The sequence below is a fragment of the Tardiphaga robiniae genome, assembly GCF_013359755.1.
Classification (GTDB): Bacteria; Pseudomonadota; Alphaproteobacteria; order Rhizobiales; family Xanthobacteraceae; genus Tardiphaga; species Tardiphaga robiniae.
Map to the genome: position 1 here is coordinate 1 of NZ_JABMCJ010000093.1, position 57336 is coordinate 57336.

51 protein-coding genes and 1 pseudogene (1 of these 52 only partly in view) are annotated in these 57336 nt (G+C 61.7%); 16 read left to right on the forward strand and 36 right to left on the reverse strand.

Features of this window, described 5'->3' with window-relative positions:
- The 5 genes and pseudogenes from HP556_RS24210 to HP556_RS24230 form a co-directional block, all read right to left on the reverse strand.
- A pseudogene (locus HP556_RS24210) lies at nt 1-240 on the reverse strand (hypothetical protein); the annotation flags it as partial.
- 6 nt (nt 241-246) lie between these two features.
- Nucleotides 247-954: a hypothetical protein gene (locus HP556_RS24215; RefSeq protein WP_175368862.1), complete on the reverse strand. Its 708-nt coding sequence runs from the start codon at nt 952-954 to the stop codon at nt 247-249.
- Between the two features lie 125 nt (nt 955-1079).
- Complete coding sequence (locus HP556_RS24220) at nt 1080-1970, reverse strand: hypothetical protein (RefSeq protein WP_175368863.1); 891 nt, start codon at nt 1968-1970, stop codon at nt 1080-1082.
- Nucleotides 1971-2040: 70 nt separating this feature from the next.
- Nucleotides 2041-2265: a hypothetical protein gene (locus HP556_RS24225; protein ID WP_175368864.1), complete on the reverse strand. Its 225-nt coding sequence runs from the start codon at nt 2263-2265 to the stop codon at nt 2041-2043.
- Between the two features lie 196 nt (nt 2266-2461).
- The gene (locus HP556_RS24230) at nt 2462-6205 is read right to left on the reverse strand and encodes a vitamin B12-dependent ribonucleotide reductase (protein ID WP_175368865.1); all 3744 of its coding nucleotides are present in this window, start codon (nt 6203-6205) and stop codon (nt 2462-2464) included.
- A gap of 754 nt (nt 6206-6959) precedes the next feature.
- Between HP556_RS24230 and HP556_RS24235 the strand changes: the two genes are divergently transcribed.
- The gene (locus tag HP556_RS24235; protein ID WP_175368866.1) at nt 6960-7859 is read left to right on the forward strand and encodes a DMT family transporter; all 900 of its coding nucleotides are present in this window, start codon (nt 6960-6962) and stop codon (nt 7857-7859) included.
- Here HP556_RS24235 and HP556_RS24240 read toward each other — a convergent pair.
- Nucleotides 7822-8433: a cytochrome b gene (locus HP556_RS24240; RefSeq protein WP_175368867.1), complete on the reverse strand. Its 612-nt coding sequence runs from the start codon at nt 8431-8433 to the stop codon at nt 7822-7824. The genes HP556_RS24235 and HP556_RS24240 overlap by 38 nt on opposite strands.
- 177 nt (nt 8434-8610) lie before the next feature.
- On the opposite strand from HP556_RS24240, the gene HP556_RS24245 reads away from it, so the two are divergent.
- A complete protein-coding gene (locus HP556_RS24245) occupies nt 8611-10071 on the forward strand; it encodes a glycosyltransferase family 2 protein (RefSeq protein WP_175368868.1) in 1461 nt (486 codons plus the stop codon).
- Nucleotides 10072-10074: 3 nt separating this feature from the next.
- Here the strand turns inward: HP556_RS24245 and HP556_RS24250 are convergent, their stop codons facing one another.
- Nucleotides 10075-11271 carry a GAF domain-containing sensor histidine kinase gene (locus HP556_RS24250; protein WP_093758377.1) on the reverse strand — a complete coding sequence of 399 codons (1197 nt, stop codon included), beginning with the start codon at nt 11269-11271 and terminating at the stop codon, nt 10075-10077.
- A gap of 200 nt (nt 11272-11471) precedes the next feature.
- Nucleotides 11472-11987, reverse strand: a complete 516-nt coding sequence (locus HP556_RS24255) for a BA14K family protein (protein ID WP_093758378.1) — start codon at nt 11985-11987, stop codon at nt 11472-11474.
- Nucleotides 11988-12274: 287 nt separating this feature from the next.
- Between HP556_RS24255 and HP556_RS24260 the strand changes: the two genes are divergently transcribed.
- Nucleotides 12275-12685, forward strand: coding sequence for an NADH:ubiquinone oxidoreductase subunit NDUFA12 (locus HP556_RS24260; RefSeq protein ID WP_089264087.1), 411 nt, complete (start codon nt 12275-12277; stop codon nt 12683-12685).
- Nucleotides 12686-12991: 306 nt separating this feature from the next.
- Nucleotides 12992-14407 (forward strand): aspartate ammonia-lyase, encoded by a 1416-nt coding sequence (gene aspA / locus HP556_RS24265; protein ID WP_175368869.1) that lies wholly within the window; start codon nt 12992-12994, stop codon nt 14405-14407.
- Nucleotides 14408-14429: 22 nt separating this feature from the next.
- Here the strand turns inward: aspA and aroQ (HP556_RS24270) are convergent, their stop codons facing one another.
- The 4 genes from aroQ (HP556_RS24270) to HP556_RS24285 are packed head-to-tail and all read right to left on the reverse strand — an operon-like array spanning nt 14430 to nt 17814.
- Nucleotides 14430-14867: a type II 3-dehydroquinate dehydratase gene (aroQ, locus tag HP556_RS24270; RefSeq protein ID WP_093758380.1), complete on the reverse strand. Its 438-nt coding sequence runs from the start codon at nt 14865-14867 to the stop codon at nt 14430-14432.
- Nucleotides 14868-14881: 14 nt separating this feature from the next.
- A complete protein-coding gene (locus HP556_RS24275; RefSeq protein WP_068736733.1) occupies nt 14882-16162 on the reverse strand; it encodes a TRAP transporter large permease subunit in 1281 nt (426 codons plus the stop codon).
- The gene (locus tag HP556_RS24280) at nt 16159-16734 is read right to left on the reverse strand and encodes a TRAP transporter small permease (protein WP_175368870.1); all 576 of its coding nucleotides are present in this window, start codon (nt 16732-16734) and stop codon (nt 16159-16161) included. The genes HP556_RS24275 and HP556_RS24280 overlap by 4 nt, the downstream gene beginning before the upstream one ends.
- Before the next feature lie 60 nt (nt 16735-16794).
- Nucleotides 16795-17814: a TRAP transporter substrate-binding protein gene (locus tag HP556_RS24285; protein ID WP_175368871.1), complete on the reverse strand. Its 1020-nt coding sequence runs from the start codon at nt 17812-17814 to the stop codon at nt 16795-16797.
- A gap of 168 nt (nt 17815-17982) precedes the next feature.
- Between HP556_RS24285 and HP556_RS24290 the strand changes: the two genes are divergently transcribed.
- Nucleotides 17983-18717: a GntR family transcriptional regulator gene (locus HP556_RS24290; protein WP_175368872.1), complete on the forward strand. Its 735-nt coding sequence runs from the start codon at nt 17983-17985 to the stop codon at nt 18715-18717.
- On the opposite strand, the gene HP556_RS24295 is transcribed toward HP556_RS24290, so the two are convergent.
- From HP556_RS24295 to HP556_RS24305, 3 genes are read right to left on the reverse strand one after another with little or no spacing between them, the layout of a single operon-like run.
- Complete coding sequence (locus HP556_RS24295; RefSeq protein WP_120289338.1) at nt 18714-19205, reverse strand: GFA family protein; 492 nt, start codon at nt 19203-19205, stop codon at nt 18714-18716. The two genes, HP556_RS24290 and HP556_RS24295, sit on opposite strands and share 4 nt — an antisense overlap.
- Nucleotides 19206-19235: 30 nt before the next feature.
- Nucleotides 19236-20183, reverse strand: coding sequence for an alpha/beta hydrolase (locus HP556_RS24300; protein WP_175368873.1), 948 nt, complete (start codon nt 20181-20183; stop codon nt 19236-19238).
- Nucleotides 20184-20210: 27 nt separating this feature from the next.
- Nucleotides 20211-20990 (reverse strand): SDR family NAD(P)-dependent oxidoreductase, encoded by a 780-nt coding sequence (locus HP556_RS24305; RefSeq protein WP_175368874.1) that lies wholly within the window; start codon nt 20988-20990, stop codon nt 20211-20213.
- A 225-nt stretch (nt 20991-21215) separates the two neighbouring features.
- Here HP556_RS24305 and HP556_RS24310 point away from each other — a divergent pair, with 225 nt between their 5' ends.
- On the forward strand, nt 21216-22136 hold the full coding sequence (locus tag HP556_RS24310) for a DUF2155 domain-containing protein (RefSeq protein WP_175368875.1): 921 nt from the start codon (nt 21216-21218) through the stop codon (nt 22134-22136).
- 15 nt (nt 22137-22151) lie between these two features.
- Here the strand turns inward: HP556_RS24310 and aat are convergent, their stop codons facing one another.
- Complete coding sequence (gene aat / locus HP556_RS24315; protein ID WP_175369125.1) at nt 22152-22838, reverse strand: leucyl/phenylalanyl-tRNA--protein transferase; 687 nt, start codon at nt 22836-22838, stop codon at nt 22152-22154.
- Between the two features lie 286 nt (nt 22839-23124).
- Between aat and HP556_RS24320 the strand changes: the two genes are divergently transcribed.
- Nucleotides 23125-24480 (forward strand): NAD(P)/FAD-dependent oxidoreductase, encoded by a 1356-nt coding sequence (locus HP556_RS24320; RefSeq protein WP_246297891.1) that lies wholly within the window; start codon nt 23125-23127, stop codon nt 24478-24480.
- Between the two features lie 447 nt (nt 24481-24927).
- Nucleotides 24928-26373, forward strand: a complete 1446-nt coding sequence (locus HP556_RS24325; protein WP_092143575.1) for a DASS family sodium-coupled anion symporter — start codon at nt 24928-24930, stop codon at nt 26371-26373.
- Between the two features lie 46 nt (nt 26374-26419).
- On the opposite strand, the gene upp is transcribed toward HP556_RS24325, so the two are convergent.
- Genes upp through HP556_RS24340 form a run of 3 tightly spaced genes read right to left on the reverse strand, consistent with a single transcriptional unit; the run spans nt 26420 to nt 29600 of the window.
- Entirely contained in the window at nt 26420-27049 is a 630-nt protein-coding gene (gene upp, locus HP556_RS24330) for a uracil phosphoribosyltransferase (RefSeq protein ID WP_089264099.1), read from the reverse strand.
- A gap of 39 nt (nt 27050-27088) precedes the next feature.
- Nucleotides 27089-28333 carry a URC4/urg3 family protein gene (locus tag HP556_RS24335; protein ID WP_338117607.1) on the reverse strand — a complete coding sequence of 415 codons (1245 nt, stop codon included), beginning with the start codon at nt 28331-28333 and terminating at the stop codon, nt 27089-27091.
- 10 nt (nt 28334-28343) lie between these two features.
- Nucleotides 28344-29600, reverse strand: a complete 1257-nt coding sequence (locus HP556_RS24340) for a GTP cyclohydrolase II (RefSeq protein WP_092143569.1) — start codon at nt 29598-29600, stop codon at nt 28344-28346.
- A gap of 251 nt (nt 29601-29851) precedes the next feature.
- Here HP556_RS24340 and HP556_RS24345 point away from each other — a divergent pair, with 251 nt between their 5' ends.
- On the forward strand, nt 29852-30349 hold the full coding sequence (locus HP556_RS24345) for a Crp/Fnr family transcriptional regulator (RefSeq protein ID WP_175368877.1): 498 nt from the start codon (nt 29852-29854) through the stop codon (nt 30347-30349).
- On the opposite strand, the gene HP556_RS24350 is transcribed toward HP556_RS24345, so the two are convergent.
- From HP556_RS24350 to HP556_RS24390, 9 genes are all read right to left on the reverse strand, one after another.
- Nucleotides 30276-31115: a metallophosphoesterase family protein gene (locus HP556_RS24350; RefSeq protein ID WP_175368878.1), complete on the reverse strand. Its 840-nt coding sequence runs from the start codon at nt 31113-31115 to the stop codon at nt 30276-30278. The genes HP556_RS24345 and HP556_RS24350 overlap by 74 nt on opposite strands.
- A gap of 147 nt (nt 31116-31262) precedes the next feature.
- Nucleotides 31263-32357: a response regulator gene (locus HP556_RS24355; RefSeq protein ID WP_175368879.1), complete on the reverse strand. Its 1095-nt coding sequence runs from the start codon at nt 32355-32357 to the stop codon at nt 31263-31265.
- Nucleotides 32354-32794: a response regulator gene (locus HP556_RS24360; protein WP_089264105.1), complete on the reverse strand. Its 441-nt coding sequence runs from the start codon at nt 32792-32794 to the stop codon at nt 32354-32356. The genes HP556_RS24355 and HP556_RS24360 overlap by 4 nt, the downstream gene beginning before the upstream one ends.
- On the reverse strand, nt 32791-34314 hold the full coding sequence (locus tag HP556_RS24365) for a CHASE3 domain-containing protein (protein ID WP_175368880.1): 1524 nt from the start codon (nt 34312-34314) through the stop codon (nt 32791-32793). The genes HP556_RS24360 and HP556_RS24365 overlap by 4 nt, the downstream gene beginning before the upstream one ends.
- 116 nt (nt 34315-34430) lie before the next feature.
- Nucleotides 34431-35783, reverse strand: a complete 1353-nt coding sequence (accC, locus tag HP556_RS24370; RefSeq protein WP_175368881.1) for an acetyl-CoA carboxylase biotin carboxylase subunit — start codon at nt 35781-35783, stop codon at nt 34431-34433.
- A 30-nt stretch (nt 35784-35813) separates the two neighbouring features.
- Entirely contained in the window at nt 35814-36308 is a 495-nt protein-coding gene (accB, locus tag HP556_RS24375; protein WP_089264108.1) for an acetyl-CoA carboxylase biotin carboxyl carrier protein, read from the reverse strand.
- Between the two features lie 51 nt (nt 36309-36359).
- Nucleotides 36360-36827 carry a type II 3-dehydroquinate dehydratase gene (gene aroQ, locus HP556_RS24380; protein ID WP_093758393.1) on the reverse strand — a complete coding sequence of 156 codons (468 nt, stop codon included), beginning with the start codon at nt 36825-36827 and terminating at the stop codon, nt 36360-36362.
- A 289-nt stretch (nt 36828-37116) separates the two neighbouring features.
- Nucleotides 37117-37854 carry a DUF1236 domain-containing protein gene (locus tag HP556_RS24385; RefSeq protein ID WP_120289362.1) on the reverse strand — a complete coding sequence of 246 codons (738 nt, stop codon included), beginning with the start codon at nt 37852-37854 and terminating at the stop codon, nt 37117-37119.
- 113 nt (nt 37855-37967) lie between these two features.
- On the reverse strand, nt 37968-38174 hold the full coding sequence (locus HP556_RS24390; RefSeq protein ID WP_089264111.1) for a DUF6894 family protein: 207 nt from the start codon (nt 38172-38174) through the stop codon (nt 37968-37970).
- Between the two features lie 134 nt (nt 38175-38308).
- Between HP556_RS24390 and HP556_RS24395 the strand changes: the two genes are divergently transcribed.
- Entirely contained in the window at nt 38309-38476 is a 168-nt protein-coding gene (locus tag HP556_RS24395; RefSeq protein ID WP_175368882.1) for a hypothetical protein, read from the forward strand.
- 141 nt (nt 38477-38617) lie between these two features.
- Nucleotides 38618-40642 (forward strand): pyrroloquinoline quinone-dependent dehydrogenase, encoded by a 2025-nt coding sequence (locus HP556_RS24400; protein ID WP_175368883.1) that lies wholly within the window; start codon nt 38618-38620, stop codon nt 40640-40642.
- Between the two features lies 1 nt (nt 40643).
- Here HP556_RS24400 and HP556_RS24405 read toward each other — a convergent pair whose 3' ends face one another.
- The 3 genes from HP556_RS24405 to HP556_RS24415 form a co-directional block, all read right to left on the reverse strand.
- Nucleotides 40644-41549 carry a cation diffusion facilitator family transporter gene (locus HP556_RS24405; RefSeq protein WP_175368884.1) on the reverse strand — a complete coding sequence of 302 codons (906 nt, stop codon included), beginning with the start codon at nt 41547-41549 and terminating at the stop codon, nt 40644-40646.
- 197 nt (nt 41550-41746) lie between these two features.
- Nucleotides 41747-42529: a DsbA family protein gene (locus tag HP556_RS24410; protein WP_093758397.1), complete on the reverse strand. Its 783-nt coding sequence runs from the start codon at nt 42527-42529 to the stop codon at nt 41747-41749.
- A 133-nt stretch (nt 42530-42662) separates the two neighbouring features.
- Nucleotides 42663-43922 carry a GGDEF domain-containing protein gene (locus tag HP556_RS24415; protein ID WP_175368885.1) on the reverse strand — a complete coding sequence of 420 codons (1260 nt, stop codon included), beginning with the start codon at nt 43920-43922 and terminating at the stop codon, nt 42663-42665.
- A gap of 317 nt (nt 43923-44239) precedes the next feature.
- On the opposite strand from HP556_RS24415, the gene HP556_RS24420 reads away from it, so the two are divergent.
- Together HP556_RS24420 and HP556_RS24425 are read left to right on the forward strand one after the other, a co-directional pair.
- Nucleotides 44240-45253, forward strand: a complete 1014-nt coding sequence (locus HP556_RS24420; RefSeq protein WP_175368886.1) for an adenylate/guanylate cyclase domain-containing protein — start codon at nt 44240-44242, stop codon at nt 45251-45253.
- A 123-nt stretch (nt 45254-45376) separates the two neighbouring features.
- The gene (locus HP556_RS24425) at nt 45377-46492 is read left to right on the forward strand and encodes a patatin-like phospholipase family protein (protein ID WP_175368887.1); all 1116 of its coding nucleotides are present in this window, start codon (nt 45377-45379) and stop codon (nt 46490-46492) included.
- A gap of 239 nt (nt 46493-46731) precedes the next feature.
- Here the strand turns inward: HP556_RS24425 and HP556_RS24430 are convergent, their stop codons facing one another.
- From HP556_RS24430 to HP556_RS24445, 4 genes are all read right to left on the reverse strand, one after another.
- Entirely contained in the window at nt 46732-47991 is a 1260-nt protein-coding gene (locus HP556_RS24430) for an ATP-binding protein (RefSeq protein ID WP_175368888.1), read from the reverse strand.
- Nucleotides 47988-48812 carry a response regulator gene (locus tag HP556_RS24435; RefSeq protein WP_420878694.1) on the reverse strand — a complete coding sequence of 275 codons (825 nt, stop codon included), beginning with the start codon at nt 48810-48812 and terminating at the stop codon, nt 47988-47990. Before HP556_RS24435 ends, HP556_RS24430 begins: the two co-directional genes overlap by 4 nt.
- A gap of 6 nt (nt 48813-48818) precedes the next feature.
- Entirely contained in the window at nt 48819-49667 is an 849-nt protein-coding gene (locus HP556_RS24440) for a DUF3313 family protein (RefSeq protein WP_175368889.1), read from the reverse strand.
- Nucleotides 49668-49780: 113 nt separating this feature from the next.
- Entirely contained in the window at nt 49781-51193 is a 1413-nt protein-coding gene (locus tag HP556_RS24445) for a M48 family metalloprotease (protein ID WP_420878708.1), read from the reverse strand.
- A 114-nt stretch (nt 51194-51307) separates the two neighbouring features.
- On the opposite strand from HP556_RS24445, the gene HP556_RS24450 reads away from it, so the two are divergent.
- The 3 genes from HP556_RS24450 (at nt 51308) to HP556_RS24460 (ending at nt 54592) form a co-directional block, all read left to right on the forward strand.
- Nucleotides 51308-52510, forward strand: coding sequence for a pyridoxal phosphate-dependent aminotransferase (locus tag HP556_RS24450; RefSeq protein WP_175368891.1), 1203 nt, complete (start codon nt 51308-51310; stop codon nt 52508-52510).
- Nucleotides 52511-52521: 11 nt separating this feature from the next.
- Nucleotides 52522-53133 (forward strand): biotin transporter BioY, encoded by a 612-nt coding sequence (locus tag HP556_RS24455; protein ID WP_420878709.1) that lies wholly within the window; start codon nt 52522-52524, stop codon nt 53131-53133.
- Nucleotides 53134-53251: 118 nt separating this feature from the next.
- The gene (locus HP556_RS24460) at nt 53252-54592 is read left to right on the forward strand and encodes a dicarboxylate/amino acid:cation symporter (protein ID WP_089264122.1); all 1341 of its coding nucleotides are present in this window, start codon (nt 53252-53254) and stop codon (nt 54590-54592) included.
- A gap of 74 nt (nt 54593-54666) precedes the next feature.
- On the opposite strand, the gene HP556_RS24465 is transcribed toward HP556_RS24460, so the two are convergent.
- Nucleotides 54667-57336, reverse strand: partial view of an Rne/Rng family ribonuclease gene (locus HP556_RS24465; RefSeq protein WP_175368893.1) — the 3' portion only. 531 nt of this gene lie beyond the right edge of the window; only the last 2670 of its 3201 coding nucleotides appear in the window; its start codon lies beyond the right edge, outside the window; its stop codon occupies nt 54667-54669.

Genomic DNA, 57336 nt, shown 5'->3' on the forward strand with positions numbered 1-57336 from the left:
GACGCTCATTCCGCTCAGGTCGAAATCGAACTGGAGGCCCAGTTGCTCGCCTTCCAGCGTCAGGACGACACCCTTGGCGTTGCGCATCTGGATGGCGCGCCTGCCTGCACCGACCGCCACACCTGCACCGAGCGCCGTATACGAATGGGGCGCAAGTGCGACCTGTCCGCCGTAGCTCGCAGAGCGAAGGCGGAAGCGTATTGCGCCGAGCGACAGTTGAGGCGGGTTGCGCTGCGCCAATCTGTCCTACGGTTGCTGCGAACGCCAGAACTGTGTGCTGTAGTTGTTTAGACCGCCAGAATGTGGATCGACTGTTACTTTGAAGGTTTCCGGAATCTTGCTCCCGTCGCCACCGTCCCTAAAATAGCTCCTGACGGAATAGAGTGCGCTGCGCATAAGATCCTCCCAAATCTCATGCAGCATGTTTTCTAGTTCTTGCTTCTGTTTAGCTGCGCTCGGCTTTCGTTTGGGACGCGGTGTCATATAGTCCGGGCGCGGTTCAACATTGTGGGCGAACGTTATGTGGCCACTTTTCCATTCGTCGTCGATGGTCTGGCGCCATCGATAAGTTACCCTTGTGGTCAGATTTTTACTATAATGTAATCCCAAGTTGAGTTCGCTTTCAACGTAGAAGAACTGCTCTTCCTTCTGCTCTATTTCTACCCTTGATTTCATTGCTCTGACAGCGGAGGACAGGTCATATGCCGCACGTCGGAGCGAACTTTCCGTTTCATCTCGCTTTCTCGATGTTTTGGCCTCGCGGTGCCTTGTTAGTGCACGTTCGAAATAATGAAGTTGGGTTGCGATATAGGATCCGCAGTCTGCGAGATGCAAAGTATGCAGATCGCCCAATCGCTCATCGAGGATCGCTTGCTCTATGAGCCTGCTCAAGCTGCTGTCATCGATTTTTGTGATCGCAATCCTTTGATCGCGAGGGACGTAAATCTCTCCCATGTCAACTATCCTCGTTTTCTTGTGAGATGCGATCAGCGAGTAGGGCGCAATAGCGAAGCGTATTGCGCCGCCGCGATGCGGCGGATTACGCTGCGCTAATCCGCCCTACGCTTGCTGCAGTTACTTCAGATATCACTTAGATGTCGGCCGATGAATTCGGCAGCGGATAACCAAGCCTGCTTGATTTCATGGGTGCTAGGATCGCGATACCAAGCCGGTCCCCAGCTTCGGTCAAACGTCCACTCCCACGCTACGGATTCCCCCGCGCGATAGTCCTTCCTCGTAGTTGGGAAGATTCTAAGCGATTTGGTGGTTCGGCCGGGCGATGTCGATTCTAGGAGTAAGCCAACCGCATCAGCTATTTCATGCTCACACAGGGCGTCAGAATAGATGGCGACGCCTGGGTGATGGACGATGTTCTCTTCAAATGGAATTGCTTCGAGAGACTTTAAAACCGTGAAGCCAGAATCTATCGCACGAAGAGTGTCTTCTTCTGTGGCGGAATGGCCATGAACAATCTTGTTTCGCACGTCTAGGAAGAGCTTGATGGACCCGCTGACGTGTTCAGGCAAGCTCCCTTGCTCTCGCAGCTTGTCAATGGCTTTTGCAATAGGAGCAGGCTTAATATTTTGCGCCCAGCCAGTTGAAACCAAAATTAAGCGCAGGCGTCGTTCGATCTCAGCCGCCAGTAGCATAAGCGCTGCCTTTGGTGATTTGGATATATTACTGAGCAAATCGCTTTCGAAGTCTTTTCTAGCACTGTTCTCCAAATCTGGAGCTTTTAGTGGAGGTACCGAAGCGACTGTTTCTTGCTCTGCCTTGATCGCTGATCGTTGTAGTTCGTCCAGTTCTTCGTTTAGTTCAATTTCTTGGCCGAGCAATTTTCCTTTTCGGAGATGGCTGAGCCTTTTCAAAATTCCGGCAATTTCACTTTTGAAGAGCCAGAGAAATGCGAATGCCAGTACGGGCCAAAGCAGGGCGGCGATTGCTTTGATTAGGTCGGCCAACGCTGTCATGATCCTCGCCTTCTAATATTAAGGGCCGCTCTTTCGAGTGGCCCTTTTTAAGCGTGTGTCACGTTTTGAGCTAGCGGAGCTCAGCTTTTTTCTGGCCATGTTCCTCGAAGAGTTTTGCTATTTTTGACCACGAAAGTTTGTAGCCGTAGGTATTGCCATTCGGAAACCAAACTGCAGAGCCGTGCGACACTCTTAGTTCACCCAGCTTCTCGTCATCTTTCTTAATATCCAGACGGATGTCAGCCTTGCCGACTTCAAGCGGAGGCGTAGTGATTAGTACACGATGCGTTGCCACAATGATGCTCCCCAACTTCTCTTTGCTTGTTTCTCATATCGTAAGGAGGCAAGGCATTCAATCAAAAGTAGTGGCGGCGCGATGTCTGTTGTAGTTGTGAGCCATTCAGCACGACAAAAAGATGAGGCCGCTCTTTCGAGCGGCCCTTTTTATTCGTAGATGCCTGGGTCAAGCCCGGCCATGACGTCGTTTGATATCAGCTGCACCCCGTCGTGCTGCCGCAAGTGTCGCACTTCATACAGGTGCCATTCCGCACCAGCGTGAAGTTCGAGCATTCGCCGCACATGTCGCCTTCATAACCCTTGGCTTTCGCTTCGGCGCGGCGTTCGGCCTTGGAGGGCGCGGCAGCTGCGGCGCTGCCCGCTTTGCTCCAGGCTTGCGCCTCGAGCTTTTCGGTCGGCGAGAGCGCGTGCTCGGGCTCGGCGGTCTTGAGGGCCACCGCGGCATCTCCGCTGCCGTGGCGGGCGGTGGTGCCCGACGCGTTCAGCGAGGTGACGTTGCCCGAAGCGCGGGCGTCGGTGTTCTCGGCCGGAGCCGGCGCGCGCATGACGACGAGGTTGTCGGTGCGCGAGCGGGTCAGACCCTTGGAGACATACTTGTTCTGGTCGGCCGGTGCCTTGCCTTCATCCTCGCCCTTGCCGAGCGCATCGAAGCCCGACTCGGAGACGTCGACATGGCCGAGATCGAAGCGCGACATGTAGGAGACCGCGAGTTCGCGGAACACATAGTCGAGGATCGAGGTCGCAAACTTGATTGAGTCATTGCCCTGTACCGGGCCCGCGGGTTCGAAGCGGGTGAAGGTGAAGGCGTCGACATACTCCTCCAGCGGCACGCCATACTGGAGACCCAGCGAGACGGCGATGGCGAAGTTGTTGATGAAGGAGCGGAGCGCCGCGCCTTCCTTGTGCATGTCGATGAAGATCTCGCCGAGGCGGCCGTCGTCATATTCGCCGGTGCGCAGATAGACCTTGTGACCGCCGACGACGGCCTTCTGGGTGTAGCCCTTGCGGCGATCCGGCATCTTCTCGCGGTCGCGCATCACCACGATGCGCTCGACCAGACGCTCCACCACCTTCTCGGAGATCGCGGCGGTGCGCGCCGCCATCGGCTTCTCCATCAGGTTCTCCAGCGCATCCTCGTCCTCGTCGTCATCGCTGATGAGCTGCGAGTTGAGCGGCTGCGAGAGCTTGGAGCCGTCGCGGTACAGCGCATTGGCCTTCAGCGCGAGCTTCCACGAGAGGAGGTAAGCGGACTTGCAGTCCTCCACCGTGGCGTCGTTCGGCATGTTGATGGTCTTGGAGATCGCACCCGAGATGAAGGGCTGCGACGCCGCCATCATGCGGATGTGGCTTTCCACCGAAAGATAGCGCTTGCCGATCTTGCCGCAGGGATTGGCGCAATCGAACACGCTGTAGTGTTCGGCCTTCAGATGGGGGGCACCTTCCACCGTCATCGCGCCGCAGATGTGCACGTTGGCGGCTTCGATCTCGCGCTTGGTGAAGCCGAGCGCGGCGAGGAGGTCGAAGCCCGGAGCGGCGATGGCTTCGGCTTCGATCTTGAGGACGTCGCGCAGGAAGTCCTCGCCAAAAGTCCACTTGTTGAAGGCGAACTTGATGTCGAAGGCGGTCGGCAGGGCAGCCTCGACCTTCTTCAGCGCTTCATCGGTGAAGCCCTTGGCCTTCAGCGTCGAGGCATTGATGCCCGGCGCGTTGGACAGCGAGCCGTGACCGACGGCATAGGCCTCGATCTCGGCGATTTCGCTCTCGCGATAGCCGAGCACGCGGAGCGCTGCGGGGACGGCGCGGTTGATGATCTTCCAGTAGCCGCCACCGGCGAGCTTCTTGAATTTCACCAGCGCGAAGTCAGGCTCGATGCCGGTGGTGTCGCAATCCATGACCAGGCCGATGGTGCCGGTCGGCGCCACCACGGTGGTCTGGGCGTTGCGATAGCCGTGGAGTTCGCCGAGTTCGAGGGCGAGATCCCAAGCGATCTTGGCGCGGGTGACGATGTCGGCCTGCGGGCAGGAGGCATGGTCGAGCGCCACAGGCGCAACGGCCAGGCCTTCATAGCCGCGGGTTTCGCCATGGGCTGCACGGCGATGGTTGCGGATGACGCGCAGCATATGGGCTGCGTTCTTCTTGTAGCCGGGGAACGGGCCGAGCTCCTTGGCCATCTCGGCCGAGGTCGCGTAGCTGACGCCGGTCATGACAGCGGTGAGGGCGCCGCACAGCGCGCGGCCTTCCTTCGAGTCATACGAGAGACCCATGGTCATCAGCAGGCCGCCGATATTGGCATAGCCGAGGCCGAGGGTGCGGAACTCGTAGGAGAGTTCGGCGATCGGCTTCGACGGGAACTGCGCCATCATCACCGAGATTTCGAGCACCATGGTCCACAGACGGCAGAGATGCTCGTAGGCGTGGATGTCGAAGGTGGCCGAAGCGGTGTCGTAGAAGGTCAGCAGGTTGGCCGAGGCGAGGTTACACGCCGTGTCGTCCAGGAACATGTATTCCGAGCACGGATTGGACGCGCGGATATCGCCCGACGACTTGCAGGTGTGCCAGTCGTTCATGGTGGTGTTGAAGTGCAGGCCGGGATCGGCCGATGCCCAGGCGGCGTAGCCGATCTTTTCCCAGAGATCGCGGGCCTTGATGGTCTTCATGACCTTGCCGTCCTTGCGGGCGATCAGGTCCCAGGTGCCGTCGGTCTCGACGGCGCGCAGGAAATCGTCCTTCAGCGAGACGGAGTTGTTGGAGTTCTGGCCGGCAACGGTGAGATAGGCTTCGGAATCCCAGTCGGTGTCGTAGATCGGGAAGTCGATGTCCTTGTAGCCCTGCTTGGCATACTGAATGACGCGCTTGATGACGTTGTCATTGACCAGCGAGCGGCGCGCGAGCTTGATCTCGCGGCGCAAAGCCGGGTTCTTCTCGGGATCGAAGCAGTCGTCGCCGGAGCCTTCGCAATTCACGCAGGCCTTCAGGATCGCCTTGAGGTGCTTCTGGTTCATCTTCGAACCAGTGACCAAGGCCGCGACCTTCTGCTCTTCCTTCACCTTCCAGTCGATATAGGTCTCGATATCCGGATGGTCGGCATCGACCACGACCATCTTGGCCGCACGGCGCGTGGTGCCGCCCGACTTGATGGCGCCGGCGGCGCGGTCGCCGATCTTCAGGAACGACATCAGGCCCGACGAGCGACCGCCGCCCGACAGCTTTTCGCCTTCGCCGCGCAGCTTCGAGAAATTCGAGCCGGTGCCCGAGCCGTATTTGAACAAGCGGGCTTCACGCACCCACAGGTCCATGATGCCGCCTTCATTGACCAGATCGTCCTCGACGCCCTGGATGAAGCAGGCATGCGGCTGCGGATGTTCGTAAGCCGACTTCGACTTGGTCAGCTTGCCGGTCTTCCAGTCGACGTAATAGTGGCCCTGGCCGGGACCGTCGACGCCGTAGGCCCAGTGAAGACCCGTGTTGAACCACTGCGGCGAATTCGGCGCGACCATCTGCTTGGCGAGCATGAAGCGCAGCTCGTCATGGAAGGCGTGGGCGTCGGCTTCAGAGGTGAAGTAGCCGCCCTTCCAGCCCCAATAGGTCCAGCAGCCGGCGAGGCGATCGAACACCTGCTTCGAGGACAGTTCGCTGACGAAGCGCTCTTTCTCGGGCAGTGCGGCGAGGGCCTCGGTGTCGGGCACCGAGCGCCACAGCCACGACGGCACGGTCTCTTCCTCGACCTTCTTCAATTTGGCGGCGACGCCGGCCTTGCGGAAATACTTCTGGGCCAGCACGTCGGAGGCGACCTGCGACCACGAGTCGGGCACTTCAACGCCTTCAAGCTTGAACACCACGGAGCCATCCGGATTGCGGATCTCGGACGTGGTGTGGCGGAAGTCGATCCCGGCATAGGGCGACTGTCCTTCGGTGGTGTAGCGGCGTTGAATCTGCATCGTGGTCGTGCCCCGTCTTAAGCCCGACACCCCATCTGGCGGCATCGGCGATTTCTGTTAGCGACGTCCGGGTTGCCCCAAATTCGCCGCAGCTTGGCCGGGTGAACCGGTCCTGTTTTCTCTGTGGAGCATGTGCTGGCCGTCATCTCGGCCACCCGGGACTGCCGGGGTCATGCTTCCTTGGATCGGGCTTCCTCGCTGTTGCGGGTCGACCTGATCCTAACGCCTCACCACGCTGTTTGAGCCGGTTTCCGGCCCGTTTTTTAGTGCTCCAAGCGCCGACTTTCCGGCCCGGATTCCAGGACGCAAATCCCCGATCCCGTAGCCTCGACTGGAGGACGGAGCGGTCAATCTGGAACCCGTTTGGGAGCGTCCGACGGGACAAAAAACGACCCGCGCCGAACAGTTCGAAAACTAGGCCAAACCGATCTCACCCGTCAAGGAGTAGTCGGGGTTCCTGAATCAAATACTAAATATGGTGGAAAGGGTGGATAACCAAGGGGGCAGAGCGCGCCTCGATTGAGGTCAAGTATCAGTGAGTCCTCATGGATTCGGAAGTCAAAAATATTTCTAAAACTGTCCGGAATCCGAGCTGCGCCCACTGTTCACAGCCCAACTTTATTTTGTCATCCAGGGATTGCGTTTGGGGGGACTCAGGCGCAGCGGTGGTTGCCGGGCAGGTTCCCTCCACCGGCAGTGGTCAGACCCTTCAACTGCGCGCATGGTCCCGCCGATTCCTCAGCCGGTTCCCTCCATGACAATGCCCAGTCCCCCCGTTTCGCGCGCGCGAATCGCTCCCTTCGGTCTCGTGTTGCTCGCCATCGCGTCGATCGCCTGGGGTCTGAACTGGCCGGTGTCGAAAGCGCTGCTGTCAGAATGGCCACCGCTGTCGGCGCGCGGCAGCACCGGCATCGTCGGGGCATTGCTGCTGGCCGGGATCGCCGTCTGGCGCGGCGAGAGTCTTCGCGTACCGCATCATCAATGGTTGCATCTGGTCGTGCTGGCGGGCCTGAACGTGTTCGGCTGGATGGCTTTCGTCGGCTTGTCGCTGCTGTGGCTGCCGGCCGGCGAGGCCGCGGTGATTGCGTTCACCATGCCGGTCTGGGCTGCCGGACTGGCCTGGCTGATCCTCGGCGAGCGCCTGTCGATGCAGCGGATCGTGGCCATGCTGATGGCCTTTGCCGGCATCGCCGCGTTGATGGGGGGCGGTGGGCTGGCCGCGAGCGCGGAGAAGCTCCCGGGAATCGCTCTGGCGCTGCTGGGTGGGTTCGGCTTTGCGCTCGGCACGGTGCTGGCCAAGAAGTTCGGGCTCACGCTGCCTCTGGTGACGTCATCCGCCTGGCAGATTGGGATCGGTTGTGTGCCGGTGCTGTTGCTGGGTCTGATCTTCGAAAGCCCGCATTTTGCAGCACTGACGCCGCTGGGCTGGGGGCTACTCGCCTATGTCGTGCTGGTGGGGTTCTGCATCGCTTACGTCTGCTGGTTCGCGGCGCTCAAGCACTTGCCGGCCTCGGTGGCCGCAATCGGGACCATGGCGGTGCCCGTGATCGGCGTGGTCAGCTCGGCCATCGCCCTGCGGGAACCGCTCGGCGCCATGCAGATCGCGGCCCTGGTATTTACGCTGGCGGGCGTTGCGCTGACGACAAGGGGCTAGGCGCGGGCGCGTCGCCACCGGGCCACATCCGCTGCAGTTCGGGATGTCCGTCCCAGAACTGATGCTTCAGCGCGGCGGCGATGTGCAGGCCGACCAGCGCATAGAGCGCATAGGACAGCCACACGTGAATGCCGCCGAAAATATCGTGCAGGCGTTCCTTGAAGGCCGGCTCGATCGACATGATCCAGCCAATGCGTGGCCACTGGAACAGGCCGAACAGGTACATTGGAATTTCGCCGGCCGCCTTCCAGGCGGAATCGTGGATCCAGCCGGACAGCGGCAGTCCGATCATCAGCACATAGAGCGCGAGATGCGCACCATGTGCGGCGGCCTTCTCGGCGGGCGGATAGGTCTCGGGCAGATCGGGTGGCCTGTTCGCCGCGCGCCACAGCAGGCGCATCAGCACGAGGCCGAGCACGGTGATGCCGAACGACTTATGTGCATCGATGACGAAGCGGATGTTGTCCTCGGGAATGAGGTCCACGCTCCAGATCAGCGCGACATTGAGTGTGATTAGAACGGCAATCAGCCAGTGCAGGATCATGGCGATGCGGCTGTAACGTTGAATCGGCATTTTCTGTGCGTGCATGGAATAAGTTTAAACAGGATTTGTCTTTTGAGGCATGACGACTTTGTGTGTTCGTCGTGACCGCAATCACGCGCTATTTGATCGCGGCTCCGCAACTCGATCACGATTCACGCGTAGCTCTCGCAGGATCGGTTTGCTCGAACGCGCGATTGAATTGACGGCATGACAATATCCCTTCAGGCGGCCTTCGCCGCCGCATCGCCGCGTATCACACCGCGCCGGATGCCGTTCATCAGCCTGATGATCTATCTCGCCGTGCTAGCGCTCTGGGCGCTGCTGTTCGGCCGCGCGTTCTTTTTGAACAGCATCTGGGCGTGGTCAGCGGGCATGGTCTATATCGCCTATGACACAGTGCTGATGCTTTATGTGGTGTGGCAGACGCTGCCGCTAGCGATTTCCGCGCGTGGTCCATCTGGAGCGGTTGCTGCGCAATCGCGTCCATCGGTGGGCATCCTGATAGCCGCGCATAACGAGGCACTTAATCTGCCGGAGGCGCTGGCCGCCATCGCACGCCAGTCCGATGCGCCGGATCTGATCCTGATCGCGGATGACGGCTCGCGCGATGCAACCGACGCGCTCCTACGCGACCGTTACGGTCTCGCCATTCCGGCCGTCGGCCAGAGCAGCATCGGCCAGTTCGGCAGCTCGAGACTGCAATGGCTGCGCCTGCCGCATCAGGGCAAGGCGCGGGCCCTGAACACGGCGATCCTCAAGGCCGATACCGACATCGTCATCACGCTGGATGCCGATACGTTTCTGGCTGATGATGCCATCGCCGAAATGCGCGGGGCCTTTTCTGCAGATCCCGCGCTGGTCGCGGCCGGCGGCATTCTCGTGCCGGTCTGCGACGACAGCGCCAGCGGTCGCGTGATGCAGTGGTTCCAGACCTACGAATATATCCGCAACATCATCTCGCGCTTCGCCTGGATGCGCGGCAACAGCCTGCTGTTGATCTCCGGCGCCTTTGCTGGCTTCCGCAGGGAGGCGCTGGTGGCCGTCGGTGGCTTCGATGCGGAGTGTCTTGTCGAGGACTATGAGCTGACCCACCGCATGCATCGCTATGCCGTCGATCACGGCCTCGACTGGCAGCTTCGCATGATCGGCACGTCGCTGGCGCGCACGGAAGCGCCGTCTCACGTCATGACGTTCCTGCGGCAGCGCCGGCGCTGGTTCGCGGGCTTCCTGCAGACGCAATACTGGAATCGCGACATGACCGGCAATGCGCGTTACGGCCGGCTCGGCCTGCGCATGCTGCCGATCAAGGCGCTGGATACGCTGCAGCCGATCTACGGCCTCACGGCCTTCGTATTGCTGCTGGCTTTGCTCGTCACCGGCAAGACCGCCATCGCCGTGCCAGTGTTCGGTCTGATCACCGCGAAGATCGTCGCGGATTTCCTGGTCTATCTCTGGACCGTGCATCTCTATCAGCGCCTGACAGGCGGCCGCACGCGGACGAGTTTCGCCGCAGCGGTGTTCGCGGCGATCCTCGAACCGTTCAGTTTTCAGTTGCTGCGTCACGCCGGCGCGGCGTGGGGCTGGATCGCCTTCCTGCGCGGCAACAATGAATGGGGCTTTGCGCCCACCGCGCCGTCAGCACGTCAGGCGCCCAACGCGGGTGAGTAGTCGCTAGGCCGGTTTCGCCGCCAACGGCACTTTCACGGTGAAATGCGAACCGTGGGTGAGGTCGGACTTCACCTCGATCACATGGCCGAGTGCTTCGGCCGTGCGCCGAACGATCGACAATCCGAGGCCAAGGCCCTCGCTGGCCGGATTGATCTGGTGGAAGGCATCGAAGATCGCGGTGAGCTGTTCGGCGGGAATGCCGGTGCCGGAGTCCAGCACCTCGATGGTCACCGCGTTGGCGTGCTTGCGACAGCCGACCAGCACGCGACCGCGCTCGGTATATTTGATGGCATTGCCGACGAGATTGCCAAGGATCGCGCGCAGCATGCCGGGATCACTGACAACCTGCGCCTTGCTCGGCACAATGACGAGGTCGAGGCCCTTGGCTTCGGCATGCAGGCGCCAGTTGGCGCTGATCGACTCGAACACGTCAGAGATCGGGAACGATCGCAGGTTCGGAATCCCAAAGCCGGCATCCAGCACAGATGTCTCGGCGAGACGGTCGAGCTCTTCCGCCATCCGCATGCCGGCGTCGATGGCATAGCCGAGCCGCTCACGATCCTTCTCGTCGGTCAGCTTGTTGCGGATGCGGTCGATCGCCATGATCATGACCTGCAATGGCTGCTTCAGGTCGTGGCCTGCGACCGCCATCAGCCGGCTGATATTGCGCTGAAGCCGATCCGACAGATGCAGCGCCCGGCGGAATTCCATCTGCGCCATGACCTGGCGGGCGAGGGCGGCCAGCACCTCGCGCTGTTCGGTCGACAGCACGCGCGGCTTGTCATCGAGCACGCAGACGGTGCCGAGCGGCAGGCCGTCCGGTGTGCGCAGCAGTGCGCCGGCATAGAAGCGCAAATGGGGCTCGCCGGTCACCAGCGGATTGCAGTCGAATCTTGGATCCTTGGTGACGTCCTCGACTTCGAGAAAACTGTGTTCGAGGATCGCGTGCGCGCAAATCGATTGATCCATCGGCGTCTGCCGCACGCCAAGACCGATCTCCGACTTGAACCACTGCCGGCCGTCATCGACGAGGCTAATGATCGAGATCGGCGTCTGGCAGACATAGCTGGCGATCTTGGTGATGTCGTCGAAGGATGGCTCAATGGCGGTGTCGAGAATGCCGTAGGAGCGCAGCGCCTTGAGGCGTTCGGCTTCATTGGGATGGAGCCTGGCGATCTTCGGCTTGTCTGACGCGTCCACTGAACCTGCTCACACCCGACGTCGACCCATCGAACCGGTAGATAGGTCCACATGTCTACCAACACTACGCGCGAGTTCCCTGAATGTCCCCCGTACGCTGCACCCACGTTCTTAGACCTTGAGACAGCAGGCGCAAACCAGAAACGACAAAAGACGATGCCGCGAGGCACCGTCTTTTGCGTAACGCTTAGATCGTCGTGTTACGGGCAGGCGTGACGCAGGCCGTCATAACCGAGATAGGTGCCCGTGCGGACATTGTACGACTTGTAGGTGCGGATGCAGTAGTCAACGTCGCCGCCGCCGGTGTCAGGAGCGACTTCGACCACATCCGGCGCGTCATCGTAATAGCTGCTGCCGTAATACGGGCTGCCGCCGTAATAGCCGTAGGAATTCCCGTAATAGCTGCTGGCCGCCAGACCGCTGCCAATAATGGCGCCGGCTGCGAAGCCCGGGCCGTAACCGCCGCCACGCCAGCCACCACCGCGCCAGCCGCCACCGTGATTCCAGCCACCGCCGCCAGGGCGCTGGCCGCCATGCCAGCCGCCACCTCCGCCACCAAAGCGCTGACCGCCGCCAGAGAACGTGCCGATCGTGCGCGCACCGCCGGGGCCGACGCCCACGACCTTGGTGTTCTGTGCGTAGCTGGGGGTCACTGCGAAAGCGGGGATGGCCACAGCGACGGCTGCTGCGACGCTCAAGATTTTCAAATTCGTCATCGTTTGCTCCTGTCTGGGATGCATGTTCAACCCCCTGAAGGGACTGCCGTTCCCTGCCGCCACGCGGTTATTGCGCAACGACAGAATGATGGTCCGGAACTGTATGCGGCATGAATGGATTGCGCCGTTTCTGCGACTGCAGGTACTTTGGAGGTAGGGTTCGGGGGAGGCCCATACGAGGCATGTCACAATCAGTTGCAGGCGGCGATCGGTCGCGGCGGCAACTGGACATTTGGCGGCCCGGATGGCATCAACAGCCCGACGAAAACCTTCGAACGGTTCAAAATATGAAACAGTTTCTGCTGAAATTCTTCACGTGGTGGAGCGGGACGACCTTCGGGACGAACCTGTGGACGTCGCGATTCGGCGAACTGGTCGGCACCGACGAGCAGGGCAACACATATTACCGTACCAAGGGCGGCAAGATCGACCCGACGCTGGGCTTCGAGCGCCGCTGGGTGATTTATAACGGCTATGCCGAAGCCACCAAGATCCCGCCGGACTGGCATGGCTGGATCCACCACACCGTGGACGTGCCGCCGACCGAAGAGAATTATACGCCGCGCGAATGGCAGAAGCCGCATCAGCCGAACCTGACCGGCACGCCCGCGGCCTATCGTCCGTCGGGCTCGACACTGGCCAGCGGCCGGCGTCCCAAGGCGACCGGCGACTACCAGGCCTGGACGCCGGGCTCGTAACAACTCACCCGTTCTGGACGACCGGTTGTGCGTGCCGCTCTGCGGCGCGCGCGGCCTCGCATTGTTTCCAGCCGCCAGCTCTTGCAGTGAGACCGGCAAGCACGTCCGGCGTGCGGCCTTGGATGAGCCCGCCTTGCAGGGCGGCGCCGGATTGTACTCGATCGACTGGGCTGGGGCGGATACGATATAGCCGTAACATGTGAGTTCGAGATGTTAGGTTTCGAAAGCTCACTGGGCATGATCGGGGACGGGGACGGCTGACGAGATCAATCGTCTGTTCACAGCGACAACTCAGGAAGATCCGACATGACCAACGACACGCGCAGTGAGCACGACCTGTTGGGCAACCGCGATGTTCCGGCCGACGCCTATTACGGCGTTCATACGCTGAGGGCCGTCGAAAATTTTCCGATCACCGGGATTCCGATTTCCATCTATCCCGAACTCATCAGTGCGCTTGCCGCGATCAAGCAGGCGGCGGCACTGTCGAATATGGAGCTGGGGCTGCTCGACAAGTTACGCGGCGATGCGATCATCGCTGCCTGCGAGGAAATTCGCGCCGGTCGCCTGCATGACCAGTTCGTGGTGGACGTCATCCAGGGCGGCGCCGGGACCTCCACCAACATGAATGCGAATGAGGTGATCGCCAATCGTGCGCTGGAAATTCTCGGTCATGGCAAGGGCGACTACGGGTACCTGCACCCGAACGAACAGGTCAATATGAGCCAGAGCACCAACGACGTGTATCCCACGGCGTTGAAAATCGCGACCTATCACGGCGTGTTTCACCTGATCGATGCGATGGCCGTGTTGCGCCAGGGTTTCGAACGCAAGGCCGAAGAGTTCAAGGATGTCCTGAAAATGGGCCGTACCCAGTTGCAGGATGCGGTGCCCATGACGCTCGGTCAGGAGTTCAGCACTTACGGCGTCATGATCGGCGAGGACGAGGACCGGCTCCGCGAGGCAGCACTGCTGATTTGCGAGATCAACATGGGTGCGACAGCCATCGGCACCGGGATCACGTCCCATCCGGACTACGCGCGTCTGGTCTGCCAGCATCTCCTCGCCATCACCGGCATGCCGCTGGTCACGGCCGTAAACCTGATCGAAGCCACGCAGGATTGCGGTGCGTTCGTGCAGTTGTCCGGCGTGCTCAAGCGGGTGGCCGTCAAGATTTCCAAGATCTGCAATGACCTCCGGCTGCTGTCCAGCGGTCCGCGCGCCGGTCTCAACGAGATCAATCTTCCGGCGGTTCAGGCAGGTTCCTCGATCATGCCGGGCAAGGTGAATCCGGTCATTCCGGAAGTCGTGAACCAGGTTGCCTTCGAGGTCATCGGCAATGATCTCACGGTGACCTTCGCGGCCGAGGCCGGCCAGCTTCAGCTCAACGCGTTCGAGCCGATCATCGCGCACAGCCTGTTCAAGAGCGTCAGTCATATGCGGGAGGCTTGCCTGACGCTGGAAAAACGTTGTGTCGCGGGTATCACCGCGAACCGCGAACGTCTCCGTGCCTATGTCGAGAATTCGATCGGCCTCGTTACTGCGCTCAATCCCTATATCGGTTACGCCAATGCCACCGCCGTCGCGGTCGAGGCCCATGCGACCGGCCGCAGCGTCTACGATCTGGTGCTGGAAAAAGGTTTGCTACCTGCAGCGACCCTTGCCGCCATTCTCCACCCCGACGTACTCACCAAGCCCCAGAGCATGTTGATCCGCGAATGAGGGCCGCATCGGCCCGACGCGATCAACGCGTGGGCATCTGCGCGACCGCCAGCATCGCTGCGACATAGCCGTACGGTCCGAGACCGCAGATCACAGCGGTGGCAGCCTGCGAGAGCACAGAATGGCGATGATACTTGTCGCGCGCGTGGATGTTCGAAATGTGCAGCTCCACGATCGGTCCCTCGAACGCTTTCATCGCGTCGAGCATGGCGATCGAGGTGAACGAATAGCCCGCGGGATTGATGATGATGGCGTCGGCATCCTGACGGGCCGACTGGATGAGATCGACCAATACGCCTTCGTGGTTCGACTGGTGGAACGCCAGCGCCAGTTTGAGTTTGACCGCCTGTTCCTCGCAGCTGGCCTTGATCTGGTCGAGCGTGGTGGTTCCGTAGATATGCGGCTCCCGCACGCCGAGCAGGTTGAGGTTGGGACCGTTGAGGATCATCACGCGTTTCATTGTCGAACTTCCTTCTAGCCGCCGAGCCACTTCGCCGGCACCATCACGAGCGACGGAAACAGCGTCAGCAGCGCCAGCACCACCAATTGTGCGATCATGAACGGCCAGACGCCGCGCATGATCTCGTCCATGCTCACCTTCGCCACGCCGCACACCACATTGAGCACTACGCCGACGGGTGGCGTGATCAGTCCGATCGCGTTGTTGATGATGAACAGCACCCCGAAATAGACCGGGTCGATGCCGGCCTCGCGGACTATGGGCATCAACACGGGCGTCAGGATCAGGATGGTCGGGGTCATGTCGAGTGCGGTGCCGACGATGACGACAATGATCATCAACACGATCATCAATAGCGTCTGGTTGCCCATGAAGGGACGGGCCAGTTCGACGATCTGGCCGGAAATTTCGGCCACCGTGATCAGCCATGACGACACCAGCGCTGCCGCGACCAGGAACATCACCACGGCGGTGATCTGGGCTGAACTGATCAGGATGTTCATCAGCTGCGCCAGTGTTAGCTCGCGATAGACGAACGTTGCCACGATGAAGGAATAGACTGCGACGACGACGGCAGCTTCGGTCGGTGTGAAGATGCCGAAGCGGAGGCCGACGATGATGATCATCGGCAACATCAAGGCCCAGAAGCCGTCGATCAGCGCGCGAAAGATCTGCGCCAGGCTCTGGCGCGGCGGGCTCACCGAGTTCTCGTTGCGTGCAACCCACCACCAGGCAAAGCACAGGCTGCCGCCGAGCATCAGGCCCGGCACCACGCCGGCGAGAAACAATTTTGAGATGGAAACGCCGGCGGCAACGCCGAAGATCACGAATCCGATCGAAGGCGGGATCACCGGCGCGATGATGCCGCCGGCGGCGACGAGGCCGGCTGCGGAGGCGCGGTTATGCCCGGCCGCAACCATCATCGGGACCAGCAATGCGCCGAGTGCGGCGGCGTCGGCAACGGCAGACCCGGACAGCGATGCCAGGATGCAGGAGGTCAGGATCGCGACATAGCCAAGACCGCCGCGCAGATGGCCGACAAGGGCGATGGCGAAGTTCAGGATGCGGCGGGCAAGGCCACCGGTGTTCATGATCTCGCCGGCCAGGATGAAGAACGGCACGGCCATCAGCGGGAAGGAATCGACGCCATTGATGACGTTCTGCGCGATGATCTGGGAGTCGAAGATATCCAGATAGGTCATCAGCGCGACGCCGCAGATGATCAGGGCGAATGCGATCGGCATGCCGATGGCCATCGCGCCAAGCAGCGAGAACGTGAAGATGCTGATGGTCATCGGCGGTCGTTCCCGTTGGCGGGGGCGGGCGCAGCCGGGACATGCTCCTCGGATTCGCTGATGGCGATCAGCTCGGATGTGGCGAGCTGGCCGGTGAGCAGGCGATAAAGGTCATGCAGCAGGATCGGGATAGAGGCAACGCCGAAGACGAGACCTGCCGCGTAGAACAGGCCGACGGAGAGACCGGAGGCGGGCGCCGTCGTGTCCCAATTCAGCACCGTCTGTTTCCACGAGCCTTCGGTGAGCAATACAGAGGCGTAGAGCATCAGCAAGTGACTGAGCGCGTAGCAGATCTTGCGGCCCATCGGCGACAGCAGCTTCACGAAACTGTCGACGCCGAGATGGGCGTGTTCGCGGAGGCCGACGATGGCGCCGAGGAACACCATCCAGACGAACAGCCAGCGCGACAGTTCCTCGGAAATGGCGATGCCGGAGTTGAAGACGTAACGCAGCACCACATTGCCGAAGACGAGGACGACCATGGCGGCGAGCAACACCGCCATGACGATCTTGATCGACCGGTAATAGGCTTCGACGATCCTGCTTGTCGCGGTAGTTGATGAAGCGGGCATGGATGCTTTCGCAGTGAGCGTGGGGTCGCCGCGTAGGGACGGTTGGGATGCGCGGCTCACTCAGTCCTTGTGAACGCGCTCAAGTTCGCTGTTGAACAGCTTGACGATCTCCTGATCGTAGTCGGCGGAGAATTTTGCCGCGATCGGCTTGGTCTTGTCGCGCATCTTCGCAAGCTCGGCCGGAGCGATCTCGTTGACCTCCGTGCCCTTGGCCTTCAGCTCGCCGATGGAAGCCGCTGCGGCATCGCGGCTGACCTTGCGCTGATAGTCGCGGGCCTCGTTGGCGGCATCCTGCAGGATCTTCTGCTCGTCCTTGGAGAGCTTGTCCCAGAACACCTTGCTGACCAGGATAATGTTGGTGGAGTAGGTGTGGTTGGTGACGCTGAGATATTTCTGCACCTCGTAGAACTTGTTCGACAGGATCACAGAGAACGGATTTTCCTGGCCGTCCACCGTGCGCGTTTCCAGCGCGGTGTAGAGCTCGGAGAAGCTCATCGGCACCGGATTGGCGTTGAACGCCTTGAAGGTCTCGAGATAGACCGGGTTCGGGATCACGCGGATCTTGATGCCGTCGAGATCCTCGCCTTTGGTGATCGGGCGGCGGCTGTTGGTGACGTTGCGGAAGCCGAGATCCCAGTAGCCCAGACCGATCAGACCCTTCTCCGGCAGTTTCGCGAGCAGCGCTGAACCCAACGGGCCATCGAGCAGCGCGTCGGCCTGTTTCGGCGTCGACACGATGAACGGGAAATCGATCAGCCCGTAATCCTTGACGATGCCGACCAGCGACGTCGTGGCGGGCGACTGCATTTCCTGCGTGCCGGCGCGCAATGCCGACTGCTGCTGCATCTCGGAGCCAAGCTGGTTAGCGGGATATTCGCGCACCTTCATCTTGCCACCGCTCTTGGCCGCAACGAGTTCGGTGAACTTCTGCACGCCCTTACTGACGGGATGATCGGTGTTGTTGAGGTGACCCCAGCGGATGGTGCGCTCCTGCACCTGGGCCGAGGCCGGGCCACCGGCGATGGCGAGGGTGGCGACGATGGCGGCAAGCCAGACGGCGGACTTCGGGTGTACGGACATGTTGAATTGAAGCTCCCTTGGATGGTATTTTTACTTCTTGGCTTCACCGTCATCTACGACAAAACAAAAATCAACCGATATTTTACATTATCTATGATGATTTGTGTCTGAGGCGCGGGGTGATGTATGGTGGCGCAGCGCGACCATTCCTCGTCACCAGGACCTTTCATGCTGGATACCCCCATTGCGGACCGCGCCGGAGAGACCGTCGGCGACAGCGCCTATCGGCGTATCCGCAATGACGTGATTTTCGGCACGCTTGAGCCCGGCCAGAAGCTGAAGCTGGAGAAGATGAGCGTCGCCTACGGCGCCAGCGTCTCGACGCTGCGCGAGACTCTGAACCGATTGTGCTCGGAAGGCTTCGTCGTAGCCGAAGGCCAGCGCGGCTTCGAGGTTACGTCGATCTCGGCAACCGAATTCCAGCAGATCGCCGAATTGCGCGAACTGCTCGAGGGCCATGCCATCGAGCAGTCTTTCAAATCAGGCGATCTCGATTGGGAAGCGCTGGTGGTCTCGGCTCATCACAAGCTGTCCGCCATGGAAAAGGCCATGCTGGCTGGCGACAAGTCGAAGACCGAGGCCTGGAAGCAGTGCGACTGGCAATTTCACCGTGCGCTGATCGCGGCCTGTGGATCGCAGGTCCTGCTCGATGCGCTGTCGGCGGCTTACGACAAGTATCTGCGCTACCAGATGCTCGCCGTCGTGTTTCGCGGCGAGGTGGCCGCGGTCGAGCATCGCGAATTGATGAACGCCGCCCTGGCACGGGATTCCGCGAAGGCGCGAAAACTGCTGCACACCCACATCCATGACTGCGTGAAGCATGCGCTTGGCAATTCGGACTGGCTGAGACCGGCTCCGTCGCGGCAGCAAGCCATCCAGCAGCGCAGGAAACCGAAAACCTAGAACGGCTCGTCGTTGGGAGTCCGCTTCTTCTTTCTTCCCGGACGTTCCCAGACGACGCCCGGAAAGCCCTTGAGCGGAACCAGCGGCTCGCCGGTGTAGGTCCACTCCTGCAATTCCTCGATGCCGATATGATAAAGCGGCTGCCGGCCGGTGCGGCTTTCAAACAATGCGCGGGGAATGTTGACCATGTGCGGCGAGCGGGCACGTTCGTAGAATAGTGGCGTGCCGCATCGCGCGCAGAAGCTTCGCGCTGTTCCCGACGCCTTGTCTTCAAAGCGTGTGATCTCCGCTTCGCCTGTGGTGACGCGGAAACGCTTGCGCCAGCTGCCGACATAGGTGGCGTAGGCCGCGCCGTGCGCCTGACGTGTTGCGCGGGAATGATCGTGCCACGCCCAGCGTGCCGGAAAATCGATCTCGAACTGAACCGTGCCGCACAGGCAACGGCCCCTGACCGGACCGCCGGGTGCGATCTTCTCCGGCTTCTTCATCGTGATTGCTCCCGGGGCGCCGCCAGCGCGCTAGCCCAACCCTTTCAGCCATTCCCCCATCTCATGGAGCGCGGTGTTCGCCTTGGGCAGGATCTTGCCCATGGTGATGAAGCCGTGGAATTGCCCGGGATAGGTTTTGTAGGCCACGGCGACGCCCGCCTCTGACAGGCGCCTCGCATATTCGTCGCCTTCGTCACGCAGCGGATCGGCGCCGGCGGTCAGCACATAGGCCGGCGGGAGGTCCTTCAGGTTCTCCACGCGGGCAGGTGACGCCCGCCAGTTGTCCACGTCGGCCTTGCTGGTGAGATAGTGATCGGCGAACCAGCGGATGACGTTGTGGGTCAGGAGGCAACTCGTCTCCGGTTCGCTGTGAGAGGGATGGCTCATGCGGAAATCGGTGGCGGGATAGATCAGCAACTGGCCGGCGAGCTTTAGCCCGCCATTGTCCCGCGCATCGATGGCCACGATGGCGGCGAGATTGCCGCCGGCGCTGTCGCCGCCGACGCTGATCTGCTTTGCATCCACATTGAGCTGCACGGCATTGTCGGAGATCCAGCGCGTTGCGGCGATGGCGTCGTCGATGGCGGCGGGAAACTTGTGCTCGGGCGCGAGGCGATAGTCGACCGAGATCACGATCATCTCACCTTCATGCGCAAGAATGCGACACACCACGTCGTGGCTATCGAGATCGCCGATCACCCAGCCGCCGCCATGGAAGAACACCAGGCATGGCGACATGCCGTCCTTTTTCCGCAGGGTCTTCGGCGTATAGAGGCGCACGGGAATGGCGCCGGCCGGGCCGGGCACCGTCATGGAGGTCACCGACGCCAGTTCCGGCGGTTCGGGATTGGCGACCGGGCGCGCCTTCAAATACCATTCGCGGGCTTCCTGAGGCGAGATCGTCTCATAGGGTGGTCGTCCGGCATCGCGGAAGACGTTGAGGACGGCGGCGGCATCGGGATCGAGAACAACGGGCATGTGATCTGCTCTTGATTTTCTTGATGTTTAAGCGGAGGTGCGGCCGCCATCGACGGTGTAAGCGGAGCCGGTGACGTAGCTCGCATCGTCGGAGGCGAGGAAGGCGACGATCGGGGCGACTTCCCGGGCAAGACCGAGCCGGCGCTGCGGCACGCGATCGACGACCTTCTCGACAGGGGCGGGCGCGCCGCGGCCGACGCGTGCGTCCACGATGGCTGACAGCATGCGGCTGTCGATCAGGCCGGGACAAACGCAGTTCACGCGCACATTGGTGCCGGTGCATTCCTGCGCCGCGCTCTTGGTGAGGCCGATCACGGCGTGTTTGCTGGCGCTGTAGACCGCGACTTCGGCCGAGCCGATGACGCCGGCGATGGACGCGGTGTTGATGATCGAGCCCTTGTTGGCCTTCAGCATCACTGGCAGCACGTGCTTCATGCCGAGAAAGACGCCGACCACGTTGACGTCGAGCACTCGCCGGAAGTCGGTGAGCGACATCGTCACGATGGGCGTGATCGTGCCCTCGATGCCGGCGTTGTTGTAGAAGATATCGATGGTGCCGAAGCGTTTCATCGTGGCGGCGACATAGCCGATGACGTCTTCCTCGCTCGTCACGTCGGCGGTGAGAGCGAGCGCTTCGGCGGAGGCGGGGAGTTCTGCGACGGCGCGTTTCAAGGCGGCGACATCGCGATCCACCGCGACGATTCTGGCGCCGCGCGCCGCCAGCAGCTTGATGGTCTCGGTGCCGATCACCCCGGCCGCGCCGGTAACGACGGCGATTCTGCCGTCCAGACGGATTCCGTCAGTCATCTTGAACGTTCTCCCCATGCTCCGGTTTGTTCCGGATTGATGGCTGGTCGCGTATCGCGCGCCTGCCTGATGTGGACTATTTCACGGGGAGAATGACCTGACCAGCCGGGCGGTATGGGGAGCAGGGTGCCCTTTCGCCGCCGCATTCGGCGTGTTAACCGGAGGCGATTACGCGGCCATTCTCCTACAATGTCGCGAGCCTGATTCTCGATTGAGCCGCGCCGCATGTTGCGAACCCTGACCATTGCCGGATTTGCGGCCCTTCTGGCCGCCACCTCACTGTCGCCTGCACCTGTGCAGGCGCAGTTCGGTCCGCTGTTCGGCGACACGCCGCCGCGCCCGCCGGGTGCCGTGCCGCGTGGCCAGCAACCCCCGCCGCCCATGGACGACGAGGAAGAGGTGCCGGAACTGCCGCAGGGCCGTCTGTTGCCGACCCGTCCCGGCATGGGCGCACCGCCGCCCGGCGCCGTCCAGTCGCAGCCACTGGCACCACCGCCTGGCAGCAACACCACTATCGTTCCGCAGAACCCGCCGGGGCAGGGACAGGCCCAGCAGCCGGCCGTGCCAGGGCAGCAACAGCCCGGCGTCGCCAACGCGCCGCCTGCCGCCGCTCCCGGTGGCCGTCAGCCGCCGAAGGTGGCGCCGCCGACGCCCGCCACGCTGCAGCCCGGCGATGAAGTCGTCACCGAGCCGCCGGCGCAGAAGATCGTCAACAAGAAGGCCAGCTTCTCGGGCCTCGACAAGATCACCGGCCGCATCATCAATTTCGACGCTGACATTGGCGAGACTGTGCAGTTCGGCGCGCTCCGCGTGAAGACCGATGCCTGCTACACGCGTCCGGCGACCGAGGCCGCGAATACAGACGCCTTCGTCGAGGTCGATGAAATCACGCTGCAGGGCGAGGTGAAGCGGATCTTCTCCGGTTGGATGTTCGCGGCCAGTCCGGGCCTGCACGGCGTCGAACATCCGATCTACGATATCTGGCTGACCGATTGTAAGCAGCCGGAAGCCACGGTTGCGACGACACAGCCCGACGCACCGCGTGCCCCGCCGCCGGCACAGAAGCGTGCGCCGCCGAAACAGCAGCCGCGTGCCCAGCAGCAGCCCCTGCAGCCGCCGCCAGGCTTCCCGGCGTTCCGGCAGTAAGCGTTACGGCGCGTCTTAAGAGGCGCTATTCCGTCCCGCGATGATGTCCAGCACCGTCGCGCCCTTGAGCGGGAAATCCATCGGCAGTGTGTCGAATTCCGCAATGCCGTCGAGCGACGAATCGAGCAGCTTGCGATAGCGCGCACGTGGCACTTCCTGTGCGCCGAAGCTCAGCAGGTGATCGGTGACATATTGCGTGTCGAGCAATTTGAAATCGCCGGCGATCAGCCGCGCGACCAGATGCACCAGCGCCACCTTCGAGGCGTCGCGCGCGTGATGAAACATGCTCTCGCCGAAGAACGCGCGGCCGAGCGAGACGCCATAGAGCCCGCCGGCCAGCGTGTCGTCCTGCCAGACTTCGACGCTGTGGGCGTGGCCCATCTCATGCAGCTCGCCATAGAGATCGCGGATGCGCGTGTTGATCCAGGTGTCCTCCCGGCCCGGCTTTGGCGCGGCACATTCGGCCATCACGCGCTTGAAGGCGGTGTTGACGGTCACCGTGAAAACATCGGAGCGCACCGTGCGGGCGAGGCGTGAACTGATGCGAAACCCATCCAGCGGAATGACGCCGCGCATCTCGGGCTCGACCCAGAACAGGCCGGGATCGTCGGCGCTTTCCGACATCGGAAAGATGCCGCAGGCATAGGCGCGCAGCAGCAGTTCGGGCGTGACCTCGGAGGAGGCAGAGTCGCGTGAGCTCATGCGGCCAGCATAGCAGGCGGAGGCGGCGCGGGCGACGGTCTCGGCGCTCAACAGGTGCTGAGCGGATTGAGGGTGCCTCGGAGGATCGGGCCACGAACCAAGCAATGCTTATGCCCGGTATTTGGCTTACTTATTGGATCGGTCCTGACCGCGCAGGGCACACTGATGCCAACGCAGGCTGGTCAATCTGGAACCGCTCAACAACCGGCCTGGCGCGCCCAATTGTTGCTTGATTGTTCGGACGACGGGCATAGCTATCAGGATGCAGGCAGGGAGCCTGTTCACCATGACGAATATCGTGACAATCGACGGCAAGGCATCGACCAGAACGACAACACCTCATCGGGTGGTCGTTGTCGGCGCCGGCTTCGGCGGACTGGAGACTGTGTATCGGCTGACCGGTGCCGATGTCAGCATCACCATTGTCGATCGGCGCAATCATCATCTGTTTCAGCCGCTGCTCTATCAGGTCGCGACCGCATCGCTGGCGACGTCGGAGATCGCCTGGCCGATCCGTTATCTGTTGCGTGGACGCAAGGATGTGACGACGCTGCTCGGCACCGTGACCGGCGTGGATGCGGCGGCGCGCCGGGTGCTGCTCGATGACGGGCAGACGCTGCCCTATGACACACTGGTGCTCGCCACGGGTGCCGGCCACGCCTATTTCGGCCATGACGAATGGGAGCCGTTCGCGCCGGGCCTCAAGACGCTGGAAGATGCGACCACGCTGCGCCGCCGCATTCTCACGGCCTTTGAGCGTGCCGAACGCGAGAGCGATCCCGTCAAGCGCGCGGCATTGCTGACCTTCGTGATCATCGGCGCCGGGCCGACGGGTGTCGAACTCGCCGGCACCATCGCGGAGCTCGCGCGGGTGACGCTGCCGGAAGATTTTCGCAATATCGATACGCGCAAGACGCGCGTGGTGCTGATCGAGGCGGGGACACGCGTGCTCGCTGGATTTCCGGAGGACCTGTCGGCCTATGCACAGCGCTCGCTGGAGAAGCTCGGCGTCGAAGTCGCGCTCGGACATGCGGTGTCGGATTGCAACATCGATGGCGTTGTCTACGGCGACAAGGCACTCGGTGCCAGGACGATCATCTGGGCGGCAGGCGTGCGCGCGTCGCCGGCTGCCGAATGGTTGGGCGTTGCCGCTGATCGCGCCGGACGTCTGCAGGTCAATCCGGATCTTACAGTGCCCGGTCATCCCGAGATATTCGCTGTCGGTGACACCGTGACCATTGCTGCCCCTGATGGCAAGCCGGTACCTGGCATTGCCCCGGCAGCAAAGCAGGAAGGGCGCTATGTGGCGTCAGCAATCAAACAACGTTTGCGTGGTGAGACACCCGTACCGTTTCGCTATTCGCATGACGGCAGTCTCGCGCAGATCGGCAAGAAGCTGGCCGTGATCGACTTCGGTCGCGTCAGGCTGCGCGGGGCGCTGGCGTGGTGGATCTGGGGCATCGCCCATATCTACTTCCTGATTGGGCTGCGCAATCGTCTTGCGGTTGCGATCAACTGGCTGTGGATCCACACGCTGGATCAGCGCGGTGCGCGGCTGATCACGCAGGGGCGTGCCGTGGTCGATATCAAATCCGTGCCGTCGCATAGCGGCGAGGAGAAGCGCGTCAGTTCGGCGCGCTGACTTCCCGGGACGGTTGCCAGGGCGGCTTGGCAAGAATAGACGCCATGGATGTCGCCAAGCGTGGGCGGCGCTGATCCAACGTGAGAGCGTCGCCTGACTATACGCGCCGGCGAGCTGCGCGCACGCAATGTGCCGGCGATCGGCAGCGGCAGCTTCACTTATGACCTGTCGTCGGCTTGCTCCCCATGCGGTGAAGAAAACCATCCGATAGACCGGCATTTCCCGCCGCTCCATGTCGCGTTCGGAGCTGCCGGCGCAACGCCGCGTAACCGGCTGCATGACAGCGCGACGTTTGCTGCGGATGCGAAAGGAAAGAGAGGCGCGCTCTAAGATGGTGATACATGCGGCGCAGATCGCGTTGGCGGTTGCTCGCCGGGCAGCAACTGGTGTTACGTTGCCGGACGTATTGTCGCAGGTACGGCGGCTCGGTTCGCCGGGGGAGAAGCTGTGTCGCTGAGCTGGAAGAAGATTGCACCTCTCGCTGTCTGGCTGGTGCTGTACGTCATCCCGATTCCGGCAGGGCTTGTCGCCAATCAGTGGCATTATTTTGCCGTTTTCGCTGCGGTGATTACCGGCCTGATCCTGGAATCCATGCCTGTTGGCGCGGTCGGTTTGATCGGTCTGACCTTTGCGGGCGTGATGGGATATGTCGAACACGATCCCAACAAGTCGCTGCGCTGGATGTTGAGCGGATTCTCCGAAAGCACGGTGTGGCTGATCGTCGGCGCCTTCGTATTCTCGATCGGCTATCGCAAGAGCGGCCTTGGCAGGCGTCTTGCTTTGCTGCTGGTTCGCGGCCTCGGGCGCAACACTGTGGGACTGGGTTATGCCGTTGCGCTGTCCGATCTGGTTCTCGCGCCGGCGACGCCATCGAACACCGCGCGCAGCGGCGGCACGGTCTATCCGATTGTCAGCAACATCCCGAAGATCTACGGATCGGAGCCGGGTCCGACAGCCGGCAGGATCGGAACCTATGTGATGTGGACCGCCTTCGCGGCGACTGCGGTCACGAGCTCGATGTTCCTCACCGCGCTTGCGCCCAATGCGGCTGCACTGAGCATCGCCAAGAAGATCGTGAGCGTGGACGTCGGCTGGTCACAGTGGTTCATCGGCTTCGCGCCGCTCGGCGTCCCGCTGATTTTGCTTCTGCCACTGCTGAGCTACGCAATTTGCCGACCGGAGGTGAAAGAAAGCCCGGAGATCGTGGCGTGGAGCGCGAGCGAGCTCGCGTCGATGGGGGCGTTGTCGCGCAGCGAATGGATCATGGCCGGACTGGTCGTGCTTGCGATGTTCCTATGGATCACCGGATCCAATCCCGACATCTCGCTGCCTGGCCTCGGTTCGAACTTCATCAATGCGACCATGGTGGTGTTCGTTGTGATCTCGCTGATGCTCGTCACCGGCGTCATCACGTTTTCCGACATCATCGCCGAGAAAGCGGCGTGGGAGGTGTTTTTCTACTTCACATCGCTGCTGACGTTGTCATCCGGCCTCAACGACATCGGCTTCATCAAATGGGCTGCCGCCGGCCTGGCGGCTCCACTCGCCACATTCAGCCCGACCATCGCGATGATCCTGCTGGTCTCGATCTTCTTCTGGATTCACTATTTTTTCTCGAGCATCACGGCGCACGCGGCGGCGATGCTGCCTGTCGTGCTGGCGGTGGGGTCGAGCATTCCCGGAATCCCGATGTCGACCCTGACACTGCTCTGTATCTATTCGCTTGGCCTGATGGGCGTGATCTCACCCTATGCCACCGGACCCGCGCCGATGTATTTTGGCAGCGGCTATATCGGCAAGGCCGACTTCTGGAAGTTCGGCCTGATTTTCGGGTTGATCTATTTCGCCGGCTTGCTGCTGGTCGTAATGCCCTGGCTGCTGATGATCAACTGAGCCACAGTCCAAGGAAGTGTCGCGTGGTCGGAGGCGCTGCGCCTCGTTACCTGGTGCCGTAAGCACGGTCACCGGCGTCACCGAGACCCGGCTCGATATAGGCGTGCTCGTTCAGCCGATCATCGATCGCCGCGGTCCAGATCGGAACGTCCGGATGATAGCCGCGCAGACGTTCAATGCCTTCGGGGGCGGCCAGCAGGCAGACGAAGCGGATATCCTTGGCGCCGCGCTCCTTGATGCGATCGATGGCAGCCACCGCGGTGTTTGCCGTGGCCAGCATCGGATCGATCACGATGACGAGGCGCTCGTCGAGATTGGTCGGCGCCTTGAAGAAGTATTCCACGGCCACAAATGTTTCGGGATCTCGGTAGAGGCCGATATGCGCGATACGCGCTGACGGGACGAGGCCGATCATGCCTTCGACGAAAGAGAGGCCGGCGCGAAGGATCGGCGCAAACACGAGTTTCTTGCCGGCGATTTCCTTGCCGGTCATCTTCATGATCGGAGTTTCGATCTCGACATCGGTGAGCGGCAGGTCGCGCGTCACTTCGTAGCACAGCAGCATGCCGATTTCGTTGAGCAGTTCGCGAAAGCCCTTGGTCGAGCGGTTCTTGTCGCGGATCAGCGTCAGCTTGTGCTGCACCAGCGGGTGATTAACGATCGTGACGCCGTCCATGAACCTCATCCGTTGCGAGAGTGTAAAACCGTCTTTGATCTAGAAAACCGTACCGTCGCTGATGACCTTCACCGGCGGCGAATGATCCTCGCGGCGCTCGCGCGCCAGGATGCGACCGGCGGCCCATGTGCCTCCTTCAAGCACCTTGGCCAGCGGCAGCGACGTCGCGTCGAGCTTCAGTCTTTGTCGCAGGCCGCCGGCGACGCGGTCAAGTAGCGCCACGGTCAGTGCCCGCCATTCCACCACCAGCGGCGACGATACGTCGTGCTCACGGGCGGCGTCAGCGGGATCGCGAAATTTCAGGACACCACCATCGACGAAAAGACCACCATTGCGATATTCGGCCAGTCCGGTGAGGCCGTCGATATTGGTCACATCGATGCCTGCGGTCTGCAGCGGTTCGATCAGCGAATAGGCCAGCCATTGCGACAGCTTGTGCAGGGGCACAAGGCCGCTCGTCGCATCCGAGGTCGTCATTGCTGGATGCTTCCAGCAATCACCCAGCGCGATGCCGTCCAGCGTCAGCCGCGACGGCCAGATCGGACCGAGTTGCAGCAGCAGTTCCGAGAGGATGGTGGGAGCGGGCAGGCGGCCATTGTCAGCCAGCGATGCCAAGCGGTCGAACAACCCACCGGGCCGCGGCGTATCCTTCGTGCCGAACACATCGGGCTTCGACGCTACGTGTTCGCCAAGCCGGCGCAACAGATCGGCGCGGCCGTCGATGCCGACCATTGGATTGGTGTCGGAGACCTGCATGCCACGCTTGAGATCGCTGACGTCGAGCTCTGCGAGCTTGCTGGCATCGGCGCGCAGTGGCTGTGCGGGATCGGCAGAGAACGTGCCGCCAGCGAACATCGCGAGGCTCGCTAGACCGAGACCTTCGGAGCGGCCAATCGCCGCGCCGGTTTTGGGATCGGTATAGCGCCAGGTCGGACCGGCCCCGGCATCGAGGAACACGCTGGTGATAGCGAGATCGAATTCCGCGCGTCCGCGTGCTGCGCGATCAGGCCATGAAATGCCATCCGCGACATCGGCCCAGCGATTGTCGCCGGCATTGACGAAGTGACGCCAGCGCGAATGGAACGGGACATCGAGCGACGGATAGGAGGCGCGCGTCGTGTCCAGCACCAGGTTGATCACGTCGTCCATGCGCGTGAGATCGATACGGAAGTTCGGCAGTTTGTCGTCGAGGCCGAGGGTCAGCATGCGTTGCGCACGGGTGCGCACTGCGTGAGCTGACAGCAAGGAGAGGGCGGCAGAGGCTTCCGGGGTCTGGGGATTCACTGCTGATATCTCAATACTTCTCAAGCCCGCGACCGACGGAGTCGATCAGATCCTGCGGTGTCACCGGGTCCGGCGTGAAGTAGCCAGCCGCCTTCTTGGCGGCGATCTCAACATGCGCATCCGCCGGGATCATGTCGTCGGGGATCGGCACGCGCTCGACGATCTCGACGCCCTGACTGGTCAACGCATCATGCTTCATGTCGCTCATGGAAATGAAGCGATCGATGCGCTTGAGGCCGAGCCAGTGCACCACATCCGGCATCAACTGCTGGAAGCGCGCGTCCTGCACGCCGGCGACGCATTCGGTGCGCTCGAAGTATTGCGCAGCGGCGTCGCCGCCCTCCTGGCGTTTGCGCGCGTTGTAGACGAGGAATTTGGTGACCTCGCCGAGTGCGCGGCCTTCCTTGCGGTTGTAGATGATGATGCCGAGACCGCCGGACTGGCCGGCGCGTGCGCATTCCTCGATGCCGTGAATCAGATAGGGACGGCAGGTACAGATATCGGAGCCGAACACGTCGGAGCCGTTGCACTCGTCGTGAACGCGGCAGGTGATCTTGGTCGTGTGATCCGGCAGCTTGCTGACGTCGCCGAACAGATAGGCGGTAGTCCCGCCGATGGGCGGCAGGAACACCTGCAGGTCAGGCCGGGTCACGAGTTCGGGAAACATGCCCGCGGTCTGTTCGAACAGCTGGCGGCGCAGATTGTTCTCGCTGGTATCAAAACGTTTGGCGAGACCGGGCAGATACCACACGGGATCGATAGCAATCTTGACGACGGAGACACTGCCATTGGCATGCACGACGTCGCCGTCGTGTTTGAGGCGACCGCCAGCGATCGCGGCCTGCAGCTCGGGCAGATCGAGCCGCGCCTTGGTGATCGCAATGCTCGGGCGGATATCGATCCCTTCGGCGATCTCGGGCGCAAAGTTCTCGGCAACGAGATGACCCCAGGGATCGAGCGATACGATCTTCTCGGGATCGGTCCATTGTCCGAAAGGCCCGACGACAGCAGCGGGATGGGTGTTTGTGAGGTCGGGGCGCTTCAGCGGATCAAGTGCGCCAGATGAAACCGCGAGTGCGCGATAGACCGAATAGGAGCCACCATGGGTGCCAATGACGTTGCGGTCCTGCGGGCGGGATACGGTGCCGATGACCGGTCCACGTTCGCGTGCGGAGGCTGCGCCCCACTGGATCGGGAAGTGATGTTTGGCGCCCGGCGCAGGATGCGACGTCAGGCGAATATGATCGATCCGGTTGGAACGGCTCATTGCAAAGGCCCCCCAAAATGGCAACGGCCCGTCTGGAAGGACGGGCCTTATTGCTAAGGAAGCAACTAACTATAACTATCTCCCGAACAAATGCAACAGGGAGAAAGACGTGGTAGCCGGGGCGGGACGTCTCGCAAGCTCCGCCGCACCCAATATGCGCCGGTTGCCGACAATTTCGGCGCATTCGGGCCTTGTGTCACGCGATCGTCACGGCGAGCATACGCTTTATCAACCATGTTGGAGTGCCTGATATGCGCGCCGTTCTGGATCATTGCAGCGATGGCGTGAAGCACAGCGTTGCAGCTGGCGATACGATCATCCGGGAAGGACAGACCAGCGGGCATTTGTTCGTGCTGATCGAAGGGCAGCTCGATGTCGTCAAGGGCGACACGGTGGTTGCGAGTTTGACCGAACCCGGTGCTGTGGTTGGTGAAATGTCGGTGCTCCTCGAACAGCCGCACACGGCCACGGTGCGTGCTGCCATCGATACGCAAGTCTACGAGTTCGAGAATGCGATGGATTTCTTGCGGGATCACCCGACCGTTGCTTTGATGATCGCGCGGCTGCTGGCTCAGCGGCTCAATGTGGCGACGAGCTATCTCGCCGATATCAAGCAGCAATATGCCGGCCATGGTACGCATCTGTCGATGGTCGGCGAGCTCCTGGACAACATGGTCAACCTGTCGCCGACGAAGGTGTCGCCAGGTTCGGATCGACACTCGGATCGTCAAGGCGATCCAAGGATCTGAGCCATGCGGGCGCGACCTTGATCGGTAACGCCGGACGCTGCAGCGGAGCGTTCAGATCGATATGGTCAGCGCCTTCCGCCGATAGCCAGAATGCTGTGCCGTCATCGAGGTCGAGTACGATGTAAGTTGGCGGCCGACCGAACTGTCGGCCTGCATTGAACACCCAGGTCTCACCAATCAGGTCGTACCATGAGCCGTCTTTGACAAACGGAGACTCATGCACGTGGCCTGAGATCACCATCGCGGGCCGATGCGCCTCGATCCATTGCACCAGTTCGACATCACCGAAGTAACGCTTGCCGCCCCAGCTCGTCGGCGAGTTGGTCGGCGGTGCGTGATGGACCCAGATCCAGCGTTTTGCACTTTGTGCGGATGCTTCGCTGAGTTGTTGCACGATACGCTGCTGCACCAGCGGACCGTCCCACCATGGGCAAACCGTGAAGAGCGTATCACCGATGGTGAGACTGTCACCGTCACAAGCAATGCCGAGTTGTCTGACATCGCCAACCCATCGCGCGATCTTCTCGCCTTCATCGTTGCGTTCGTCGAGATCGTGATTGCCAGAGCACAGGATCACCTTGGTGCGTTGGGCAAGCAGGCCGAGATACTTTTTCACCACCAGGATTTGAGCGCGGAAGTCGACGACCGAGGCGATATCAAGAGCGTCGCCAGCAAAGATCACGAGGTCGAATTGCGGCGCGACGCTGAGTAGCCAGTCGAACTGGGGCAGCGAATAGTGGAGATCGGCTACGACAAGGCAGCGCATATGAAATCCGAGGTCCGGAAAGAAAGAGAAATATCAGCAGACTGAAAGGTGCAGTCTAGGCATGCGATGGAACCGCGCAAGGCGAACGGGCGCGGCATATTTGTGCAGGTTGAGAGTGTTTAAGGCGCGGCCGCAGCGCAGACGGGCCTAGCCCGCAGCGCTGACCGGCGGTTTGGCCACGGGCTTGGTGACGGCGCAGAAGCGCAGGACGATGCGGGTGCCGGTATGGTCGGGATCGCGCTCGACGGAAGCTTCGAGCTTGCTGGCCATGGCATTGACGATGCGTTGGCCCATACCGGTGGAGCGCGGATCGACTTTCACGTTGAGGCCGACGCCATCGTCAGTGATCGACAGTTCGAGCTGGTCGCCCTGCGCGGTGAGCACGACATGGATCGGGCCGGCGCCGTCGGGATAGGCGTATTTGACGGCGTTCATCACCAGCTCGTTGACGATGATGCCGATGGCCACGGCGCGGTCCGGATCGATCTCGACAGATTCGGCCTTCAGCGTCAGGCGCGACATCCGGTTGCCCTCGGCCGAGCGGCGGAGATCTTCCAGCAGGGCTTCGAGATACTGATTGAGCAGCACGCTGTTGAGGTCGTGCGAGGTGTACAGCCGGCGATGGACCTGCGCCACGGCGGCGACACGGCCCATGGCATTGGTCAGCGCCACCTTGACGTGATCTTCGCTGGTTGAATTGGCCTGCAGATGGAGCAGCGAAGCGATGATCTGCAATGAGTTGCCAACGCGGTGATTGACTTCGCGCAGCAGCACTTCGCGCTCGGCTGCGAGGGCCGCGTAGCGATCACGCGATGCGTGGACTTCGGCTTCGGCGTCGTCGCGGGCCTTTGATATCAGGGCCTGTTTGATGGCGGTCGTGCAGGCGACATGCAGCAGCGGCAGGAAGTCGCCCTGGGTGTCCTTCACAAGATAGTCGGCGGCGCCCGCCTTGAGGGCGGTCACGGCAATCTTGCTGTCCTGCGACGCCGTGACGAACACCACCGGGGGCGGCGAGGGCAGTTTCTGGATCTGCTCAAGCGTTTCCAACCCGTCGAGGCCCGGCATGTACTGATCGAGCGCGATGACGTCGATGCCACCCTGCTTGATCCGTTCGATACCGGCTTCGCCATTGTCGCAATGCTCGACGCCAAAGCCCTGCCGCGTCAGGCCGCGCGACACCAGCCGCGCAAGACCTGCGTCGTCATCGATATACAGCAGCGTAGGCGTCGTGGCAGATGTCATGTGGACGCTTGTGGAACCTGAATGACGGAGAAAAACAGACCGAGTTGGCGGATCGCGTTGGCGAAGCTCTCGTAGTTCACGGGCTTGGTGATGTAGACGTTACAGCCCAATTCGTAGCAGCGTTTGATTTCCTGCGCGTCGTCGGTGGTGGTGAGGACCACGACGGGCGCGCATTTGAGAAATTCGTTCTCTTTGACACGCTTCAGGATATCGATCCCGGTCATGTCGGGCAGGTTGAGGTCGAGCAGAATCAACAGGGCTTCGCCCTTGTGATCGAGGCCAGTGCTATCTTTGCCGAACAGATAGTTGACGGCGTCTGTACCGTTGGTGAACGGGATGATCTCATTATTGACACCCGAGCGCCTGATATTGCGTTCGATCAGACGGGCGTGACCCTCGTCGTCTTCGATCATAATGATGGTAACTGGCTTACTCATGTTTGTTTATCCCGGTTATGCCCCGTCCATCTGGCCGGCAGCGTGACGGTGAAGTTGCTGCCGTTGCCGAGTTCCGATGACACCGACATGGTGCCGCCCATTCGTCGCACCAAAGCGCGCACATGAGCCAATCCGATGCCCTGGCCGGGCTTGTCCTGTGTACCCGCACGGCGGAAAAGATCAAAGATGCGCTGATGATCCCGGGGATCGATGCCGCGGCCGTTGTCGATGATCTCGAAGATCGCAAAGCCCATCTTGGTGCGGCCCTTGACGAGAATGTCGCCAGGGACGCCGGGCTTCAGATATTTCAGCGCATTGTCGATCAGGTTGCCGAAGATCTGTTCCATTGCGAGACGATCGCTCTCGATGTCAGGCAATGGCTCGATGCGGATCTGGGTTTCGGTCTCGGCTGCCTGATGCGCCACCGTGGAAGCAATGCCTTCGATGAGTTCGCGGGTGTCGATCTTCACCGGCTTGAACTCCCGCCGGCCCTCGCGGGTCAGATTGAGAATAGCGCTGATCAAGCGGTCCATTTTCCCGATCGACGATTTGATGAAGCCGAGCGCTTCGGTGAAATCGGCGGAGAGTTGCTTGTCCTGTTCGGGCAGCGCCGGCTCCGGCAATTCGCCGTTCACATCGGGCACGACGGGGTCTGCATTGGCGAGCGTTGCGATGCGCCTGAAGATATCGCCGCGCAGCTCTTCGAGCTCGCTGGTGAAGCCCATGATGTTGACCAGCGGCGAGCGGAGGTCGTGGCTGACGATATAGGAGAAGCGCTGCAGCTCGTCGTTGGCTTCGCGCAAGTCGGCGGTGCGCTCCTCAACGGCGGCTTCGAGGTCGATGTTGCTGTCGCGCAACCTGGCCTCCGCCTCATCGCGGGCGTTTGACGAGCGGCGCACGAGGAAGATCGACAGCGCCGCCAGGAGCACCACCAGGCCGGAGCCGGCCACGGTGACCCACGAGGCCCATTGCTGGCTCTGGTCGGCCGTCCGGGTGCGTTCGACGAACAGGCGGCCTTCTTCGGCGCGCATCGCGCGGGTGATATTGGCGATGTCCTGAACGGCCTGATTGGCACCGCCGCGACGAAGGATGTCGATGCTCGACTGGATGTCGTTGTTCTTGATGCGGTCGATCCCCCTGGCGAATTCCGCCAGTCGCTGCTCGACGGCTGCACGCAGTTTGACCGTGTTGGCGACCTGGGCCGGATTGTCGTTGGCGAGGGCCACCAGTCTGTCGACGGCCGGCAGGATCGCGGCCGCCGAGGTTTCGTATTCGGAAAGGAATTGTGGACCGCTGGACAGCAGATAGGCGCGGGTCGCGCTTTCGGTCCGGCGGATTTCCAGCAGCAGGTTCGATATCTGGTTCTGGACTTCGACGGTGTGGACCACCCACCTGGAATCATCACGTGCCTGGTTCACCAGGATAACGGAGGCCGCGCTGATGGCGGCAAGCACCAGCAACCCTGCCAAGAGCAGCAGGATTTGCCATAGCGCTCGCCTGCGGGCGGCGTCAGCGGTCACGTAATACTCGCTTGGATTGCAGGCTGAACTTCAATATGGCCCCCGCCGCCGGACGTCTCCCGGCAGCACAAACAACGCGGATCGAGGCGATTGGTTCCAGACTGATCCCAAATGTTTCAGGTCTTGGGAGCCTTGCCGGCCAGATACTGCTCCAGCCAGTGGATGTGGTAGTCGCCCTCGATAATGTCGCTTTCCCGGGCCAGGGCCCGGAACAGCGGCAGGGTCGTCTCGACGCCGTCCACTACGATCTCGTCCAAGGCCCGGCGCAGCCGCATCAGGCATTCCGGCCGGTTCTTGCCGTGGACGATCAGCTTGCCCACCAGCGAGTCGTAATAAGGCGGGATCTTGTAACCCTGATAGACCGCGGAATCGATGCGGACGCCGAGGCCGCCGGGGGCGTGATACTGGGTGATCGTGCCGGGCGAGGGCCGGAAGGTTTCCGGGTTCTCGGCATTGATGCGGCACTCAATGGAATGGCCGATGATGTTGACCTCTTCCTGAGTGCAGGGCAGGTCGCCGCCGGCGGCAATGCGGATCTGCTCCAGCACGAGATCGATGTCGGTAATCATCTCGGTGACGGGATGCTCGACCTGGATGCGGGTGTTCATTTCAATGAAATAGAACTCGCCGTCCTCGTAGAGGAATTCGATGGTGCCGACGCCGAGATACTGCATGTCCTGCATCGCCTTGGCGCAGATGCCGCCGATCCTGGCGCGCGCTTCCGGTGACAGGATCGGCGAAGGGCCTTCTTCCCAGACTTTCTGGTGACGGCGCTGCAGCGAGCAATCGCGCTCGCCGAGATGCAGCGCGCCGCCGCGGCCATCGCCCAGCACCTGGATTTCGATGTGGCGCGGCTTGGTCAGATACTTTTCGAGATAGACCGACGCGTCGCCGAACGCAGCCTTGGCCTCGTTCGAGGCAGTGGACAGCGCCATCAGCAGATCGGCTTCGGTCTGCGCGACCTTCATACCACGGCCGCCGCCGCCGGCGGCTGCCTTGACGAGGACCGGGAAGCCGATCTCGCGGGCGATGGCTATGGCATCGTCTTCGGGGCCGACGCCGCCGTCGGAGCCGGGCACCACGGGAATGCCAAGCCGCTTGGCGGTCTTCTTGGCTTCGATCTTGTCGCCCATCAGGCGGATGTGCTCGGCCTTGGGGCCGATGAACTTCAGATTATGGTCGGCGAGGATCTCGGCGAAGCGCGCATTCTCGGACAGGAAGCCGTAACCGGGATGCACCGCATCTGCGCCGGTGATTTCACAGGCGGCGAGCAGCGACGGGATGTTGAGGTAGCTGTCTTTCGACGCCGGCGGGCCGATGCACACGCTCTCGTCGGCGAGGCGCACATGCATGGCGTCGGCGTCCGCTGTTGAATGCACGGCCACGGTCGCGATGCCGAGCTCCTTGCAGGCCCGCAGGATGCGCAATGCGATCTCGCCGCGGTTGGCGATCAGGATTTTCTCGAACATGGCGTTCCGAAGTCAGAGGACGTTGTGGTGTTACTCGATGATGACCAGCGCTTCGCCGTATTCGACCGGCGAGCCGTCTTCGATCAGGATCTGCGTCACGGTACCGGCCCGCGGTGCAGGGATCTGGTTCATGGTCTTCATCGCCTCGATGATGACCAGCGTCTGTCCGGCAGCAACCTTGGCGCCGACTTCGATGAAGGCCGGCTTGCCGGGCTCCGGGGCGCGGTAGACGGTGCCGACCATCGGCGAGGGCACAGCGCCAGGATGCTTGGTCATGTCGGCGGCGGCCGGTGCGGCAGCAGCTGCGGCGACAGGCGCGGGTGCAGCAGCCGGTGCGGGCGCATAAGCTGGCACAGCGGCAGCAACGCTGATGTTACGCGCGACGCGCACGCGCAGACCGGCGCGCTCGACCTCGATCTCGGTGAGGTTGGTTTCATCCAGCAGCAGCGCCAGTTCGCGGATCATGCCGCTATCGTTGCTGGCTTTCGGCGTTGCGGTCTGTGTGTCGTCAGGCTTGCGGGCCATGGGCAATCCAATGTCTGAAGTGAAAGACGAATAATGAGCGGAGCGGGCGCGTCACGCGATGGCGTTGGCACCGATTTTTGCGGCGAGGCCGCTGATGGCAAGGCGATAGCCCTCGATGCCGAAGCCGCAGAGGCTGGCAAAGGCTGCCTTGGCGATGAAGGAATGGTGGCGGAAGCTTTCGCGGGTGTAGACGTTGCTGACATGCACTTCCACGGTGGGAATGCGCACACCGACGATGGCGTCATGCAGGGCGATCGAGGTGTGCGAATAAGCGCCGCCATTGATCACGATGCCGGCCACGTGTTTCTCGCGGGCCTGATGGATATAGCCGATGAGCTCGCTCTCGCTATTGGACTGCCGGCAATCTGCGGTCAGGCCATATTGCGCGGCCGTCGTCACGCACAACTTCTCGACATCGGCCAGAGTTGCATGCCCATAGGTGTCCGGCTCGCGGATTCCCAGCAGGTTGAGGTTGGGGCCGTTGAGCACGTAGATGGTGTTGGTCGTGGTATTGGCCATCGGACATCCCGGGCAATAGCAATGGGCGCGGGTGGGCGCCGGTCTGCGGGGGTTATAGGTAACCTGACTGCAGAGGGGAAGCCTTTAGACCCCCGGTTCCCCCAGCCAAATACCTCACCCAATTCATAAAAAGCCCGATGGAACCTGTGGAAAATGCTTATTAACCAAGGTTAAAGCCACTGGCGCCATTTCCGGCAATCTGCCGGATCACGACAGGGGCGGAGCGTCCCGGATAGCAAACGGGCGGACCCTTTCGAGCCCGCCCGGGTGTCACATCAGATGCGCCGCCTTAGGCGTCGATGACTGCGACGATCTCGAGTGTTCGCGGGTTCACGACGATGATCTCGTTGCGCACCAGGAAGAACTCATAGCCGCGCCAATCCGGATAGACGGTGATGATCTCAGCCGGAAGCGGGTGGAAGCGGACCTCGCGCGGCACACGGGTGCCGACCGAGATCGAGAAGTTCACATTGGTCACCGGCTGGATATTTTGCTGCTTGATGACCGTGGTGACCTTGGTGCGCTGCTCGGTGGTCAGCTTGGCGCCCGCGCCGGCCTGACCGGTGGTCGTGGTCGACTTGGTCTCCGTCGATGTCGACTTGGTGTCGGCACCTGACTTGGAGTCGGTCGACTTGGAATCGGCCTTCATGTCCTTGCCGGCTTTTCCGCTGTCACGGGTCGAGTCAGTCGTACGCTTGTCGTCACGCTGCATCTTGTCGTCGGACTGCGTCGACTTGACCGCCGGCTTCTGCTCGGACTTGTTGGTGGTGTCGGTCGCTTCGTCCTTGTTGACTGGTGCGTTGCGTTCGGCCGGCGCAGCACGATCAGCAGCCGCGCCGCCTGCGGGCGCGCTCGTTGCGCCGCTACGTGCAGCACCGCCCGCCGGCGCCTCACGGGTCATTCCGGCACCTCCGGCGCCACCACCCGACGTTGCAGCTCCTGCGCCGCCGGGATTTTGCGCGCTAGCCAAACCCGAACCTGCAATCAGTGCAGCGGCGGCGACGCTCATCAATAAACGGTTGTTCATCTTGGTTCTCCTCGCGATGCATTGCCCGCCGTACAACGGCATTGGCGGAGGGATGTTCCTGAGAAAGTGTAGTTCCATTGCTTTTGTTATGCTTGAGTATACGTCACGCCGCGTCAGGGCTTGATCTTCGTCTTGTAGACTTCATCGCCGTTGTCATCGATGACGACGACCTTCCGGTCACAGTCGCCTGCGATATCAACTGCGATTTGATGAGCAATATTCTTGGCGACATCCCTGGCTTGTGTGTCGTCGCTACAATCCAGACCTACGGGGTCCTCAAGCCGGAAACCATCGACAATCTCGAAATGATATTTTGGCATTGCTCTTTCTCCTCCTCCATAAAGGGCAATCCACCACCGTTGGGGATGTTCCTAAGTCGGAAATGGAATGACGACGGTCTCCGCCGGAACCAAATGGCAGCACGTGCATTGCACCATCGAATAAGGAAAATGCGATGCCAGCTTTTGTGGAGATGATCGTTCAGAAGATAGCGGAAGCGGCACCGATCGAGAATTCGGTGTCCGATTTTGTCGCCGGCGTCCTGGAAAATACGGCAAACAAGCTATCGCACTTTGAGCAGCGCCCGGATGACGGCGAGACGACAATCGAGGACATCGCGTAACTATCGCTGTAATATTGATCGAGTTTCAAAGAGGCCGGCTGTTACGCAGCCGGCCTCTTTACTATGCGTTCGACATGGACAGGGCGGCCTCAACGACTAACATCAGGTCATGTCAGTCGGGATCTGCGGAGCTGTGCTTCGATGAGGAATTGGATTGGAGGAATCCTGGCGCTCGTAGTCCTGTCGGTAGCACCTGCTCTTGGATGGGAGCATTGGGGTAGCGACCGTGGTGGCTCTCGCTTTGCGCCGCTTGACCAGATCACCTCCGACAATGTCGGCCGCCTGATCGAGGCCTGGCGCTTCCAGACTGGCGATCTCCTGCGTCGCACACCTGCGCAGATGGCACGCACCAAATTCGAAGCGACGCCGCTCCTGGTTGAAGACAGCCTCGTCTTCTGTACGCCATTCAACGAGGTGATTGTACTCGATCCCGCCAGCGGTCGGCAGAAGTGGCGTTTTGATGCGCGGGTCGCAGCGGATGTGCGTCCGGCCAATCGATGGGTGTGCCGCGGCGTCGCCTATTGGCGTGACGATCGCGCAGCATCTGGCGCGACCTGTCGCAGCCGCATCTTCATGGGTACCAACGATGCCCGTGTCATTGCGCTGGATGCCGCGACCGGACTGCCATGTGCCGACTTCGGCGCGCAGGGTGAGGTCAAGCTCGACCCGGGAATGCCGCTTGATGGCCCCGGTGAATTTCAGATCACATCGCCGCCGGTGGTCGGGCGCGACGTCGTCGTGGTCGGCTCTGCACTCGCCGACAATCGGCGTGTGAGCGCGCCCAAGGGGACCGTCCGCGCGTTCGATGTGCGCAGCGGCGCGCCGCGATGGTCGTGGGATCCGCTGGTCCATGACGGTATCGAAGCCGGGCACGCCAATGTCTGGGCGCCGATGTCGGCGGATGACGAACGCGGATTGCTGTTTCTGCCCACATCGTCGCCCAGTCCCGATTTCTGGGGCGGCAAGCGGCTCGGCAACAATGCGCACGCCAATTCGGTTGTTGCGCTGAAGATCGACACGGGCGAACTGGTCTGGTCGTTCCAGATCGTGCATCACGATGTCTGGGATTACGACGTGCCGGCGCAGCCGACGCTGGCCCGCATCGATCTTGCTAGCGGTCCGCGCGATGTCGTCATCCAAGCCACCAAGCAGGGCTTCGTGTTTGTGCTGGATCGTACCACCGGCGCGCCGATTTGGCCGGTGGACGAGAGGGCAGTTCCGCAAGGCGGTGTCGAAGGCGAGAGCCTGTCGCCGACGCAGCCGTTTCCGACGCATCTTCCGACACTGGTGCCGCAGCGGATAACGCCGGATGATGCGTTCGGCGTGACATTCTGGGATCGCGGCAAGTGCCGGGATGAACTGGCCAATGGACGTAACGAAGGCCTCTATACGCCACCTGCGACGGGGGCCGGCACCTTGCTGTTTCCGATGACCGGCGGCGGCGTCAATTGGGGCGGTGTTGCCTTCGATCCCGTCGGGCAGGTGCTCTATGCCAATACGAGCCGCGCTGTGCATCGGGTGACGCTGATCCCACGTGCCGAGGCGCAGAACTACAGGCCGCCGGCCGGTGCCGATTTCGGCGCGCAGCGCGGCGCGCTTTTTGCCATGACGCGGGCGCTTGTAACGTCGCCGCTCGGCATGCCCTGCAACAAGCCGCCCTGGGGCGCGATGGTTGCGGTAGACCTCAAGGCGGGCAAAGTGCTGTGGGAGTCGAAGGTCGGCACCAGCGAGGACACCGCGCCACTGGGGCTCGCACTGGCCACCGGCATGCCGCTGGTCAATGGTCTGCTGCCGACGCGCGGCGGCGTGATCTTCACCGGCGCCATGGATGCCTACCTGCGTGCCTATGATGCGAAGACCGGCGCCGAACTCTGGCAGGGGCGACTACCGGTGCCGGGCGTCGCCAATCCCATGACTTACGTCATCGGCGGAGAGCAGTATGTGGTCATCGCCGCCGGCGGGCATTCGGAAGTCGGCACTTCGATCGGCGACAGCGTTGTGGCGTTTCGTCTTGCGCGCGACGGAGAGGCGCCATCGCTGCGCTCGCTTTATATCGATCGTCCCGGCGGCCGGCTTCGCGCCGGCGCGATCGCGTTTGGCGCGTTGCTCGTCCTGTTTCTTGCTTTTGTTCTAGCCTGGCGTGTTCGGCGCAAAGCGCGGGTGTGATTTACACCCAGCGCTTGTCGGCGGTGAAATCCACCGTCAGCCAATAGCCGGGGCTGAGCCCGCCCATGGCCAGGGCAATCTCCGCACGGATGGCGTCGAGTTCGGCGAAGGTCTTGCTGATCTCGCCGGACGGTGCCACCAGCCCGATCTCGATGAATTGCTGACGGCCGGAGCGCATTACATGCGAGCTGCAGTCGCTGAAGCCGTGTTTGTACGCGATCGATTGCGCGAGCTCGCGAACCTCCTCGTCGAGATCGCTCGGTGCGACCTGCAGGATGTCGCGCCCGGCATTCCAGATCGTCGAGAGCGGAAACGGCAGGCAGATCGCAACCACCAGCAGGATCAGCGGATCGACCAGCGGCGCATAGGCCGCTGCAGGAGTCTTCGCCATCACCGCTCCGAGCAGGAAGCTGATGCAGACCGCCAGACTGAGTACACCGCCCATCAGCCAGGCACGGGCATCGATGTCGAGCAGTTGCGAGCCGTGTTCGCCGGCCGAGCGGCGGATATAGATGCTCATGCCGAAGCTGATGGCACCCGCCACCGCGGCGAAGATAGCGCCGGGGCCGAATTCGATGGCGCGACCGCCCGTGATCAGCCCGTTAAGGCCGTCGATGAAGGCATAGGCGCAGGCGAAGCTGAGCACCGTGCCGTTGATCAGCGCGAGGATTGGTTCAAGGTGCCAGTAGCCATACTGGAAGCGGTCGTCTTCGCCTCTGCTGATCAGTCTTGCGGTCAGCAATGCAACGCCGGTCATGGCTGCGTCGATCAACGTGTAAAAACCGTCGAAGGCGATGGCGCGCGAACTGATGGCGAGCCCGAAAGCGATGCTGGCAAATGAAATGAGAAGCGTGACGTAAATCGAAATCTTCAGGAGCCGCTGCTCCTGTTTGGTATCGGTCAACATTGGGAACTTAGGCGGGGTGTCCGCTGCATCCTTTTACCGTTGGGGATAGGTTACCCTATCACAGATGGCGTTCAGCCGCTTTGACCGCTACCGCAAGATAAATAAAAAACCGGCTGCGATGCAGCCGGTTTGTCATATTTCCGAGATGTTCAGGACGGCGCGGGCGACGGTATGAATCACTCTGCCGGAGTCTGGATTTACGAACAGAGCGCCTTGCCGCAGCGGGCCTGGTTGATCTTCTCCTTCAGCGCGTCTGCGCCGACGGCACCGATGATCACCTGCTTGCCGATGACGTAGCTCGGCGTGCCGTTCATGCCCATGGATTCCGCGAGCTTGAAGTTCTCTTCGATGGTCGCGCGCACTTCCGGGCTGGCCATGTCCTTTTCCAGTCTGGCGACGTCGAGACCTGCTTCCTTGGCCGCTGCCAAGGCGCGGGCCTTGTCGGCCTGGCCGCGGCCGCTCAACAGCTTCTGGTGGAAATCGAGATACTTCTTGCCGGTCGGGTCCTGCATGCGCACGGCAACAGCAACCTGGGCGGCTTCAACCGAGCCGGGCCCGAGCACCGGGAATTCCTTCAGCACGACCTTGAGCTTCGGATCGTTCTTCATGATGCCGACCATGTCGTCCATGGCGCGCTTGCAGTAGCCGCAATTGTAATCAAAGAACTCGACGAAGGTGACGTCGCCATCCTTGTTGCCGACGACGACGCCGCGTGGCGAGTTGAAGATGGTGTTTGCGTTCGCGGCGATCGCAGCCTGATGCTTCTCGGCTTCAGCCTGCGCCTGACGCTTGGTCAGCTCGGCCGAGACCTCTTCGAGAATTTCCGGATGGGTGATCAGGTAGTCCTTGATGATCTTCTGGATCTCGCCGCGCTGGGCGTCATTGAACGTCTGCGCCGATGCGACCGCGGGCGCGCCACACAGCGCGAGGGCCAAAGCCAGGGCCGGGCCGGCGGAGGCGAGAAAACGGAACGAAGGCATGGGCAAATTATCCTTTGGAAAAGGCCGAGTCAGAAAGCCACGTGTCATTCGGGAAGCTGCTTAGCATTTTGGGGGCGAAATACGCGTTATTTGTGAAGGCGGTCACGCGCAATTCATCATGGCGCCGCAGGTCTCAGAAGCCGGAATGGTGGTGATCCGGCCCGGTCATTGCAGTGAGGGCATGCGGTGCCGGCAAGGGAGCGCTTCCGATCTCGTCATCGAAGATCGGTGCCAGCGGTGGTGCGGGCTCATAGAGCACGACCCGGTTCTTGCCGCTGTGTTTGGCCTGATACAGGGCGTGATCGGCAGCCGCCATCAATCGCTCTGGGGAGGCGATGAGGTCGGGGGACCACTGCGCGACGCCGATGGAGGCGGATAGAGTCCTCACTGTGTGTCCGGCATTGCCAAATTGTCGCGGGCAGGCCGCCAGCACGCGCCGCGCGATCTCGCCGGCCTGCTGCAGGTCGGTGTCGGGCAGCACGATGCAGAACTCGTCGCCGCCGCATCGGGCCAGCGTATCGCCGGGGCGCAACTGATCTTGCGCCGCTTGGGCGAATTGCTTCAGGCAGTCATCGCCGGCGCTGTGACCGAAGCCATCATTGACCGCCTTGAAGCCGTCGAGGTCGATCGCCAGCAGTGCGTATGGGCGTGCGGTCCGCCGCGCCATCGCACATTCCTCGTCCATCCGCTGCAACAGGCGGCGGCGATTGCCGGCGCCGGTCAGATCGTCGATCAGCGCCAGTTCGGCTGCGTCGCCGCGCAGGCGGTCGATCGCCATCATCAGCAGTCCGTAATTCCACGTCATGGCGAGGAATGCCGCCACCAGCATGAAGCCGGCCTGTACCGCATCGACCGTCACCATGGTCGTCTCGCTGCCGCCCAGATGAAGCAGCGCGGCGATCGCGCGGCAGGCAAAAGCAACAAGCAAGAGAATCGAGAGGTAGCCGGCCATCCGTGCGCCGTGATTGCTGCGCCGATGATCACGCGACAGTAGCAGCGGTAGCGTCAGCGCCACGGGAACGCCCTGGCTCAGCGAGTAGACGACAACGCGCATCGCATAATCGTCGATGACCAGTCTGAAGAACAGGAATCCGGCCAGGCTCGCGGAAATTACCAGGGCGGTGGCGATCCAGGATGTAGGCCTGTCGTAAAAGCGACGGATACCGACCTCTGACAGACAGTAAGCGAGAACTGTCATCTGCGCGGCGAACAGCAGGCCGACGGGATTGGGAAACAGCAAGCCGAGAGCAGGGCCGGCCGACGCGCTCAGCGAAGCGGCGCTCCAGTAGCGGGCAGGGACGAAGTTCGGATAGCAGCGTGCGACATAGGCCCAGACGAGACCTGACGACAGGAAGTTGGCGAGCGTGAACCAGAAGATGGTCGTCGTGCTCATCGCCGCAGGTCCCACGTGCGTGTGACGCCGCTGTGTGCGGTTTCGTGATCCGATGGCTGCATTGGTCTCCCCGCCGGACGCGATGAGCGCATCCATTTTCACTAAATGCAGCGAGTTCCGTTAACGGAACCTGACCGCTGCCGGCGAGAAGCTTGGGGTGGTTGTAAAAGGATGAAGATCATATCGGCGTGCACGGCAGGGCCCGGTGAGGCCGGCGCATCGGTCTGCTCGCGGGCAACCTTTGCCATCGGCCCGTGTCAGCCCTCCCTTGGACGATTTGATATACCCTCCCGTCGGCTGTACCGGTGGGAGGGACCATGAACGCCAGGCTTGAACGGAAACTAAGGGTCCTCACGACGATTATGGCCGCTGGCGCCGCCGCCGGCGTGGCGTTCAGTGCCACCCACGATCTGCCCATTCTGCCCGGGCTCGTGATCGGATTGGTGATCAGCACGGTTCTGGGCGGCTTCGAAATCATGGTGGCCGATGGTCCGATCCGGATCTGGCTGAGCGGTCGCTCGTTCACCGCCAACCTGCTGATCAAGAGCGCGTTCTACGCCGTCGTGATTTTGGCCGTGCAGTGGTTTCGGCTTGCGGATGTGCTGATCGGGCGGACGCTCGAGATCGCGGAGGATACGTTCTGGTCGAGCCTGGTCTATTCGGTCGTCGTCTCCATCGTCGTCAATCTGGCTTTGGCAATCACCAATCTCGTCGGCGGACGCGCTTTGTTGAACTTCTTCACCGGGCGCTATCACACGCCGGTCGAGGAAGAGCGTTTCGTCTTGTTCGTGGATATTGCGGGCTCAACCAGCCTGGCCGAGCAACTTGGTGGCGTCGGTATCCACCGTTTCCTCGATCGGACCTTTCGCCTGCTATCGCTCCCGGTCGTCGACTATCGCGGCGAGGTACTTGCCTATGTCGGCGACGAGATGATCGTGACCTGGCCGAAACGGGACGGTGCGGTCGATTGCCGTCCGTTGCGCTGCTTCATCGCCATGCGCGACGAACTGGTGCGCAAAGCGGGGCAGTTTGAACGTGAGTTTGGCGCAGCGCCCCGCATTCGCGGCAGCCTGCATTTCGGGCCGGTGATCATCGGCGAAATCGGCGACGTCAAACGCGCGATCGTCTTCAATGGCGACGTCATGAACACCGCCTCGCGGCTGGAAGAGCTCAGTCGTGATGTAGAGGGCGGTTTTGTCGCATCGAAGGCGGCGATGGATTGTTTTGCCTCGGCACCGCCATTCACGGTCAGTGCACTCGGTCATCTTCCCATTCGTGGACGTGTGGATGGAATTGTCGCATTCGGATTGCAGCCGCCGCGCGAAACATAATGAAATAAACACGCAAACAAATGGCAAATCAACCGTGCAAGAGTTTCCGGACATGGAAACCCGCATGGCCCAGTTTTCAAGATTCACTTTGATCGTTGCAGAGCTCGCGTGATGCCTCGCGCGATGCTTTCCATTATTTGCACGGCGCTGCTGCTGTCGGCCTGTGCGTCGCTGCCGCGCGCGCCGCTGATCGCAAGCGCGCGCGCGACGATCCCGCAGATTCCATTGGCCAGGATATCGCCCGACGAAGGCTATCGCATCTTCGCGGGATCGCGGCGCGGTGCCCCGCCGCTCACCATCCTTGCCTTGTCCGGCGGCGGCGCTGACGGCTCCTATGGCGCAGGATTCCTGAAAGGCTGGTCCGACTCCGGACTGCGCCCCGATTTCGATATCGTCACCGGCTCCAGCGTTGGCGCCCTGATTGCGCCATTCGCGTTTCTCGGCCCGGGCTATGACGGCCGTCTCGAAGCGATCTTCACCAGCGGCGCGACTGAAAATCTGATGCGTATCGCGGGGATCAACGCCGTTGTTGGATCGGGCGTCTTCAAGGCGGGGCCGATGAAAGACCTCATCTCGAAATATGCCGATGATCGGATCATCGATGCGGTCGGCGCACGGTATCGCAGGGGCAAGATGCTCATCGTGGCCACCACGAACCTCGACACCCAAGGGACGACGCTCTGGAATATGGGGGAGATCGCGAGCAGCGATAGTCCTGGCCGCTATGAATTGTTCCGGAATGTTCTTGCTGCGTCGGCCGCTATCCCCGGGATTTTCCCGCCAGCCCTGATCGCCGTCGAGTCCGGCGGAAACATGTATTCCGAGATGCATGTCGATGGTGGCGTGACATCGAATATTCTGGCTGTGCCGGAGGGCGTGTTGACGGCCCATGCTGGATCGCTGGCTACGAAGTCTCGGGTCTTCGTGATCGTTAACGGTAAGCTGTCGCCCGACGCCTCCTATACATCGGATCTGACGCTTCCGATCGTGGCGCGCTCGTTTCAGACCTCGGTGAAGGCCAATACGCGCAATGCGATGATCGCGACATACGATTTCTGCAAACGCAACAACTGGGATTTCAAAGCAACGGCCATCGACGCGGGCAAGCTCACCACGAGCGATCCAACCAATTTCGATACTGATTATATGAAAGAGCTCTATGCCTACGGTCGCGCCAAGGGCGGTTCGGCGAGTGGATTTCAATCCAACCTGGAAGGGTTGAGGGGGCAGGGTAGCTAGATGTGTCGCATCGCTCCAACAGCGTCCTTGGAACGCGCCCGAATACGGATATCCGTTCGGCGCCTCTGGTCTCGCACAAAAGACATCGCATTCCTGAGCGTGGAGGTTGCGTATTATCCGTTGCTCGTCTTCGGGATCGCGATGATCCTGTGGTCCGGCTGAACAGGTGTTGCTTACGAAGGATCATTCTTCAGTGATGGTCTGCAGCGGCCCGTGTGGCCGCATGGCGAGCGCGTCGTTCAGGCTGCGACCGATGATACGTTTGCGATATCGATCTCGATGGAAAGCGTCTGCCTTAACCCGTGAGGCTGCCGGTTCTCGATTCCGAGCGTGCCACCCTGCCGCTCGACAATTTCCTTGGCGATGGCCAGGCCGAGCCCGGCGCCGGGAATTGACTGGCGGCGGGCTGGATCGACGCGAAAGAACGGTTCGAAGGCACTTGCCAGGAATTGTTCGGGAATGCCGGGACCGTTGTCATCGATCAGGACGACAGCGCGGCGATCGTGAACGCGCAGGCTTACGATGGCGCCGCCGCCATGGGTTGCAGCATTGATGATGAGATTGCGCAGGGCGCGCTTGAGTGCGAGAGGCGAGATCTTGACGATGCTGTGATCGAGTCCGGCAATTGTCACCCGCATCTTGATCAGGGTGAGTTCGGCACAAACGTCCCCGACGAGTTCGTCTAGTCTGACGTGCTCGGTGCCTTTTCCGACGGTCTCTTCCCGAACGAGCTGGATGGCGCTGTCGGCAATGTGATCCATTTCATCGAGGTCATGCAGCCACTCCTCACGCTCTCGTTCGTTGAGAAATTCGGCGCGCAGACGCATGCGTGTCATGGGTGTCCGCAAATCGTGCCCTGCGGCAGCCACAAGTCTGATCTTGCTGTCCATCGCTTTTTTCAGACTTGCGCCCATCATGTTCAGTGCCTGAGCGGTTGCCTTGATTTCGATAGACCCTTCTTCTTTGAGCACGGGCAGCACGCCGTTCTTGCCAACGGACATCGCCATGCTCTGCAGCAATTTAAGCTGGTTCGTCGTCTGATGGGCAACCGTAAGAGCAACCCCGATGACGCCAACCGTGATCAGTACCATCCAGCCGGCGAGGCCCCACCACACTTCAGGAGGCGGCGCGTGCTCGCGTATGGGCCAGCTCAGCCAGCCGGGGCCCATCTTGATGGACGCCCATCGTTGGCCATCCGGCGTTTGCTTGACGAAAATGTCGAAATTGGCTTGCGATTTTTGAAATGCTTCCTGCAGAAGCTTGGTCGGCGCTTCCAGAAGCTTTCCCTCGATGGGCGCCGGCTGAAGATGAAAGACTGCATCGTTTCCGCGAAAGGTGATGCTGTTGGAAAATGCAGCGACGCGAGACGTCAATCCGTCACGAAAATCCTTTTCGACCAGCCCGAGTATCATTTGCGACATCACGGCGCTGGCCAGGATCACCACACAAAGGACCGAGCCCACCAGCATCAAGGAAAATCGAATGCGTATGGAGTTCATGTGTCTGCACCGATCGTTTCAACGCGTGCCGAGAAAATGTAACCGCCGTTGCGCACGGTTTTGATCAACTGGAAATCATCATTGTCGCCAAGCTTCTTGCGCAACCGGCTCATCAACACGTCGATCGAGCGATCGAACACGTCGTCGGTACTGCGGTTCGTCAGTTCGATCAACTGATCACGCGAGAGCAGGCGACCCGGCCGTCTGACGAGCACGAGCAACAGTTCGAATTCAGCTGTCGTGAGATCGAACGGCTGCCCGTTTTCGTCCAGCAACTGCCGCGCGCCGGGATGGAGTTTAAATCGGCCGAAGTGATGTTCGAGTACCTGGGAGAGCTGGATGTCCTGCGTTACCTTGCGACGAAGAACCGCGCGGATGCGGGCGAGCAATTCGCGCGGATTGAACGGCTTGCCGAGATAGTCGTCCGCGCCGATTTCGAGGCCGATGATCCGGTCGACATCCTCCTTCAGCGCCGTCAACAGGATGACGGGTATCTCAGAGCCCTCCCGCCGAAGATCGCGGCAGATATCGAGCCCCGACCCATCGGGGAGCAGGACATCGAGAACGATGAGGCTGACCTCGTTGGTCTGCAGCGCTTCCTTCATCGTTCGCTGGTCGGAGGCGATGGATACGCGGTAGCCTTGTTCGGTCAGATAGCGTCCCAGTAGTTTTCGTATGGCAAGATCGTCATCGACGATGAGGATGTGAGACATGGTCTGCATTGGGCAGCATCCGGCTCCAGGCGGTGGTTCGTTCAACGTGACTGCTAATGTTGTAGCATAGCTGTCTTGGGCGGAGGGACGGTAATCACTGTCATGCATGTCCGGTCATTCCGTCACCGGCATCGCGTCGTCGTTCCACTCAGGAGGTGCTCCCATTTTCCCGCCGATGAAGGCGGAAACGCCGGTGCGCCCGAAAGCATCGCAGGCGGCGTATTTGGGCTTCCCCCCAAAGGCCGAGTTCACGCGCTGCATGCTGGGCGCGGACAGCTTCTTGTCGAATGGATTTTCACCGGTAACGAGGAGCTTGCTGAAATCTGCGCCGAACTCGCCCGCCAGATCGTAGGCATCGCCGGATGCCGCAACGCGCGGCGTGCTCGTCAACATGTCGGCATCGCGGGCCCAGACGAATGCCGCCTTCTGCTGGCCTTGTACGTCGCGGGCTTCCGCCTCGACCGACAGGCCGCCCATGCCGTACGGGATCCGGGGTACGACGATAGGAAAGCCTGCACTGATGAACATCGGTGCGGCGGAGGCAACCTTGGCGGCTCCGGCGACATTCGGATCGGTGACGGTCACACGCGTCACGGTGACATGCACCGTCAGGTCGGCGGGTTGCCCGGATGGGACCACGTTGAAGCGGTCGCTCAGTCCGATACAGACGGAACGGTCGACAGCATTCGCGATGACGCGACGTTGCTTGTCGGTGAGGGCGGCTCGAGATGCGGCATGAGAGAATGACGTGGGTATGATGCTGACACTCCTGGCCGCCAGGACACCGGCCTTGTCGACGCGCATCTTGGACTTGGTAGTGATGCCGTCGGCCGGCGCGAGGTCGTTATACGAGGCGAGAGACCCTGATGTCTCCAGCTGCGCCGTGGCGCATCCAGCGACAGATGCTGTCAGAGCGTGCAGGCATATCAGTTTCAACACGTGGTTGATGGCGTTCGCGCGCATAGAGATGTCCCCCAAAAGTCAGGAACACTGCGTACGGAGACAAATTGTCAGCCACATTGCGAAAGATTACGGATCAGCCGCCATTTGTTTCAGAACATTGCAGGGGAGGCGCGCTAGTTCTTGCCCGGCATTTTCGCGGCGATGATGTCATCGGCCTTCACCCAGCCGGGCGTGCCCACGGCAAACCGCGCCTTGGCGCGCGAGGCAAGGTCGCGGGCGGTCTTGTTGTCGCCGCGCAGGAATGCGGCCTGGGCCGAGGCGAGGTCGGCTTCCGCATAGTCGCCCTTGCGGCCATAGGCCATTGCGAGCTGCATATAGCCGACGGGCGCTTCGCTCTCGCGTGCCACCGCAGTACGCAGGATGCGGATCGCCTCGTCCGTATAGGCCTTGTTGTCGGAGGCGACGAGCGCCTGGCCGAGCATCATCTCGATCAGTGGCGCGTTGTTGGAGAGCTGCACCGCGCGGCGCAGCGGCGCGATCGCCTCATTGGGCTTGCCGCCTTCCAGCAGTGCCTGGCCGCGCAGCTCGTAGAAATACGGATTGTTCGGTTGCGCCTTGATCAGCGCATCGATCTGCTCGACAGCCACGCGCAGATCGCCATGGCGATAGGTGGCGATGGCGCGGGCATATTGCGCGGGCAGGCTGGTGTCGGACGGCGGATAGCGCCGCAATACCGTGTCGCGCTGCTCCATGAAGCCGGCGGTCTTGGCGCGCATCAGCTCGTGGCGCAGCATCAGGGCGGGATCGTCCTTCTTGTCCCAATAGGGACTCGACTTCGCGAGTTCCTCGAGGGCGGCAACGCGCTCTCGAGGCATCGGATGCGACATCATATACGGGTCGCTTCCGCGTGCTGCGAACAGGCTGTCGGTGCCGAAGCGCTGGAACGTCTCGTACATGCCCTTGGACGACTGGCCGGTCTGGTTCAGGAATTTGACGCCGGCGCGATCGGCGTTTTCTTCCTGCTGCCGCTGATAGGACAGCATCGTATTCATCATCATCGCTTGCGGCGCGGCGACCGCTGCGGCGCCGATATTGCCGGCAGCACCATTGGAGTTGCCGCCGCGCGCTCCGGCCGCCATGGCGCCGACGCCGAGCAGCATTGCCACGATCATCTGGGTCTGCGCCTGCGCCATGCGCTCGCGCAGCTTCGACAGATGGCCGCCGGCGAGATGGCCGGTTTCGTGGGCGAGTACGCCGATCAGCTGGTTCGGCGTCTGAGATTGCATCAGCGCGCCGTGATTGACGAAGATGCGGCGGCCGTCGGCGACGAAGGCGTTGAAGCTGGCATTGTTGATGATGACAACCTGGATGTTCTGCTTTTCCAGGCCCGCAGCGCGCAGGATCGGGCGCGTATAGTCACGCAGCAGCTGTTCGATCTCGGCGTCGCGCAGCAGGCGCGGAGCGTCGCCTTGCTGCGCATGGGCCGCCATTGGCGTCAGCGTCAATGCCGCCGCGGTCAGCAGCGTGGTCAGCTTCGAGAACAATCGAGATGCAGCCCTTTTAGGCTGCAGCTGCAGGTCTTTCATCATTGGCCGAGGTTCGGATTCGATATAAGCCCTAACAAGTCAAATATTGCGGCGGGAGCGCGGCGTTGCTCCCATGCCGTAACGTGCATAACGCCGCGCAGATAGCAGATTTCCATGCCAGATACGATCCTCAAAACCCGGGCACACAGCCTTCTTGCAGCCTCCGGCCGCAGCGATGTTCCCCCGTTCATGGTGATGGATGTGATGGCCGCCGCGGCGCGGATCGAGGCCGCTGGCGGGCACGTGATTCACATGGAAGTCGGGCAGCCGGCAGCGCCCGCGCCCAAGGTGGCCATCGAGGCTGCACAGGCTGCACTGGCGCACGGGCGGATCGAATATACCGCTGCGCTTGGCACCCCGTCGCTGCGTGCGCGTATCTCCAGGCATTATCGCGACGTCTACGGTTGCACGGTCGATCCGGAGCAGATCGTGGTGACTACCGGCTCCTCCGGCGCGTTCATCCTGTCCTTCCTGGCCCTGTTCGAGCCCGGCGACCGCGTCGCCGTCACCGTGCCTGGCTATCCGCCGTATCGGCATATTCTGACTGCGCTGGGCTGCGAGCCGGTGCTGATCGAAACCCATGCCGACAAGCGCCACGCCCTGACCGCCGAGGATCTGCTCGCCGCGCATCGCGAAAAGCCGCTGAAGGGCGTGCTGGTCGCGAGCCCGGCCAATCCCACGGGCACCATGATGTCGCGCGAAGCGCTCACCAGCCTGATCCACGCGGCAGATGATGCGGGCATTCGCTTCATCTCCGACGAGATCTATCACGGTCTCGATTATGCATTTCCCGCAGTGACCGCGGCCGAGCTATCGCCGAACGCGCTGGTGATCAATTCGTTCTCGAAATATTTCTGCATGACCGGCTGGCGCGTCGGCTGGATGGTTGTGCCCAAGCCGCTGGTGCGGTCCATGGAACGGCTGCAGCAGAACCTATCGATCTCGGTGCCGACGCTGTCGCAGATTGCGGCAGAAGCTGCGTTCGACGGTCATGCGCAGATGGAAGACATCAAGCATGGCTATCAGGAGAACCGCCGCATCCTGACCGCAGGATTGCCGCAAGCCGGCCTCACGGACTTCCTGCCGGCCGATGGCGCCTTCTATCTCTATGCAGACGTGTCGAAATTCACGTCGGACAGCTTCTATTTCGCCAAGCAGATGTTGGAACAGGCGCATGTCGCCGCAACACCCGGCAGCGACTTCGATCCGATCCATGGCAAGTCCTATATTCGCTTTTCGTATGCGAGCTCGACCGAGGACATGCACGAGGCGGTCGCGCGGATCAAAAAATGGCTCGGGCAGGGTGGTCCGAAGTGAGCGAGCCCATCTTGTCGGATGCATCCACCGCGAACGCGCGTCGTGTCCCCATCGCCGGAGTATGGTGGCCAAGCCGCAGGAGAGGTTTTGCCGTCCTGCGGCGCGCCGTGGTGCTGGCGGCGTTTGGAGTCGCGTTGTTGGCGGTTTCGGCGAAGATCAATCTGCCACTGCCATATGTGCCGATGACCCTGCAGACGCTGGTCGTTTTGATGATCGGCGCCGTCTATGGCTGGCGCCTCGGCACGTTGACGATCATCGCCTATCTCGCCGTCGGTGCATTGGGATTGCCGGTGTTCGCCGGGCCCGTTGGCGGTCTCAAACCGCTCACAGGGGCGACGGCCGGCTTCCTGTCGGGTTTCGTCGTTGCTGCGTTCGTCACGGGCTGGTTCAGCGAACGCGGATGGGATCGCTCGATGGTCCGCCTGTTCGTTGCCATGGCCATCGGCCACATCGTGATTATGGCCATGGGCTTTGTCTGGCTGGCTTACGGTATGAAGCTCGGCGCCGAGAAAGCCTGGTTGGTCGGCGTCATGCCGTTCCTGGCGGGGGCATTAGTGAAGAACACATTGGGCGCGATCCTAGTGCCCGTCCTGCGCGGAATGGTTGATCGCCGGTATCGCTGAACGCTCGGCGCGATATTTGTTCGTTAATCGCCCAAGTAATTCCGCGTGGCGGCTTGCAAGAGGCCGCCCATGTGACTAATGACCGCGGCAGTAAAAATGCTCAGGGAGTTGAAGCGGAATGTCTGCGGTAACGGCAACGGCGGGTCCGGGAGTGGCCGCTCCGGTCAAAAAGCCCTGGTACAAGGTTCTCTATATTCAGGTGCTGATCGCTATCGTGATCGGTGTGCTGGTCGGGTGGCTGGAGCCTCAGTTCGCCACCAATGAATGGATCAAGGCGCTCGGCGACGGCTTCATCAAGCTGATCAAGATGGTGATCGCGCCGATCATCTTCTGTACCGTGGTGTCTGGCATTGCCCATATCCAGGACGCCAAGAAGGTCGGCCGCGTCGGCATCAAGGCGCTGGTCTATTTCGAGATTGTCTCGACCTTCGCGCTGATCCTCGGCCTTGTGATGGGCAACCTGTTCCAGGTCGGCCATGGTCTGGTGACCAAGACCGAAGGTAGCGCAGGCGCAGTCGCCAATTACGTCAAGCAGGCTGAAGCAACGAAGTCGGTCGATTTCGTGCTCAACATCATTCCCGACAGTGTCGTTGGCGCCTTCGCCAAGGGCGACATCCTGCAGGTGCTGTTGTTCGCGATCCTGTTCGGTTTTGCGCTGATGGCGCTGGGCGAGCGTGGTCACAGGCTACGCGACATGATTGATGAGACGTCGCATGCCGTGTTCGGCGTGATCGCCATCGTCATGAAGGCGGCCCCCCTCGGCGCATTCGGCGCGATGGCCTACACCATCGGCAAGTTCGGCCCGGCGGCGCTCACCAACCTGTTGAGCCTGATCGTGCTGTTCTACGCGACTGCAGCATTGTTCGTGGTGGTCGTGCTCGGCATCATTGCCCGCATCGTCGGCTTCAACATCTTCAAGTTCATCGTCTACATCAAGGATGAGCTTTTGATCGTGCTCGGCACTTCTTCGTCGGAAAGCGCGTTGCCGCAGCTGATGGAGAAGCTGCAGCGTCTGGGCTGTTCGAAGTCGGTCGTCGGCCTCGTGGTGCCGACCGGCTATTCGTTCAACCTCGACGGCACCAACATCTACATGACCCTGGCGACGCTGTTCATCGCCCAGGCGCTCGGGGTGGATCTGTCGTTCGGCCAGCAGGTGACTATCCTGATCGTGGCGATGCTGACCTCCAAGGGCGCTTCGGGCGTCACCGGCGCCGGCTTCATCACGCTGGCAGCCACGCTGTCGGTGGTTGATCCGCGTCTGGTGCCCGGCATGGCGATCGTGTTCTCGATCGACAAATTCATGAGCGAGGTGCGCGCTCTGACCAACATCACGGGCAACGGCATTGCTACGGTGTTCGTGTCGTGGTGGGAAGGCGAGCTTGATCACGACACGATGCACGCCAATCTCAACAAGACCATCGATCCATCGGATGTCGAAACGGCAATCACGACGGACTGATCCGCAGTAGATTGCAGCACTAAAAAAGCCGCCCGGTTTTGCCGGGCGGCTTTTCGTTGTTGCGTTGAGAGCGCTTAGTCGTTGCCGAGGACGCGTGACCACCAGCCGGCTTTACGCGGCTGGCTTTCGACCGCGGGGGCCGGTGCAGCGGCTGGAGCAGGTGCCGGCTCCGGCTCCGGGGCTGTAGCGACGGGCGCTGCCGCGGGCTGTGGCTCCGGAGATGTCGAACCGAAGTTGACCTTTTCGCGGACCGTCGAGCGGCGGCGGGCTGCGGCTTTGTCATCTTCCTGCGGTGCCGCGGCTTCCTGAACGGGGGTAGGTGCTGCGACGGGAGCAGGAGTGACCGGCGTCGGCTCGGGCACGGCTGGAGCGAACATTGGCACGGCGTTGTGACGGCTCTGTTCGGCCTCTGGCTGTGGCGCTGCATAGGACGTCACGGCGTCCGAAGCTGCGTGCTGGTGCGGCTGTGCGTCGTTACGCGTGTCCTGACCTTCGAGATCGGCCACAGCATCGCTGGCTTCCGAGCTCTGCGTCGGTCCGAGTTCATCGGAAATCGATCCGGCCAGACCTTCGTCGTTACCACCACGCCGACGGCGTCCGCCACGACGACCACGGCGACGCGGACGTCGCTCGCCATCGGCCGGCTGGTCGGCGCGGGCTTCACGGGGCTGATCGTCGGCCTCGTCGTCTTCGCCTTCGCTGTCGTCGCCAACGGTCTCGACGTTACCTTCGACCGCGCCCTCAGCGGCGGTCTGGAACTCGCCGCCCTCGCGACCGGGAGCGCCGCCTTCGCGTGCCTCACCAGAGCGACCGCGACGGCGCCGACGGCGCTTGCGCTTGCGCCCATCGCTGTCTGCATCGCCGGTGGCGCTTTCACCCGAGGTCTCGTCGTCGGTGAGACCTTCGGTCTCCTCGGTTTCGATTTCGGCTTCCGTCTCGAACAGATCTTCGTCGTCGAAGGGTTCTTCTTCCAGCGGCGGCGGGAAGGCTGCGACCTGCGCTGCGAGCAGCGCCTTGGCAGCTTCCAGCGTGTGGACCTGTTCGCCGCGGTCGATCACGAAGGACTGCTGACCGCTGACATTCGGATCGGCGATGACGGCGAGGGTCACCTTGAAGCTGTTTTCGAGATCGCGCAGATGGCCACGCTTGTGGTTCAGCACATAGAGCGCGACATCGGTGCGGGTGCGCACGATCAGGTTATGCGTGGCGCCCTTCATCAGGATTTCTTCGAGGCCGCGCAGCAACTGCAGGGCCACCGACGACACCGAACGAACGTGGCCGCTGCCGCCGCAATGCGGGCAGATATCGGTGGAGCTCTCCAACACGCTGGCGCGGATGCGCTGGCGCGACATTTCGAGCAGGCCGAAATGCGAGATGCGGCCGACCTGAATGCGCGCGCGATCCTGGCGCAGGCAATCGCTCATCTTGCGTTCGACAGCGCGGTTATTGCGCTTCTCGTCCATGTCGATGAAGTCGATCACGATCAGACCGGCGAGATCGCGCAGGCGCAGCTGACGCGCGACTTCCTCGGCGGCTTCGAGATTGGTCTTCAGCGCGGTGTCTTCGATGTGGTGTTCGCGGGTCGAACGGCCCGAGTTCACGTCGATCGAGACCAGAGCTTCGGTCTGGTTGATGACGATGTAGCCACCGGAGCGCAGTTGCACGGTCGGCGAGAACATTGCGTCCAACTGGCTCTCGACGCCCATGCGCGAGAATAGCGGCTGGCCGTCGCGATACTGCTTCACCGCGCGCACATTGCTCGGCATCAGCATGTGCATGAAGTCGCGCGCTTCCTGATAGCCGGCTTCGCCCGCAACCTGGATTTCGTCGATTTCCTTGTTGTAGAGGTCGCGCAGCGAGCGCTTGATCAGCGAGCCTTCCTCATAGACGAGGGTTGGGGCCTGCGACTTCAGCGTCATGTCGCGGACGGTTTCCCACATCCGGATCAGGTATTCGAAGTCGCGCTTGATTTCCGGCTTGGTGCGCGAGGCACCGGCGGTGCGCAGGATGATCCCCATGCCTTCCGGCACGTCGAGGTCCGACACCACTTCCTTGAGACGCGAACGATCCTGTGCCGAAGTGATCTTGCGCGAGATGCCGCCGCCACGGGCGGTGTTCGGCATCAGCACGGCGTAACGGCCGGCAAGCGACAGGTAGGTGGTCAGCGCAGCGCCCTTGTTGCCGCGTTCTTCCTTGACGACCTGCACCAGCATGACCTGGCGGCGCTTGATGACTTCCTGGATCTTGTACTGGCGGCGCGGACGGAAGGCGCGCTCGGGGACTTCCTCGAGAACGTCGTCACCGCCGACGGATTCGACCTGATCCTCTTCGGCTTCTTCCTCGCCGTCGTCTTCGTCTTCCTCGTCGTCGTGTTCGTCGCTGTCAGCGGCAGCGGTGTGCTCACCCTCGGCACGCTCTTCGTGGTGAACGTCCTCGGCATGCGCCGCGTTCTCTTCGGCGTGAGCGGCCTGAATCTGTTCGTCATGCGCGTGATCATCATGCGCTTCGGCGGCGACTGGCGCCGGCGTCTCCGCAACGGCTTCGACCGGAGCAGGCGAGAAGCCTGCCGAAACAGGCTGTTCGGTCACAGGCTCGGATGCAACGACCTCGGACACGACGACCTCGGGAGCCGCAGCTTCGGCAGCGACGCTCTCGGACACGACCGGTGCGGCGGCATGATCGTGGTGATCATGGTCGTGCGCATGATCGCCTTCGGCGTGCTCATGCGCGTGGGTGTGCTCGTG

What these genes read in the sequence shown, in the direction of transcription:
- HP556_RS24215 (WP_175368862.1), bottom strand. Translation starts at nt 954, where the DNA reads ATGGGAGAGATTTACGTCCCTCGCGATCAAAGGATTGCGATCACAAAA.
- HP556_RS24220 (WP_175368863.1), bottom strand. Translation starts at nt 1,970, where the DNA reads ATGACAGCGTTGGCCGACCTAATCAAAGCAATCGCCGCCCTGCTTTGG.
- HP556_RS24230 (WP_175368865.1), bottom strand. Translation starts at nt 6,205, where the DNA reads ATGCAGATTCAACGCCGCTACACCACCGAAGGACAGTCGCCCTATGCC.
- HP556_RS24235 (WP_175368866.1), top strand. Translation starts at nt 6,960, where the DNA reads ATGACAATGCCCAGTCCCCCCGTTTCGCGCGCGCGAATCGCTCCCTTC.
- HP556_RS24240 (WP_175368867.1), bottom strand. Translation starts at nt 8,433, where the DNA reads ATGCCGATTCAACGTTACAGCCGCATCGCCATGATCCTGCACTGGCTG.
- HP556_RS24245 (WP_175368868.1), top strand. Translation starts at nt 8,611, where the DNA reads ATGACAATATCCCTTCAGGCGGCCTTCGCCGCCGCATCGCCGCGTATC.
- HP556_RS24255 (WP_093758378.1), bottom strand. Translation starts at nt 11,987, where the DNA reads ATGACGAATTTGAAAATCTTGAGCGTCGCAGCAGCCGTCGCTGTGGCC.
- HP556_RS24260 (WP_089264087.1), top strand. Translation starts at nt 12,275, where the DNA reads ATGAAACAGTTTCTGCTGAAATTCTTCACGTGGTGGAGCGGGACGACC.
- aspA (WP_175368869.1), top strand. Translation starts at nt 12,992, where the DNA reads ATGACCAACGACACGCGCAGTGAGCACGACCTGTTGGGCAACCGCGAT.
- aroQ (WP_093758380.1), bottom strand. Translation starts at nt 14,867, where the DNA reads ATGAAACGCGTGATGATCCTCAACGGTCCCAACCTCAACCTGCTCGGC.
- HP556_RS24275 (WP_068736733.1), bottom strand. Translation starts at nt 16,162, where the DNA reads ATGACCATCAGCATCTTCACGTTCTCGCTGCTTGGCGCGATGGCCATC.
- HP556_RS24280 (WP_175368870.1), bottom strand. Translation starts at nt 16,734, where the DNA reads ATGCCCGCTTCATCAACTACCGCGACAAGCAGGATCGTCGAAGCCTAT.
- HP556_RS24285 (WP_175368871.1), bottom strand. Translation starts at nt 17,814, where the DNA reads ATGTCCGTACACCCGAAGTCCGCCGTCTGGCTTGCCGCCATCGTCGCC.
- HP556_RS24290 (WP_175368872.1), top strand. Translation starts at nt 17,983, where the DNA reads ATGCTGGATACCCCCATTGCGGACCGCGCCGGAGAGACCGTCGGCGAC.
- HP556_RS24295 (WP_120289338.1), bottom strand. Translation starts at nt 19,205, where the DNA reads ATGAAGAAGCCGGAGAAGATCGCACCCGGCGGTCCGGTCAGGGGCCGT.
- HP556_RS24300 (WP_175368873.1), bottom strand. Translation starts at nt 20,183, where the DNA reads ATGCCCGTTGTTCTCGATCCCGATGCCGCCGCCGTCCTCAACGTCTTC.
- HP556_RS24305 (WP_175368874.1), bottom strand. Translation starts at nt 20,990, where the DNA reads ATGACTGACGGAATCCGTCTGGACGGCAGAATCGCCGTCGTTACCGGC.
- HP556_RS24310 (WP_175368875.1), top strand. Translation starts at nt 21,216, where the DNA reads ATGTTGCGAACCCTGACCATTGCCGGATTTGCGGCCCTTCTGGCCGCC.
- aat (WP_175369125.1), bottom strand. Translation starts at nt 22,838, where the DNA reads ATGAGCTCACGCGACTCTGCCTCCTCCGAGGTCACGCCCGAACTGCTG.
- HP556_RS24320 (WP_246297891.1), top strand. Translation starts at nt 23,125, where the DNA reads ATGACGAATATCGTGACAATCGACGGCAAGGCATCGACCAGAACGACA.
- upp (WP_089264099.1), bottom strand. Translation starts at nt 27,049, where the DNA reads ATGGACGGCGTCACGATCGTTAATCACCCGCTGGTGCAGCACAAGCTG.
- HP556_RS24340 (WP_092143569.1), bottom strand. Translation starts at nt 29,600, where the DNA reads ATGAGCCGTTCCAACCGGATCGATCATATTCGCCTGACGTCGCATCCT.
- HP556_RS24345 (WP_175368877.1), top strand. Translation starts at nt 29,852, where the DNA reads ATGCGCGCCGTTCTGGATCATTGCAGCGATGGCGTGAAGCACAGCGTT.
- HP556_RS24350 (WP_175368878.1), bottom strand. Translation starts at nt 31,115, where the DNA reads ATGCGCTGCCTTGTCGTAGCCGATCTCCACTATTCGCTGCCCCAGTTC.
- HP556_RS24355 (WP_175368879.1), bottom strand. Translation starts at nt 32,357, where the DNA reads ATGACATCTGCCACGACGCCTACGCTGCTGTATATCGATGACGACGCA.
- HP556_RS24360 (WP_089264105.1), bottom strand. Translation starts at nt 32,794, where the DNA reads ATGAGTAAGCCAGTTACCATCATTATGATCGAAGACGACGAGGGTCAC.
- accC (WP_175368881.1), bottom strand. Translation starts at nt 35,783, where the DNA reads ATGTTCGAGAAAATCCTGATCGCCAACCGCGGCGAGATCGCATTGCGC.
- accB (WP_089264108.1), bottom strand. Translation starts at nt 36,308, where the DNA reads ATGGCCCGCAAGCCTGACGACACACAGACCGCAACGCCGAAAGCCAGC.
- aroQ (WP_093758393.1), bottom strand. Translation starts at nt 36,827, where the DNA reads ATGGCCAATACCACGACCAACACCATCTACGTGCTCAACGGCCCCAAC.
- HP556_RS24385 (WP_120289362.1), bottom strand. Translation starts at nt 37,854, where the DNA reads ATGAACAACCGTTTATTGATGAGCGTCGCCGCCGCTGCACTGATTGCA.
- HP556_RS24390 (WP_089264111.1), bottom strand. Translation starts at nt 38,174, where the DNA reads ATGCCAAAATATCATTTCGAGATTGTCGATGGTTTCCGGCTTGAGGAC.
- HP556_RS24395 (WP_175368882.1), top strand. Translation starts at nt 38,309, where the DNA reads ATGCCAGCTTTTGTGGAGATGATCGTTCAGAAGATAGCGGAAGCGGCA.
- HP556_RS24400 (WP_175368883.1), top strand. Translation starts at nt 38,618, where the DNA reads ATGAGGAATTGGATTGGAGGAATCCTGGCGCTCGTAGTCCTGTCGGTA.
- HP556_RS24405 (WP_175368884.1), bottom strand. Translation starts at nt 41,549, where the DNA reads ATGTTGACCGATACCAAACAGGAGCAGCGGCTCCTGAAGATTTCGATT.
- HP556_RS24410 (WP_093758397.1), bottom strand. Translation starts at nt 42,529, where the DNA reads ATGCCTTCGTTCCGTTTTCTCGCCTCCGCCGGCCCGGCCCTGGCTTTG.
- HP556_RS24415 (WP_175368885.1), bottom strand. Translation starts at nt 43,922, where the DNA reads ATGAGCACGACGACCATCTTCTGGTTCACGCTCGCCAACTTCCTGTCG.
- HP556_RS24420 (WP_175368886.1), top strand. Translation starts at nt 44,240, where the DNA reads ATGAACGCCAGGCTTGAACGGAAACTAAGGGTCCTCACGACGATTATG.
- HP556_RS24425 (WP_175368887.1), top strand. Translation starts at nt 45,377, where the DNA reads ATGCTTTCCATTATTTGCACGGCGCTGCTGCTGTCGGCCTGTGCGTCG.
- HP556_RS24430 (WP_175368888.1), bottom strand. Translation starts at nt 47,991, where the DNA reads ATGAACTCCATACGCATTCGATTTTCCTTGATGCTGGTGGGCTCGGTC.
- HP556_RS24435 (WP_420878694.1), bottom strand. Translation starts at nt 48,812, where the DNA reads ATGCATGACAGTGATTACCGTCCCTCCGCCCAAGACAGCTATGCTACA.
- HP556_RS24440 (WP_175368889.1), bottom strand. Translation starts at nt 49,667, where the DNA reads ATGCGCGCGAACGCCATCAACCACGTGTTGAAACTGATATGCCTGCAC.
- HP556_RS24445 (WP_420878708.1), bottom strand. Translation starts at nt 51,193, where the DNA reads ATGAAAGACCTGCAGCTGCAGCCTAAAAGGGCTGCATCTCGATTGTTC.
- HP556_RS24450 (WP_175368891.1), top strand. Translation starts at nt 51,308, where the DNA reads ATGCCAGATACGATCCTCAAAACCCGGGCACACAGCCTTCTTGCAGCC.
- HP556_RS24460 (WP_089264122.1), top strand. Translation starts at nt 53,252, where the DNA reads ATGTCTGCGGTAACGGCAACGGCGGGTCCGGGAGTGGCCGCTCCGGTC.